Here is a 52659-nt window from a genome sequence, read left to right on the forward strand (position 1 = left end):
TTCGAGCATCATGGGACTGGAGGCTATCAATGAGCAGACTTACTTGGCTTTTGCCAATCATCATCTTTCCAAAAATCACAAGGAGATTAGTGCTGAGGCTTTTGCTTATTTATATCATCGTTTCGATGGTATTACATGGTACGTCCAGTATGTTCTCAATATGCTTTATACTTTCATCACCGACAAGCCGTTGTTGGAAGAAGATGATGTTAAGTTTGCGATAGATAGCATCCTTTCCCAGCAGCGTTTTGCCTATCAGGCTTTGCTGTATCAGCTTACAGCCAAGCAGAAGCAGCTTCTCATAGCCATTGCTCAGGAAGGTAAGCCTTCTTCCCTGATGTCGCAAGAGTTCTTGCAGAAGTATCATCTTGGGGCAAGCACCGTGCAAGGAGCGGTCAAGACTCTGCTTGACAGAGATTTTATCACGCAAGATGATGGAGTATTTCAGTTATGTGACAAGTTTTTGGAGCTGAGTTTAAGGGGATAAAAAAGGAAGCAAATGTATGAATTTTATGTGTAGAATTTGAGGCGTATATTAGGCTAAAATGGTTAAAGAAACATATAAAAGTCAAGTTCATGACGTAAAAAACAAGCCGCCGTTTTGGCAACTTATGCCCAAGGCTTGTTCACTCGATGCCCAAGGCTTGTTCACTCGATGCCCAAGGCTTGTTCACTCGATGCCCAAGGCTTGTTCACTCGATGCCCAAGGCTTGTTCATCCGATGCCCAAGGCTTGTTCGTCCGATGCCCGTCCGTTGCTCTGTAAGCAGTCCCCGTTACAAAGGACGGCAGACTGAGCGCAAAGGATATGTTTGGTGTAAACGACAAGAAGATGAAACTTGAGCAGGCTAAGTTGCAACTTCATGAGCTGCAGAAGAATACCTCCCACATCGAGGCAAGAAACAGGGATATTAAAGCCGATTTAGAAAAGACAGCTATTTCATACCAGCAACAGATAATCAATAAGATTTGGGCGCAGGCTGATATGAAGGCGTTGGCAGAGATAGCAGACATCTATCCACGTATGACGAGCATTCACGACAGCAGTCTATTTGACGATAGCTTTGCAATGGATTTCATCAATCATGGCGATAAAATCATCTATTGTGCAATGTACTTGCCCGGCAAGAAGTTTTTTCCTGCCGGGCTTTTAGTCTGTTTATAGATGATGGCTATCTTTTATAGCAATTCTGGAAGCTGAAATAGCTTCACGCTATTGCTGCCCTTGATGAGGATGTAGTGGTCGTGAGGCTGTGCTTCCTTGATGGCAGCCTTTACCTCTTCTACATCATGGAACTTGCGGTACTGGCAAGGGATATTTTGGAACTCGTCACCTACCAGCCAGACATTCTCCAAGCCGGCTGCCTGTAGTTGGTCAACTACCTTCTGGTGCTCCTCGTGACTTACCTCGCCAAGTTCGCCCATCTGTCCGAGAATCGCCATTTTGTTAGGTACGTCCATTAAGCGGAAATTCTCGATGGCAGCTGCCATGCTCGAAGGGTTGGCATTGTAGGCATCTACCACCAGCTTGTTGTGTGCCGTCTCTTCCAACTGTGAACGGTTGTTGCTCGGGATGTAATTCTCCAAAGCGTGGTCTATCTGTTGAGGCTTCACGTCGAAATGAAGACCAATGGTGATGGCGGCAAGCATGTTGTCGATATTGTAAGAGCCGATGAGATGAGTCTGAACCTCATGCCAGTCGAAACTCTCGGTGCGCCAGCGGAACTTCAGGAAAGGAGCGCAAGAGATAACCTCGCCCCAAACATCGCAGCTGTCTTCCTTGCCGTAGGTGATGAGTCGGTTGATGTTGCGCTGGTCTGCCATCTCCATTAGATGCTCATTGTCGGCATTGATGAATACCAAAGCATCGCTGGCAGCAAGGAAGTCGTAAAGTTCGCCCTTGGTCTTCTTCACTCCCTCAAAACTGCCGAAGCCCTGCAGGTGGGCACGGCCTACGTTGGTAATCATGCCGCAGGTAGGTTCTACATATTCTACGAGTTTCTTGATGTCGCCAGGATGGGAAGCCCCCATTTCTACGACGGCAATCTCGTGCTCTGGGGCAAGACGGAAGAGTGTCTTAGGTACGCCCACGTCATTGTTGAAGTTGCCCTGTGTGAACATCACGTTGTATTTCTCACCGAGAACGGCAGAAACCAGTTCCTTGGTCGTGGTCTTACCATTGGTTCCCGTGATTCCCACTACAGGAATATTGAAGTGGCGACGATGCTCACGGGCCAGTTCCTTGAAGGTGGTGAGACAATCCTCTACAAGGATGAATCGCTCATTGCCCTCCTGGGCATACTCTTTTTCGTCTACTATTGCATAGGCACAGCCTTTCTCCAAGGCCATGGCGGCAAACTTGTTGCCGTCGAACGAGGCACCCTTTAAAGCCAGGAAGATACTGCCCTCAGGACAGTCGCGGCTGTCGGTGGTAATCACCGGGTGCTTTTGGTAAATCTGATAGAGTTCTGAAATATCCATAGTTTATAACTATTGTTTTGACTGCAAAAGTACTTTAAATCGTGGACATATCAAACAATTTTCTTAAAAAAGCACGTTTTCTCGATAATTCTTTCTATTTTTGCAGAGATATTCTGCTGTCGAAGTCCTCTTTGCGCATGGGATTACGGAAGTGCTTGGGGTGTTTGGGCAGTAGAGCTTAAAAAAAAGAACAAATGGAAAAATAACCTCGATGGAATATACAATAAATATTAAAGGTCACCTCATGGATTTGGGAACCCCGCAGGTGATGGGTATTCTGAACGTCACTTCTGACAGTTTCTATTCGGGCAGTCGCAAGCAGACAGAAGAGGAAATAGCCAATAGGGCAAACCAGATAATCGCAGAAGGTGGAAGCATCATTGATGTGGGAGCCTTCTCTACACGTCCCGGTGCCGATGAGGTGTCGGAAGAAGAGGAAGGGCGCCGCCTGAAATTTGCTCTCGATATAGTACGTCGTGAGCAACCCGATGTAGCCATTTCGGTAGATACTTATCGCCCAACCTTGGCACGCAAGTGCATAGAGGAATGGGGGGCCGATATCATCAATGATGTGTCAGAAGGTGGTATTACCGGTATAGCCAATGTGCCCTTGCAGCGGCAAGAGACTGAATGTCCGGAGATGTTTCGTGTGGTGGGCGAGCTGAAGGTACCTTATATATTAATGTCTGTACAGCCCACGCTTGTCATGATGATGAAGGGCTTTGCCCGTGAGGTGCAGCAACTTCGCGATTTAGGCGCCAAGGATATCATTCTCGACCCAGGCTTTGGATTTGGTAAGGACCTTGCTCAGAACTATCAGATTTTTGCAGAGATGGAGAAGCTGAACGTCATGGAACTGCCCGTCCTTGTAGGCATATCCCGTAAGAGTATGATATACAAGTTGCTGGGAGGCGATGCCACAACCTCGCTCAACGGCACGTCGGTGCTCGATACAGTAGCCCTGATGAAGGGAACTTCTATTCTGCGTGTTCACGATGTGAAGGAAGCCGTAGAGGCAGTGAGAATCGTGGAAGCCATGAACAAGAAGGGGTGAAGTCGGGGATATTGGACTTTCCGTCAAACTTCATTAAACGTCAAAACAAAACCAATGTATGATTGAATTTGGAATAAAAGATGCGCTCGACATATTCTTGGTAGCCTCGTTGCTCTTTTATGTCTATCGCTTGATGAAGGAGTCGCGCTCCCTCAATATCTTTGTGGGCATCATGCTCTTTGTGCTAATCTGGCTTTTTGTGAGTCAGGTGTTGGAAATGCGTCTGTTGGGATCTATTCTCGACAAGTTGGTGAGTGTGGGAGTCATTGCCCTCATCGTCATCTTTCAGGAAGACATCCGTAGGTTCCTTTATGAGATAGGTTCTCAGAAAGGCATGCGCAGGTTTGTGCGCTTCTTCCGTTCCAATAAGGACGATGCCCGTGAGGTCGACAAGGAGACCATCATGCCCATCGTGATGGCCTGTATGAGTATGTCGAAGAAATACGTGGGAGCCTTGCTCGTTATCGAACGTGGCGTGCCGCTGAAAGACATCATGGATACTGGCGAGGAGATAGACGCGAAAATCAATCAGCGCCTCATCGAAAACATATTCTTCAAGAACTCGCCTCTTCACGATGGTGCCATGGTTATCTCTAACAAGCGCATCATGTCGGCGGGCTGTATACTTCCTGTAAGCCATAACCTTGATATTCCTAAGGAGTTGGGGTTGCGCCACCGTGCTGCCCTTGGTATTTCTCAGAGCAGTGATGCCATAGCTGTCATCGTGTCGGAAGAGACCGGCCGCATCAGTGTAGCCATTAAGGGTGAGTTCCGGTTGCGCCTTTCTGCAGAAGAACTGGAGAGTATTTTGACTCAAGAGATGATGTAATTGTGTGAAGAGTGAAGCACGTAAACCTTTACGCTACAGAATATCTTCGGTTTTAGCTTTTTTTACACAATTTAATAAGGGTTATTTAAAAGAAAATATGTACTTTTGCAAAGTCGATATGGCAAAAAGACGAATTTCTAAATGAGCCAGCCTAACATACCGACAAATCTACTAATGACAACAAATATTTAAACTATAAAATAAAATGGACTTATTACAGCAAATTGTAGCTCGCGCTAAAGCAGACAAGCAGCGCATCGTGCTCCCTGAAGCAGAAGAGGAGCGTACATTGAAAGCAGCCGATAAAGTTTTGGCTGATGACATTGCAGACATCATCCTCATCGGTAACCCTGCCAACATTAAGAACCTTGCAGCACAGTGGGGTCTTAATAACATCGACAAGGCTACTATTGTTGATCCAGAAAACAATCCTAAGGCTGAGGAGTATGCAGAGAAGCTCGCCGAACTTCGTAAGAAGAAGGGCATGACAGTAGAGCAGGCCCGTGAGCTCGTAACCAAGAACAACCTCTATCTCGGTTGTATGATTATCAAGACCGAAGGTGCTGATGGTCAGATTTCAGGTGCATTGAGTACAACTGGTGACACCTTGCGTCCTGCTCTTCAGATTATCAAGTGCTCTCCAGGTATTACCTGTGTCAGTGGTGCCATGTTGCTCATCTCAGACCAGAAGCAGTATGGTCAGGATGGTGTAGTGGTAATGGGTGACGTTGCTGTAACTCCAAACCCAACAGCAGACCAGCTTGCTCAGATTGCCTATACAACAGCTCATACAGCTCAGTCAGTAGCTGGTATTGCTGATCCTCAGATTGCCATGTTGAGCTTCTCAACCAAGGGCAGCGCCAAGGATGCCATCAACAAGGAGACTGGTAAGAGCGTATATATTATAGATAAGGTGAAGGATGCCGTAGCTATTGCCAAGGAGAAGTTCCCAGAGCTTCACCTCGACGGTGAGCTTCAGGCTGATGCAGCCCTCGTTCCTGAGGTAGCAGCCAAGAAGGCTCCAGGTTCTGACGTAGCTGGTAAGGCTAACGTATTGGTAGTTCCTAACCTCGAGGTAGGTAACATCGGTTATAAGCTCGTTCAGCGTTTGGGCGGTGCTATTGCCATTGGTCCTATCCTTCAGGGTATCGCACGCCCAGTAAACGACCTTTCTCGTGGTTGCTCAGTAGACGATATCTACTACATGGTAGCTATCACTGCTTGCCAGGCACAGGATGCAAAGAAGGCTTAATAAGTGAAGAGTGAAGAACGAAGAGTAAAGAATCCGATGCCCTTCGTTCTTCAAATAAATATTAAACATTAAAAAGTAAACATTACAATGAAAGTATTGGTTCTGAACTGTGGTAGTTCATCTATCAAGTACAAGTTATATAACATGGATGATGAGTCAGTTTTGGCTCAGGGTGGTGTAGAGCGTATCGGTCTCGACAACGCATTCATCAAGGTGACATTGCCAAACGGCGAGAAAAAGCAGATTATGCACGACATGCCCGATCATAAAGAGGGCGTCAATTTTGTATTCAAGTGCTTGCTCGATCCAGAGATTGGTGCCATCAAGGACCTGAAGGAAATCGATGCTGTTGGACACCGTGTCGTACAGGGTGGTGACAAGTTCAAAGAGAGTGTTGTCGTAGACAAGAGTGTAGAGGACGGAATTGAGGAACTTTGCGACCTCGCTCCTGTTCATAACGCAGGTCACCTCAAAGGTATCCGTGCCGTAGATGCTTTGATGCCTGGTACTCCTCAGGTATGTGTCTTTGACAACGCATTCCATAGTACCATGCCTGACTACGCTTATCTTTATGCCATTCCTTACGAGTTGTACGAGAAGTACCACGTTCGTCGCTATGGTTTCCACGGTACATCACACCGCTATGTGTCCAAGCGTGTATGCGAGATTCTTGGTCTCGATCAGAACAATTCTAAGATCATCACTTGTCACATTGGTAATGGTGGTTCTATCGCTGCTGTATTGAACGGCAAGGTAATGGATACTTCTATGGGCTTGACTCCATTGGCTGGTCTGATGATGGGTTCACGTTGTGGTGACATTGATGCTTCTGCTGTTACATACTTAATGGAGAAGTTGAACATGAAGCCACAGGAGATGGCCGACTTCCTGAACAAGAAGAGTGGTGTGCTCGGTATCACAGGCATTTCTTCTGATATGCGTGATATAGAGAAGGCTGCCAACGAGGGCAACGAGAAAGCACTTCTGGCACTCCGCATGTACGAGTATCGCATCAAGAAGTACATTGGTGCTTACGCTGCTGCTATGGGTGGTGTTGATGCCATCGTATTTACAGCAGGTGTAGGTGAGAACCAGACCGACCTTCGTGAGGAATCTTGCAAGGGCCTCGAGTTCTTGGGCATCAAGATCAACAAAGAAGTTAACGATACCATCCACGGCAAGGAGGCTATTATTTCTACCGACGACAGTAAGGTGAAGGTAGTAGTAGTTCCTACTGATGAGGAAATTGTTATCGCCCGCGATACAATGGAATTGGTAAAGTAAGAATATAAGTAAAGAGTGAAGAACGAAGAGTGAAGAATCATACAGCCTGTAAGGCAACAATGGATTTGAATCCTTCTCTCTTCACTCTTTTCGCTTTATTTCTGCACTTTTACTCTATTTCCTTACGCACCTTTTTTAATATATAAAATTCTATCAACATGAAAACAAAGATTGTTACATTCGGCGAAATTATGATCAGGCTTTCCAAACCTGGTTACCAACGCTTGTTTCAGGGACGCAATTTTGAAGGAAACTATGGCGGCAGTGAAGCTAACGCTGCGGTGTCCTTAGCCTTTATGGGCGATAATGTGGAGTATGTTACCCGTGTGCCTTATGGTCCTTTGGGTGATGCAGCTCTTATGCATCTTCGCGAATATAATCTCAATGTTTCTCATGTAGTAAAAGGAGGCGACCGTCTTGGTGCCTACTATTTCGAGGAAGCTGTGGCCATGCGCAACTCCCGTGTTGTGTACGACCGCAAGGACTCTTCTTTCTATACTCTCAAGCGCGGAATGATCAAATGGGACAAGGTGCTTGAAGATGCAGGCATCTTCCACTGCTCAGGAATTACCTGTGCCATCAGCCGCGATGCCATGGAAACAACGATGGACGCCATCGAACTGGCAGTAAAGAAAGGACTCACCATCTCTTGTGATATCAATTATCGTAAGAATCTCTGGGGCTATGGACTCCAGCCTCGCGATGTGCTCTATCGCATGATGCAGTATAGCGACATTATCTTCGGCGATCAGAACGAGTGGGAGGTAGCCAGTGGCGAGAGGCATATACCTTTCGAGGCTTTGGATGCTGATTACGAGATGGACAGAGAGGCTTATCTTGCTTATTTCCGCCGTATGCACCAGTTCTTCCCTAAGTGCAAGAAAATGGTAATGGCTGTAAGAAACCAGATAGCCAGCAGTCATCACACCCTTACTGGCGTGCTCTATGACACACAGACAGACACCCTTTACACCACAAAGATTTACGACATACAGCCCATCATAGATCCTATGGGAGTAGGCGATGCTTTCATTGCAGCTTATCTGCATGCCAACCTCAAGTGGGCAAATGACAATCAGAAATGTCTCGATTTCTCGCTCTCAGCAAGTGCACTGAAGAACACGGTGCCTGGCGACCAGAATCTGGTAAGCGAAGAAGAGATTATAGTCAACATGACATCGTCGGGCGGGCGCATACAGAGATAACCCTCTCCGACTTGAATACCTTGAAAATACATCGGAAACAATCTACGAAACAAACAAAACTAATCTATTTAAGGTGATGATATCAACAAACAAACCTGCTTTCAGATGCAGTGACGAAATCTTTAATGAAATATGGAGAGTGTGTGAGCGCTCAGTATGGCAGCATCCTGGTCAAGATCCTGTCACAGCCCATGCGGACTCCATGGCCGACCATACTTTTTATTGGTTTCTAAGCATATATGAACATTATCTATACACGGGCAACGAGCGCTGTGTACGTAAGGCTTATCCTCGTATGCGAAAGTTTATAAACTATTGTCTTTCTCATACCGACTCCAATGGGATGATTCAGATAAAGTCAGACGATCAAGTCTTTGTCGACTGGTTGCCTGAGAATAGAGATAGGAAAGGCTTGCGGTCTTTCGAGCAAATCCTCTACTGCAAGAGTTTGGAAGATATGGCGCAGTGTGCCCATTTGTTGGGAAGGAAAGCCGATGAGGAACGTTATTTCGCACATTTCACCCGTCTGCGTAAGCAGATTTTGCCTTCTTTCTGGAACGAGAAACGACAGGCTTTGGTTCATCGTGTTGTCGATGGACGACGTAGCAGGCTTATTACCCGTCACTCCAATGTCTTTGCTATTTTCTTCGATTACTTTACCGAAGTTCAGAAGCAGGAGGTGGCATCGACTGTTATCAACAATCCTTCCGTCAAGCCTTTCACATCGCCTTTTATGCAGTTCTATGAGTTGGCTGCCCTTTGCTCGTTGGGTAACCTGTCGCAGGTACTTGAGCGAATCAGGAAGCAATGGAATAGTAGTCTCCTCAAGGCCCAACTGTCATCGCCAAAGGCTGAGGTCGATGAGAAACTGTGTTATGCCTGGGGTATTTGTTTCCTCTATCTTTTTGGCAGATATTTCTTGGGTGTCAAGCCTGTGAAACCAGGCTATGAGGAGTTCGAGATACGTCCCGAATTGGGAGGTTTGGAGTTTATAGAGGGAAAGATTCCTTTACCAAAGGGTGAGATCTCGGTTTATAGAAATGCTGACCTGATACGCATTCAGGCGTCATCGGGAAGTGGCTATTTGTATTTCTCTTCCTCCCTTCCTCCCAAAGCAAGCCGGGGAGAGATAGAAAAGTTTATCGGTAAGAACCAATATCGTCTCTGGATAGATGCAGGCGATGAGGTTGGTGTCACATTAACTCAGTCTCCATCTTCTAAAACGACCTAAGAACTAATCACTTTTACCATCTGTTTTCTGATATCAGTCCTTCCAAAAATAAAAAAATGCAGAAAAGATGTTTTTTTTCATTTTTTGAGGGACCTTTGTCGTGTCTTCCTCGTTATATTCATGATTAGTAAATTATTTAAAAATAAATCTATTCATCTATTAACATGAGTGTAATGAAGAAACAACTTCGGTCAAGGTTTCTGGCAATGATGATTCCTTTGACCCTGTTATTTGTCTTCGTAGCACAGTCAGCCTATGGCGCGAACCCTACGAAGAAGTTGCTAACGCTTAGTTTTAACAAGACTCCATTGGCTACAGCCTTGAAGGCGGTGGAGAAAAAATCAGGCTGTAAGGTGCTTTTCACCTACGACGAGGTTCAGTCTTATCATGTAACAGCCACTGTTAAAAAAGAGCCTTTGACACATGCTATGACAGCTATTCTCAAGGGTTTGCCATTCCAGTATAAGTTGAATGGCAACTTTGTTATTGTCAGCAAGAATGCTCAGGCTGCAGTTCAGCCAGCCCAAAAGGCAGCAGGCAACAAAGTCTTTGGTGTGATTGTCGACGAGGAGGGTGAGCCATTGATTGGTGTAACCGTTCGTATTAAGGGTACCGGTAAGGGCACTATCACTAACTTTGATGGTGAGTTTTCCTTGGAGGACGACAACCGCAAGACTCCTTTGCTCTTCTCTTATATCGGTAAGGAGGATATCGAGAAACTGCCTGTTTATGGTAAGAGCATGAAACTTGTGATGAAAGACTCGCAGGTGGGTAAGAAGCTCGATGAAGTGATCGTTGTAGGTTACGGTACGATGAAGAAGCGCGACGTAACTGGTTCTATTTCTTCTATCAGTTCTATGGAGATTGAGAACAAGATGGCTACCAACGTGTATGAGGCATTGCAGGGTAGCACTGCCGGTGTGCAGGTCGTTTCTGGCTCAGGTCAGCCCGGTGAGTCTTCTACTATCAAGGTGCGTGGTACCTCTACCTTTTCTTCTGAGGGTGTTTCACCTCTTTATATTGTAGACGGTGCTCCGATGGAGAGCATAGATGACATCAACCCAAGTGATATTGTTTCTGTGGAAGTGCTCAAGGATGCTGCCTCTGCAGCTATCTATGGCTCTCGTTCTGCCAATGGTGTGATCATCGTGACTACACGTGGTGGTCAGGAAGGCAAACCTGAGATCAACGTAAAGTATTATCACTCTTGGGGTAAGCTCTCTCACAAGATCCCTCAGGCTAACAGAGCAGACCGCCTGTTTTATGATCAGGCACGCAGAAATTACTTCCTTACTTATGGTGGTGGTAATCCAGATCAGAGTATGGACATCTTGCAGGATCCATACAACTACTTCTTCAATGTAGATAACGACTATCTCGATATGATCACCCAGGTGGGTAACAAGGACGAGGTTGACGTAAGTATAGGTGGTGGTTCTAAGGCGCTGAAGTATTTTGTCAATACCGCATACTATAATGAGCGTGGTATTATCGATAATACAGGCTATCAGCGTTTCAGCACCCGCGTCAATGCAGACTATTCGCCCAGCAAGTGGCTGAGCATGGGTAGCCGCATGTCTTTGTCTTATTCCAAGAAGGAAGGTGTGAACGAGGGTCAGTTGCTCAGTTCTGTGCTCAGCCGTCGTCCTTACTTCAACACGACCTATTCTGACGGCTCTATAGTAGGTGTGTTTAATGGTCAGAAGAACCCTGTGGCTCTGATTAATTACACTACCGACTTTACCAATTCGTATAAAGCTAACTTCTATCAATATTTCAACTTTAAGTTCAACAAGCATCTGTCGTTCCGCACCAACATCAATGCCAACTTCTATCTCGACAAGCGTAAGAAATTGATTCCAAGTTTGATTACTGATGAGTGGCAGAAGAGCAACAACGGTTACTCTTACAATTACTTGAACTGGAACTGGATGAATGAGAACTACTTTACTTACACACGTAATTGGGGTGCTCATCACTTCACGGGTATGGCAGGTATGAGCGTTCAGAAATGGTATTATGAAAATGAGAATATTGCTGGTATGAATGCTTCTACCGACTATATTTATACCCTGAACGCTTTTGCCGCCAACCTCGATCTTTCTGCAACAGGCAGTGTGGAAACTCGCCACTCTTTGGCTTCTTTCTACACACGTATCACTTACGACTACTTGCGTCGTTATTTGTTGACACTGAATGTTCGCCGAGACGGTTCTTCACGCTTTGCCAAGAACAATAAGTGGGGTAACTTCCCATCAGCTTCTTTCGGTTGGCGTTTCTCTGACGAGAAGTTTATGAAGGGTGCCCGTAAGGTAATGACCGATGGTAAGATTCGTGTCTCTTATGGTGTTACTGGTAACCAGAGTATCGGAAACTACGAGTATGTTTATTCTTATACGCCAAGCAATATCTATGACGGTGTGGGTGGTGTGAAACCAGCCCGTATCGGTTCTTCAGATTTGAAGTGGGAGGAGACACGTCAGTTTGACTTGGGTCTCGACCTCAACTTCTTCAACAACCGTTTGGTTGTAACAGCAGACTACTACTATAAATATACAGACGGATTGTTGGCTAACTATCAGTTACCAAAGGAGACTGGTTTCTCTTACATCCGCAAGAACATTGGTGAGATTAGCAACCGTGGTTTCGAGCTCTCTATCTCTGGTGACATCATCCGTAAGAAGAACCTGACTTGGAATGCTTCTTTCAATATTTCCGGCAACAGTAATACTGTGGAGAAGCTTGCTGAGGGCAAGGCCTACATGGAAGGTGATATCTGGTGGATGCAGGAAGGTGGTCACATCGGCGACTTCTATGGCTTTAAGTGCTTAGGCGTGTTCCCATACGATGAGAGCAATGCCTTTACCTCCGACTGGAAGCAGTTGACTCCAGTATTCGAGAATGGCGTGTTCCAGTACAAGTATCTTTTGAATGGTCAGGAGTATACCGGCGAGGTTCACAAGAAGAGACTGCCTAACGGACAGGCTTTCCGTGGCGGTGACTACAACTGGGCTGAGCCTGCTGGCACTGAGAATGGTATTATCGACGATAATGATCGTATGGTTATCGGCAATGCAATGCCCGACGTAACCGGTGGTTTCAATACCAGCGTAAAGTGGAAGAACTTCAATCTCTATCTGGGCTTCTATTACTCCATCGGTGGCAAGATCTACAATGCGGCAGAGAACAATCGTAACATGTTCAAGTATGATGGTACTACCCCTTCACCTTATACTATATACAACATGTGGCTAAAGCCTGGTGATAATGCTCTTTATCCTCGTCCTTTCAACGATGAGTATAACAACGGACGTATGGGCAACTCTTTCTATCTGGAAGATGCTTCCTTCGTTCGCCTGTCAAATGTGCGTCTCTCTTACGACTTGCCTCAGACATTGTCGAAGAAGCTCTTCATGAAGAGACTCAATGTGTATTTCTTTGCAAACAATGTGTTGACTTGGACTAACTATTCTGGTTTCGATCCAGAGTTCTCTACTTCTAACCCATTGCAGATTGGTAAGGACTCTTATCGCTATCCAAGAAAGCGCGAGTTCGGTGTTGGATTTAATGCAAACTTTTAATAGATACAACTATGTTTAAGATAAACAGAATCATATATTTGCTTTTCGCCATGACTATGCTCTGCAGCTGTAATAGTTTCTTGGAGGAAGATACTATCAGCGAGGTGCCAGCAGATAAGATGTGGCAGACAGCGCGTGATGCGAAAGCCGGTGTGAACGAAATTTATGGTCTCTTCCGTCAGACCATGCGCGAGAATTATTTCTATTGGGGTGAGTTCCGTTCGGACAACGTAGCTCCAGGTGCACCTGTTATGGCAGACCAGGCTCGTGTTATCAACAACCTGATGTCTACCGATGAGAGATGTGCCAAGTGGACCAACCTCTATGCTATGATCAATCAGGCCAATCTCTGCATCAAGTATGTGCCTCAGATTGATATGCCCGACGTCAGTGACCGCAACGACTACTTGGGACAGGCTTATGCTATGCGTGCCTTGGGTTATTTCTATGCTTTGCGTGTATGGGGCGATGTGCCACTGTTCACCGAGCCTATAGAAACAGAAGAACAAGACCTTTACCATCCTCGTACTGATGCTCAGTATATCTTGGAGAACGTCATTGTCCCAGACCTGAAGCAGGCAGAAAAGCTCATCAACCGTAATAAGAACTATGAGCGCAAGCGCATTTCTATTATTGGTGTTTGGGCTATCCTTGCCGATGTGTATATGTGGATGGGCAACTACTCTGATGCCGATCAGACCATCGAAAAGATGAAGTCTATCGATTATAAGGGTGCTAAGTTTATGCAGCTTGCTCCTACCATCCAGTCATGGCGCTCTATGCTGACTGAGGAGTTGAACCGCAAGCCTTCTGACAACACTCCTGATAACGATGAGTACACCACAAAGGAACTTATCTTCTTGATCCACTTTGATATGGACGAGGTAGGTGCCAATGGCTATAGCTATATGTATCAGTGGTTCTCTGGCTCAGGTAATCGTGCAGCAGTCTTGTCTAACAAGTTTATGGATATCTTCAATCAGGAGGATATGCAGGGTGACTTGCGCAAGGATTTGGTTTCTAAAGACTATCAGAATGGTTACGAGTTGAGAAAGTTTATGGCTGGCGACATCAGTAACTCTCTCAACAAGACTTGCGAGATCGCTTATCCTATCTATCGCTACTCTGATATGATTCTGCTCCAGGCTGAAGCTAAGGTTCGCATGGGTAAGTGGGACGAGGCTCTTGAATTTGTAAAGCAAATCAGAGATCGTGCAGGTCTGCAGACACCTCTGTCAACAGAGTTCTCTTCTGAAGATGAAATCGTAGAGTTCATCCTCCGTGAGCGTCAGGTTGAACTGGTAGGCGAGGGGCGTCGCTGGTTTGACTTGCTGCGTACAGGTAAGTGGAAGGCTGTGATGGGTCCTATCAATGGCCTTAAGGAAGATGGAAACGAAGTGTTCCCTATTCACTTCTCTCACATTATTGAGAATCCGAAAATTAAACAGAATACCTATTACGGTGAATAAAAAACAAGCAGACGTATGAAAAAGTTATTATATAACATCTCATTGGTCGGCATCCTGATGATGTTGCTGTCCTCTTGTGATCTGGACTTGCAGACCGACTATGATTACAACCAAAAGGTGGATGATCCACATATCAATATGACAGCATGGGAGTATGTCACCTCCAACGATGAAAACTTTTCCCTGCTGAAGGAAGCGCTGGAGTACACAGGAGTAGACGAGTTCTACAAGCAGACAGAACACCAGTACACATACTTGTTGCTTAACAATACAGCTATGAAGGCTTTCATGGAGAATAAGGGTGTCACCGATATTCACGACTGCGACATGCAGGAGTTGAAGAATCTGTTGCTCTATCACATCATTTCGGGCCGTTACAGTTCTTATGGTGAGTTGGATGTTGAGCCTCGATATGTTATCACTCTGCTTGAAGGTGAGGAGGGATTGATGACTATTAATGTATGGAAGAATCCATGGCAAGCAGCTGTAGGCAAGATTGTTATCAACCAAACTGGTAGCAATGGTAAGTCTCATCAGTGCAAGTCTGTTATTACCAACATCATGCCTACCAATGGCGTGATGCACATCTTCGACGATTATAGTTACTACAAAAAATAGCAGTCTTATGAAACATAGCATATTATATATGATGGCATTCCTGCTCATGGCAGTTTGCTCTTGCAGCAGTGATGATGCAGTGGATGCTGAGGCTCCATCGGTACAATTCCCTTTGGAACAATTGAATGTCGACTTGAATACTGTTGACAACCTGCCAATTATCGCTGTTATCCAGTCGAAGGCAGGTTTGGCACAGGTAAACATTGATATCAATACAGCTGAGGATGGCGTGATACGTTATAAGAGTATCACCGAGTTCTACAATGTTTACAACTACAGTTTGGCAGAGAGCCCTGAGTATAAGGTGGGTTACACATCTGTTACGGTGGAGGCTATCGACAGACAGGGACAGAAGGTGACAGCTGAGATGCCTATCACCGTTAAGGGTATCATGGCTCGTCCTGTCATTACATTCAATCCAGGTGAGATTGTTTACGACGAGATGGAGGAGAATCCAGTGATTCCTCGTACTACATTCACTGTGGAGTCGGAGGCTGGTCTTAAATCAGTAGAGGCTATCTTGGTGTCAAAGGACAACCAGGAAACTCTGAAGAAGGATGAAGAATTGAATGGTGTAGATTCTTACACTTTTGACGAGATGATTGAGTACAAAGAGGGTGATAAGGGTGTTAAGGTGATTGCTATCGACACTTATGGCAATGCTACGATTGCTACTTTGCCTGTTACTTACAAGATCGTTCCCGTTCCTGTTGTAACACTTGATGCCAAAGGCTTATTTGCAGAGTCGGGCAAGGATGTCAACTTCCCTGTTTCGGTAACTTCTATCCGTGGCTTGAAGTATATTGATCTCTTCTTAGTAGAAGGCGAAAAGACTACACTTGCCAAGCGCGTGACTCTTTCTGGTGAGAAAGAATACAACAAGTCGGTTGCTATCAAGCTTACACAGGCTACATCGCATGTTCAGGTTGTTGCTTCTGATGGTCGTGAGGGTAAGGAAAGTTCAGCTATGCGCCCTGTATTTGTAGATATGAGAGTTGCAACTGCTAATATTGGTAGCCATCCACTCGCAAACTTGGGACATAAGGATTATGAAAATGCCTTTGGTATGTTCTCACTCAAGGATATGAGATCTTATACCGTAGACTATGCCCTTGAGAGTGCCGATAATGCTAAGAATATCGACTTTAAGTTCTATAGCTTCGGTGGTAGTGCTATTCCTCGTCTTTACTCTATGGATAATCAGGAGAAAGATTCCGAGTACAAGGGTACTTCAGGCAATTTGAAGGCGATAGCTGTCAAGAACCAGACTCGCTTCAAGATTGTGAATGATGAGTTCGACTACGACCATGCAACTCTTACTTCTATCAAGAAGATTAACGCTGGCTCTATCTCTACAAGCAAGTTGACTCCTTTTAAGGTCGGCGACATCATAGCCTTCCGTACAGGAAGCACATCTGCAGCAGGTGCAGCCAAGGTGGGTGTGATGAAGGTGGTTAACATCATCGACGGTAAGACTCTGGGCTCTACAAATGCCACAGCTAATATCCTGATCGTGGAAATTAAAATGCCAACCAAATAACTAAACTATTATGAAAAAACTGAATAAGAAAATCATGACATTGATGGCAGGGGCTTTTATAGCCCTTGGCATCAGTAGTTGCTCACAATACGATGATGTAGGCCCTGTACAAGAGGCACCTAAGGCGGAGTTTGTTATGCCTGAGAATGCTGTGGTTTTGGCAGAGCAGTCGCGTACAGCCATTCTCGTGATGGATATGAACACCAAGAAGGTGGTTTGGGAATGGGAACCTTTAACTGGTGGTATTCCTTCGGCAAAGCGAAGCTTGTTTAAGAACCCCAGCGAGTGTAAGCCTGTACTCAATAACGAGTATGTGCTGATGACAGCCAGTGGTGGTGCCGTGGCTTTGATTCGTTTTGCAGACAAGAAAGTGATGTGCTATGCCGAATGTGGCATCAATCCTCACTCTGCAGAGATTTTGCCTGATGGTAATATCGTTACAGCAGAATCTAAGCAAGGAGAAATCAATCTCTTCGCTGTAGATATGGAGAAGGGTACTATGGTAAAGAAGTCAACCAAGAAGATTGGTAATGCCCATAACTTGGTATGGGATGCCAAGCGTCAGTGTATCTACACTACGGGTACCATCAATAACGCAGGCAAGAGTGTAACAGCCTTGTTCAGATTCAAGTATAATAATGATAAGGAAAATCCGGCGTTGACTAACCAGGCTCGTATCTATACCTTTGATAATGAGAAGGGTGGTCATGACCTCTTCCCCGTATATGGTGAGACTGACAAACTCTGGCTTACAGCAGAGCATGGTGTTTATCAGTTTGATATGTCGGCCTCAGAACTTACTGCCACTACTATCTACGAAGTGCCAGATGTAAAGGCTGTGGATAGAGATGCCAATGGCAAGGATTATTTGTTGAAGCCAACAGAGTCTTGGTGGGCACCATGTGTTGTTGACGGTGCCGGAAACGAGTATTTTAATCTCGCAAACTCTAAGATATATAAGTTCAGACTTGTACAAGACAATCAATTCAGCTATCAATGATTCGAAATCTTTTAGTTATACTTTTTGTAAACTTTTTATCGTTATCGGCATCCTATGCCGGTAATGGTAAGAAGGTTTACGCCGATTATCATGGTGTGCGATATACACGTCAGCATGATGGTCAGATAGGCAGATGGGGAATGTTTGCCACTATGCCTAAAACGAGTACAGACATCAAGTACATCTGCCGCAATGCTGACAATATAGGAGATGATGGCCGTCATGAGATTGCAGCCAAGCACTATCCGATGATAGGCATGCAGTCCAACCTGGATCCAGATCTCATCGAATATCAGATACTGAGTGCCAAAGCCGCCGGTATCGACGGCTTCTTTATCGAGTGGGGATTCATGCCTCACGAGAACGACAATCTGCTCAAGGCCATGCAGCCTATTGCTGCCAAATATGGTTTCGAGATAGGTGTGAACTGGTGCGACGGATGGTTGTACTATGATTGGATTACAAAAATTTATCCAGATATAAAGACACGTACAGATAAGACCAAGTATATGGAGAAGTGCTTCAAGTATTTGGCAGATAACGTGTTTACTGGAAAAACTGCTCCTGTCGTCAAAGGACGTCCAGTATTCTATCATTTCGGCGGTGGTGCTACTCCAGAGGAGTTCACACAGGTGCTGAATGCCAACAAGGATTTTGTGGAGAAGACAAATCCTGTGATGTTGCGCAGATGGGCAGACTGGGGTAAGTTGGAGAACGATATCTATAAGCCTGTGACTTACAGTCAGAAGATGGAGGAGTGGAAGAAGCTTGGAGAAGTTCCCACAGCCTGGATTCCTGCGCGTGTACGAGAAAGAAATGCAGGACATCTGGGCTGTGACTTCTGGGCTTCGAAAGAAGACGTGCTTCACTTTATGGAGCCTTTCCGCGACCAGGTGTGGCTTAGCGATAATCCTGCCTATACCGTGAAGTGTGGCTTTGTGATTCCTGGCATGGACAACCACGGATGTGGTGGTTGGGGACATTCTAAGTTCTATGAGATAGACAGATATAATGGCAAACTTTACGATGCTATGTGGCAGTATAACATGCAGTATCGCGACAGCCTCGACATGATGTTTATCGCTTCTTGGAGTGACTATACTGAGGGACACGAGATAGAGCCTACTATAGAGAATGGCTATCGTGAGTTGGAGACGACCCTTCGTTATGCTTCAGTCTTCAAGGAGTTCGAACCCAATCTCAGTGCATTGCGCCTGCCTCAGCAGTTGTTCCAGATGCGCAAAGCTGTAGAACTGTTGCAAAAAGTAGGTCTGAAAGAAGACCTGATTCTGCAACTGCTCGACAATGCAGCCATGCAGATGGCAGAAGGTAGCTATAAGCAAGCTGCCGACCTGCTGATACAGGCTTCAGAGATGATAGGTCAGGAGAACGAGAAGGTGATTAACAATGAGTTTGTGCTCACAACCTCAGCCCTGCAGGTGAAGGGCGGCGAAAGCACAAAGGGATGTTGGGATGCTACTGAGGGATTCTCTGTCACCTTGCCCACTCAGGCTTCTGTCAATCTCTGCGCCATGTACAGCCTCGGCACCATCGAGTTCTGGTATTTGGACAAGGGTACGGAGTCGCTCTTTGTGCGTTCTACCACCAAGCGTGAGCCGAAGTCTTATTTTGCCAATGTGGGCAAGATTGCAACCTGCGACACTGGCGAATGGAAGCATGCCCGCATTGAACTTTATGGTGAGAACATCGTTTATGGTTTTGGCAAGCCTACATTCTTCTTCAAGGGTAATGTGAAGGTGCGCGACATCAGTATGAAGTTTAACAGTTTTTCAATTCAATAACAATGATAAAAAGATTCCTATCATTAGTGCTGTTCTGCTTGTGTTGCATCACATTGTGTCAGGCAGGCGTGAGAGTCTCGCTCAATGAGAGTTGGATGTTCAGCCGCAGCGACTCCATTGGCAATTATGCTCAGTGGCAGAAGATTGATATTCCCCACACATGGAATGCCGAGGATACCGATGATGAGACTCCTGGTTATTTCCGTGGAAAGTGCATGTACAGGAAGTCGGTTACCATACCGGCTTCTAAGAGCAAGGAAAGAGTATTCATCTATTTCGAAGGTGCCAACCAGGAAACCACAGTGTGGGTGAACGGTCGTGAGGCAGGCAATCACCGTGGAGGCTATGCCGGCTTTGGCTTCGATATTACCGAATATGTGAAGTTCGGACAGGAAAACCAACTGGAGCTCGTGGTTACTAATGCTTACGACAAGACCATAGCTCCTTTGTCGGCCGACTTCACTTTCTATGGTGGCGTCTATCGGGATGTATGGCTTTCTTATCTACCTCAGGTACATTTCTCTACACGCTACTATGGTTCTTCAGGCATCGTGGTGACTACACCTCATAAGGATGGCAACTTCCGACAGGTTGAGGTGTTGTGCCGTCTGCAGAATCATGAGAAGAAAGCGAAGGCCATTACCCTGAAGAGTTCTTTGGTTGATGCTGAGGGTAAGATCGTGGCAACTGTGACCAAGAGGTTGAAACTCAAAGTAGGCGAAGACGACCAACTTTGTCAACTGAGTATTCCTGTAACGAACCCACACTTGTGGTCGGATGTAGATCCATATATATATAAGGTGAATACCGAGATAGTGGACAATCAGACCCGAAAGGTTTATGATGAGAATCATACATCTTTAGGTTTCCGCTGGTATCGTTTTGATCCTCAGAAGGGATTCTTCCTGAATGGTAAGCACGTGAAACTCATCGGTACTTCTCGCCATCAGGATTTCTTGAAGAAGGGCAATGCTCTCTCTGATAATATCCATATGGCTGATGTGTACAAACTGAAAGAGATGGGAGGCAACTTCCTGCGTGTGGCTCACTATCCGCAGGATCCTACCATTTTGGAGGTATGCGACCGTTTGGGTATCCTTACCAGTGTGGAGATCCCTGTAGTTAATGCAGTGGATGGAAGCGACGAGTTCCTGGAAACCTGCAAGGATATGCAGATGGAGATGATCTATCAGAACCGCAACCATCCTTCAGTTGTGATGTGGGGATGGATGAACGAGATTCTGCTCCGCATTCCAGCCCAGTATGACAAGGACCGTGCCACCTATTATCCTATGGTTCGCAGAGTGGCTTCTGAGTTGGATGCGCTGTCACGACGGGAAGATCCGGAGCGTTACACCATGATGGCTGTCCATAATGCCTTCGAACGTTATCAGGAGGCTGGCTTGGTGAACATTCCTCAGATTTTTGCTCTCAATCTTTATCAGGGTTGGTATGAGCCGGATATCCATGAGTTTGAGCAGATATTGGATAAGGTGCATGAGGTATTGCCTAATCAGTCGCTGATGGTGACAGAGTATGGTGCCGGCATCGATCCACGTCTTCACTCTTTCCATCCAGAGCGTTTCGACTTCTCTGAGGAATATGGTTTGAAGTATCATGTGCATTATCTTCGCGAGATGAAGAAGCGAGACTTTGTGGCAGGCTCAAGCGTGTGGAATCTTGCAGATTTCTACTCTGAAGTACGTGGTGACGCTGTGCCCCATGTCAACAGCAAGGGAATCTTGGGACTTGACCGTTGTGAGAAGGACGCATATCTTTATTATAAGAGTATGTTGGGCGAGAAGCCATCGCTCTATATTGGAGGAAAGAATTGGAAATACCGTTCTTGTGTGAGCCGGACAGCAGAAGCCCGTATGGATGTACCTGTATTTGTGAAGGCTGATAAGGTAAGAGTCTACTGCAACCAGCAGTTGGTTGGTACCTTTGCAACGACAGATGGTGTGGCCATGGCTTCTGTGCCATTCACCGATGGAGAAAACAGAGTAGAGGCTTTTGCTGAGGTCAACGGAGAGAAGGTAAGCGATGCTGTCATCGTTAACATGCGAGTGGTTCCTGCTTCTTTCGAGAAGGGATTCCCTGTGACTGGGCTTCATGTCACCTGTGGCTCACAGCGTTATATGGAAGACAAGGAAGAGTCACTGTGTTGGATGCCAGAGAAAGCTTACGAGCAGGGTGGCTGGGGTTATGTAGGAGGAACCGTTTATCGTCGTGCCGGCGACTTGTTAGGAACAGATGCCGATATCTTAGGTACAGACAAGGATCCTATCTATCAGACACAGCGCCAGGATATAGAGGCATTTAAGGCGGATGTGCCAGATGGAGAGTACATTATCACTCTGCATTTCGCCAGCTTGAAGGAGGCAGCAGCCTTGGTTTACAACCTCTCAGCTCATGGAGCAGACAAGAAGGATGATACCGCTTCGGTCTTCGATGTTGTGGTGAATGGTGAGAAGGTTCTTGAACAGTTTAATGCTGCAGATTACGGAGTCTCACGTGCTGTAGCCAAGAGAATACATGTACAGGCGAAGCAAGGACAAGGTCTGGATGTTCGCTTTAATCCTATTAAAGGCAAGACAATGTTGAATGCCATAGAAATATATAAGCGATAAATTTGCATATTTCGGCAAAAATATGTATCTTTGTCCTGCAAAAAGAATATCATCTATAATGGGCATAAGAAAGTCGGAAGAAAAAGAAATAGCATTTCAAGAATTGTTTCAAGAAAACTATTCTCGACTTTTTTATGCCTCTTTTTATCTAATCAACAACGAGTCTGAAGCGCGTGATATCGTGCATGATTACTTTGCTGATTTGTGGGAAGATTATTCACTAGGAACGCAGTCTTACACAAAGGCTTATTTGTTAAATGGCGTGAGGCGTAAGAGCTTGGATTATCTCAAGCACCAGACAGTAAAGAACAAGTATGCTAAATTGTATCTGGCTCTTCACGATGAAGTAAGCACAGAATTTGACGAGGAAGAAGACAGGATGATAAAGGTAGAACAGGTGATGGCTGAAATGCCGGCCCGTACACGTTTTATCTTCGACCAATGTTATTTCGAGAATAAGAAGTATGAGGAGGTTGCTGAGATATTGGGATTAAGTAGGGATGGCATTCGCAAGAACATTATCAAGGGCTTGACAATGTTGAGGGCAGCCTTCGATGTGACGTACAAAAAAGGATCAAAAGCCTAAGCCCGACTGATATATGCAAAGTAAAAAGTAAGGATATATATAATTTATATGATTGACAGCGAAGATATAAGAGACAAAAAGTCAAACTCGTTGATTGATGAGTTCGACCGGCTTGAACAGAAAAGTTCTGCAGAGGTAGATGCCTTGCTGCAGGACGAGGATAATGCTGCTCAGGCCCGTGCGATTCTGAGATATCGTCAGACTCGCATGAAACATCAAATGGGAAAGCTCGATGTGGAGGGGGAATGGAAACGTTTCTGTTCTGATCAGAATATAGGTGGTCATTCTTCTGCAAAAACTGTGCTTTTTCGCAATGTGTTCTATACTGTATCTTCGATAGCTGCCGTGGTGCTTATTGTTTTCCTCGTGAGTCACTGGGGATGGAAGCAGGAAGACCAGATGCTGGCTTTCGAGGCCAATAATGCTCCCAAGACCATCATGATAGGCGATAAGGATAATGATATGGAGCCCATCAATGATGAACAGTCTGATAACGGCATCTTGTTGAGTCAGAACAAGGCAGACTTCTCTAAGGTGCATATTGTGAATGGCAAGAATGCAACGAAGACCATCACCACACCCCGTGGTAAGGATTATGAGGTGGTACTGTCGGATGGTACTGAGGTGCTGCTCAATGCCGACAGTAAGCTGATTTTCCCAGTCCAGTTCTCTGGTGAGAACAGAACGGTTCGTTTGGTGGGTGAGGCCTATTTCAAGGTTACCAAGAACAAGCATTGTCCATTTATCGTTATGACCGACAAGGTGGCGACAAAGGTTTATGGTACAGAGTTCAATCTGAAGGCTTATCCTCATTCAGGAGTCAACGTCACACTTATCAGCGGATCGGTGGCTGTAAACAGTGAGGGGAAGGAAGTGATGCTTAAACCAGGTCAGAATGCCGAACTCAACAGCAATCATGAGTTTGAGGTGACTACAGTTGACACCGAGTGCTATACCCAGTGGAAGGACGGATACTTCTATTTCGACAATGTGCCTCTCATCGAGGTGGTTCGCGATTTAGGCAGATGGTACAATGTCAATATCGAGATACGTGACAACTCCCTGATGAGTTATCGTCTGCACTTCGTGGCTTCGCGTAAGGCGAGTGTGAAGGAGTTTGTCGACAATTTGAATGTATTCAACTATCTCTCTGTGGTTCAGAAAGGCAACAGACTAATTATAGACAAGAAAGAAAAATAAGTACTAACAGAGGTGTAAAAGTAAAAAGGAAAAAACGTAAAAAAAGAATAAACTACATACATCATATACAAAGGAAAGTCAGCCTTATGGCTGACTTTCTCCTTCTACATATTCTTCCATAAACATGTGCTCACCATCGAATACGGCATAGGTGAACTGCCATATCCAATCGCCCAATATCATTAGGCGTGTTTTCTTGCTCAGCATCAGGTCGAGCTCTATGTGGCGATGACCGAACATAAAATAGTCTATATTGGTGTGATGCTGCATGTATTGCTTGGCATATTTTACCAAGTATTCCTTGTTCTCGCCGAGATAAGGCATCTCCTTACCATCCTTTCTCTTCAGTCGGCTGTGTTTGGCCCAGTTGAGTCCCAATGCCATTCCCCAGCGTGGATGTATGGCGTTGAGCAATATCTGACAGGTGCGGTTGTGGAACATCTTGCGCAGCAGCTTGAACTTATGGTCTGGGTCGCCCAGACCGTCACCATGAGCAAGGAAGAAGACCTTGCCATAGATCTCAGTTGTAGTAGCCCTGCGGTGTAAAGTCACGCCACACTCTTCTTCCAGGTAGCCGTAAGTCCATAGGTCATGGTTTCCTGTGAAGAAGTGTACCTCTACGCCCATATCTGTCAACTCAGACAGTTTTCCCAAGAAACGGGTGTAGCCTTTGGGTACAACATATTTGTATTCGTCCCAGAAGTCGAACATGTCTCCCAGCAGATATACTGCCGATGCTTTGTTCTTGATGCTGTCGAGGAAACGCACTAAGCGCCTTTCCTGCATGCGTCCGTGCTCAATGGCAAGCGAGCCAAGGTGAGCATCCGAAAGAAAATATACATTCTTCATAGCCATGTCTTTTTGATGGTTGAAAAAAAGGTTGTAAGCTGGAACTTATTCGAAGCCTAACTCTACGCGGGCTTCTTCGCTCATCATGCTTTGGTCCCAGGCTGGTTCAAATACCAGGTTTACATTGGTGGATTTGACACCCTCCACACTGTCTACCTTTGTGCGTACGTCTTCCAGTATGAAGTCGGCGGCAGGGCATGAGGGTGCTGTAAACGTCATGTCGAGGTCTACGTTGCCGTCATCCTTCACGTCTATTTTGTATATCATTCCCAAGTCCCAGATGTTGACAGGAATTTCAGGGTCGTATACGGTTTTGAGCACGTCAACGATTCTTTCTTCTATCTTTGTCTTTTCTTCTTGTGTCATATCTTGTTGTCTTGATGTTGTTTTATATCTTGTATAACAATAATGCAAAGATACGACAAATCGAAGACAATACAAAATAAAACGATTTATTTTTGTCGCCGACTGCGAAAAGTTTGTTGGGAAAAGATTTTGTACGAAAGACTCTTTTAAGGTCTGGGGCGTATGAAAAAGCTATAGTCTACCCTTGTCGTGATAGGAATAGTAATGTCCGTCGGTTACGATGATGTGGTCCATAAAGAAGAGGCGCATTACATCGCATGCCTTCTTTACATTGAGGGTAAGCTGGTCGTCCTGCTTGCTTGGGGTGGGGTTGTTGCTTGGATGGTTGTGGCACAAGGCGATGATAGTGGCGTTGTTGAGCAAAGCTTTCTTGATGATGAGCCTTACGTCTACCGCTGTCTCTGTGATGCCTCCATGTGACAGAGGCTCAGCCTTGATGAGTTTGAAATTCTGGTTCATCATCAGAACCCATGCTTCCTCCACGTCGAGGTCTTGCATACGAGGAAGCATATAGTTGTACACAGCTAATGAGGAACCTAAGTCAGGACGTATTCCCAATTTCTCAACAGAGCGTCGTTTGCCCAGTTCGCAAGCAGCCATGATGGTGATAGCCTTGGCTGGTCCCATGCCTTTGTATTCGGTCAGTTCGCGTATGGTTTTCTTGCCTAATGTGTTCAGGTTGTTGTCGCAGTTGCTCATGATTCGTTTCATAAGGTCTACAGCGCTTTCGTCTCTCGATCCGGAACCGATCAGTATGGCAAGAAGTTCGGCATTGGAAAGCGCTGAAGCTCCCAGTCGCTCCAATTTCTCGCGCGGCTTGTCTTCTTCTGCCCATTGGGATATAGAAAGTTTCTCACTCATAAGTGGTGTTTTTTAGGTTTTTAGAATGGAGAAGTAAAAATGAGGATTGGCTTCCCCTTCGTTTTTACTGACTCTGTAATTCTCGAATTCTTGATACTTACTTCGAATTCTTGATACTTACTTATAGAAAGTCTTGTTGTAGGCGCTGAACTCGCTTTTGCCCAATACGCATCTCTTCCACCAGGCAGAGAGGAAACCACATCCATAACCTAAGAGCTGAGTAAAGGCGGCTCGGATGCTGAGCAGACCTATCTTCAGGCTTTTGTTTTCTCGTGTGCTGTCGATGCAAAGCGCTACAGAGTAGATTGCGATGCATGCGAGACCGATGAGTCCCAACAAGGTGATGGCTTGCCCCAAGATGGGGAAGATGTGCTCTGTACCGAGCAGATAGGGCAGGACGGCAAAGAATAGCAACAGACACGTGCCTATAACTCCCAGGGTGAATACCATAGGAAGCAGGTGTACCAACTTTAGACTTTCGGGATATTTCTTATAGAGATTGATGCGGGCAATACCGCTATTGTAGACTTGTCGCCAGAACTTGCGGAAGTCTGTGCGTCGTTTGTGCCATACCCATGCTTCAGGAAATAACCGGCACTTGCAGCCTGCCTTGAAGATGCGGATAGAGAAATCGATGTCCTCACCAAAGCGCATGGCAGAGAAACCTTCCAACTTCAGGTATACGTCCTTGCGTATGCCCATGTTGAAAGAACGTGGGTAAAACTTGTCCATCTTCTTCTTTCCGCCGCGAATGCCGCCTGTAGTGAAGAAGGATGTCATGGAGTAAGAGATGGCTTTCTGAGTATCTGTAAATGATGAGTGTGCCTTGTCGGGTCCGCCAAAGGCATCGGCAGGCTCACGGCTCAACTCATCACTTACAGCCTTGAGATATCCTGATGGCAAAACCACATCGCTGTCGAGAATCAGTAGATATTCACCAGATGCTCTTTCAGCTCCATAATTTCGGCTTTGCCCAGGACCAGAGTTTTGTTTATAATAATAATGTATGTCCATCTTGTCCTCGTAGCGCTTGCAAACATCTTCGCAAGGCGTTTGCGAACCGTCCTCTACGATAACAACCTCAAAATCTTTCTCCTCCTGTGAGGCGAGACTGTTGAGAAGCTCGTCAACTTCGTCAGGACGATTGAATACAGGGACAATGATGGAATACTTCATACTATAATCGTCTTTATATAAAAATAGGTGTAATCCCAAGGATTACTCGCTTACACGACCGAGATAGCTGCCGTCACGGGTGTCGATCTGAACAGTCTCGCCTTCGTTAACGAACAAAGGAACGCGAATTTCAGCACCCGACTCAAGTGTAGCAGGCTTGGTAGCGTTGGTAGCTGTGTTGCCCTTGATACCTGGCTCAGAATGAGTAATCTTCAGAGTTGTCTTAACAGGCATTTCGGCCAAGAGGATAGTGCCGTCTGATGTATCGGTTACAACCTCTACAACATCACCTTCCTTCATGTACTGACCGCCAGTAACGTTCTCCTTAGCGATTGGCACCTGCTCGAAAGTCTCCTGGTTCATGAAGATGCAACCAGTAGCGTCCTCGTAGAGATACTGATAAGGACGACGCTCTACGCGTACATCTTCCAATTTGAAACCAACCTGGAATGTGCGCTCCAATACACGACCGTCGGCAACATTCTTCAATTTGGTGTTCATAACAGTATTACCCTTACCTGGCTTTCTGTGCTGAAAGTCGATACAAACCCATACCTTGCCATCCATACGGATGCAAGTACCAATCTTAATTTCCTGTGAATTAATCATTTTGTTATGTTTGAATTTTTATATAATAATCTCAAAAACGTCTGCAAAGTTACTGCAAAAACACGAAAAAGCAAAGTAAAAATCGAAAAAAACATAAATATTTAAGCTAAATTTGGAGGTTTTCTTTGTTATTTCAGAAATATTGCGTAATTTTGCAGCCCAAAAGGGCGCATTTTGCTCTCTTTGTAGTGAATATTAATTAAAAAATAAATAAGAAAAATGAAAAGAACATTTCAGCCTCACAATCGTCGTCGCGTGAACAAGCATGGTTTCCGTGAGCGTATGGCAACAAAGAATGGTCGTCGCGTATTGGCTTCTCGCCGTGCTCATGGCCGTAAGAAGTTAACTGTTTCTGACGAGCACCACGGAAAGTAATTTCCTGGCAGAATCGTTGGAATGACGATGACATTAAAAGCAGCATAGACTAAATCTTTGCTGCTTTTTGTGTTTTTTTTACCCGATTGTTTCCTTGTTTCGTATGAAATCATTATCTTTGTGCAAAATTTAAATACATGACTTCATCCGAGTTTATAAATAAGTTCAAGAGTAAGTACCTGTGGGGAAACCTTGCTGCCATGGCATTGGTGGTGGTTCTGCTGTGTGTGGGTGTCAGGTTTGGTATCGACTTTTATACTCACCATGGAGAAGCCATCTCCATTCCAGATGTAAGGCATAAGAGTTTTGCCGATGCAGAGCGTATCCTCAAAGATGCCGGTCTGCCGGTGGTGGTTTCTGATACTGGATATGTGAAGAACCTCCCTCCCGACTGCGTGCTGGAACAGAGTCCGGCGCCAGGCGAGAAGGTGAAGTCGGGCCACGTGATCTATGTCACCATCAACTCGGCTCATTCGCCTGTTATCACCATCCCTGATGTCATCGACAACAGTTCTTTGCGCGAAGCCATGGCCAAGCTTACGGCTATGGGATTCAAGTTGGGATCGCCACAGTACATTCCTGGTGAGGAAGACTGGGTGTACGGCATATTGGTAAAGGGCAGACATGTAGTGGCTGGCGACAAGGTGTCGATAGACGATGTACTCATTATACAGGTAGGAAACGGCAGACGTGATGCTGGCGATTCTGTAGAGATGGTTGACCCCATGGGTGACAGCCATGAGCTACTGGAAGGAAGTGGTGAGGCCGAAGACGAGGCTGTGGATAATTTCGAGGTTGTCCCGGGAACAGAGTCGGGTGAGCCCTCTGCGTCATCTCATTCTCATAGTCACAATCAAAACGAAGTAGTGGAGTAAATGAATATGATAGAAGATAATTATAACGACGATATAGAATTGCTGGACGAGCCGGAAGTGGTGGATGCTGGCGACGGCACGCTATACGAGCATTGGAAGATAGAGGTGGACCCCGGTCAGACGCCTGTGCGTATAGACAAGTTCCTCTCCGAAAAGAATCCCTATCAGAGCCGTAACCGCATACAGAATGCTGCCGATGCAGGGTTTATTCATGTCAACGGGAAACCCGTGAAGAGTAACTATAAGGTGCGTCCCAATGATGTCATCACCCTGATGCTCGACCGTCCCAAGCACGACACCAGTATTGTGGCAGAGGATATTCCGCTGAATATTGTGTACGAGGACGATGCGCTGATGGTGGTCAACAAGGAGGCTGGCATGGTAGTTCATCCTGGTGCAGGTAACTTTACCGGTACGCTCATCAATGCAGTGGCATGGCACATGAAAGACGTGAAGGATTTCGACCCTAACGATCCAGAGGTGGGACTGGTTCATCGTATTGACAAGGATACTTCCGGACTGTTGGTAGTGGCAAAGACACCAGATGCCAAGACGGCTCTGGGAAAACAGTTCTTCAACAAGACCACCCATCGCAGTTATAATGCCCTGGTATGGGGAAACATCGTAGAGAACGAGGGACGAATCGAAGGCAATATAGGTCGTGACCCCAAGAACCGTCTTCGTATGAAGGTGTTCGATCCGGATAGTGGAATAGGCAAGACAGCCGTTACCCATTATAAGGTACTGGAACGTTTCGGCTACACCACCTTGGTGCAATGCATTCTCGAGACAGGCCGTACCCATCAGATACGTGCCCACATGAAGCATATCGGTCATCCGCTCTTCATGGATGCGACCTATGGAGGTGCCGAGATTCTGAGAGGTCAGCGCAGCAGCAGCTATAAGGCATACATCCAGAACTGTTTCAAACTCTGTCCACGTCAGGCTCTCCATGCCAAGACATTGGGATTCGTCCATCCTTCCACAGGCAAGCAGATGGACTTTGACAGTCAGTGGCCCGATGACTTCCGACAACTGATAGAGAAGTGGAGAAACTTCATAGCAGGCTCCACACAAGATACTTTTCAAGAAAGATAACGATATAATCAATATAACAAAATGGACAACAACAAAAGAACGATAGCCATCGTATGTGGTGGCGATTCTTCTGAGCACGACGTTTCATTGCGCTCAGGTCAGGGACTCTACTCTTTCTTCGACAAAGAGCGTTACAATATTTATATAGTAGACGTCAAGGGTATCGACTGGCATGTGGCATTCGATGATGGCACAACAGCCGAGATCGACAAGAATGATTTCTCGTTTGTCAAAGACGGCAAGCGCGAGTTCTTCGATTATGCCTATATCACCATCCATGGTCAGCCAGGCGAGAACGGTGTGATGCAAGGCTATTTCGACCTGATTCACATGCCTTATTCTACCAGTGGCGTACTTGTGGAGGCAATGACCTTCGACAAGTATGTACTCAACAACTATCTGCGTGGCTTTGGCGTAAAGGTAGCCGACAGTATTTTGCTTCGTCGTGGCGAGGCTTACGATGAGGAGGCTATAGCCAAGCGCATCGGTATGCCTTGCTTTGTGAAGCCAGCAGCCGATGGCAGCAGCTTCGGCGTGTCCAAGGTAAAGGAGAGCGATCAGTTGGCTCCAGCTCTTCGTCTGGCGTTCATGGAGTCAGAAGAGGCTATGGTAGAAGCCTATATGCAGGGTGTGGAAATCTCGCAGGGCATCTACAAGACCAAGGATAAGTGCGTGGTGCTTCCGGCCACAGAGGTGGTGACAACCAACGAGTTCTTCGACTATGATGCCAAATATAACGGTCAGGTGCAGGAAATTACACCAGCCCGTCTCTCACCCGAGACTGCAGAAGAGGTGGCAAAGACCACTTCGCGCATTTACGACATTCTGCATGCCAACGGAATCATCCGCATCGACTACATCATCACCAAGGACAAGGACGGCAAGGATGTGGTCAATATGTTGGAGATCAATACCACTCCAGGTATGACCGTGACGAGCTTCATTCCTCAGCAGGTACGTGCTGCCGGACTCGACATCAAGGATGTACTGAGCGACATCGTGGAGAATCAATTTTAATAATTAATGAGGAGTTAAGGAGTTAAAGAAGTTAAGGAGTTAAGACAACGGAAGAATTTAATGGTATGTAAAGATATCGTTTTAGAACATTTGTCTTAACTCCTATAACTCTTTAACTCCTTAACTCCAATAAAATCATAAAGTTATGAAGATCCCTCAAGAATTTGATGCCATTCGACCTTGGGAGCCTGAAGACTTGCCCGAGGTGTTCGACCGCCTGTTGGCCAACGAACAGTTTAAGCAGGTGCTTGCCTATCTCTATCCGCAGGTGCCTTTCGAGATGATTGCCAAGAAACTCAAGGCGTGCAAAACTAATTTGGAGTTTCAGTTGGCTTTTGCCTACGACTTTGTAAAAGGTCTGCTTGCAAAGGTTGCTAAAGGCTACGAGATGGACTGTACGGCCATAGACTCTTCCAAGCGCTATACCTTTATCAGCAACCATCGAGATATTGTGCTCGACTCTGCCATCCTTGACGTGCTGCTGGTGGACAACAAGTTTACCACAACTTGCGAGATAGCTATTGGCGACAACCTCTTGTCGTTGCCTTGGGTCAAGGACTTGGTACGTGTGAATAAGGCTTTCATCGTAGAGCGTGCACTCTCCATGCGTCAGATGCTCATGTCGAGCAAACGACTTTCCGACTATATGCACTTTGCCGTCAAGGAGAAGAACGAGAATATCTGGATAGCTCAGCGTGAGGGACGCGCCAAGGACAGCAACGACCGCACACAGAAGTCAATCCTTCAGATGATGTCGATGGGAGGTGAAGGCAGCATCATTGAACGGCTCATGCAGTTGCATCTCGTTCCGCTGTCTATCAGCTATGAGTACGATCCTTGCGACTATCTCAAGGCTAAGGAGTTTCAGCTGAAACGCGACAATGCCGAATGGAAGAAAGGACCTACCGACGACCTGGTGAGCATGCAGACTGGTATCTTTGGCTTTAAAGGTCATGTGCACTATCATGCTGCTCCATGTCTCGACGGCTATCTTGCGCAGATGGATCCTGAGACTCCCAAGCAGGATATATATAACAAGGTGGCCACGTATATCGACAAGCAGATTCATGCCAACTACATGCTCTATCCGGGCAACTATGTGGCACTCGATCTCTTAGAGGAAACTTCCGCTCATGCCGACAAGTATACCGAGGCAGAGAAGGCAACCTTAGAGCAGTATATTGCTGGTCAGTTGCAGAAGATTGATTTGCCCAACAAGGATGAGGCTTTCCTCCGTGAGCGTATGCTCACCATGTACGCCAACCCTGTGCGCAATTATCTTTTAAGTAAAGACTGAACGCATAGACGTTAGTCGTGATACGATATGGAAAAACGCAAGTACTTTCATTGACTGTTGAAAGTACTTGCGTTTGCCATTTTAAGTACTTGCGTTGCTCATCACAAGTACTTTTGTTTTTGGATGAAAGGATTTTGTGCCACAAATGCTTAATCCAAAAAGTCAAGGAATATAGTGTAAAAATCTTGCTTTTATCTCATAATACCTACTTCCGAGGGTGTTTACAGTGATTCCAGCATACGTTTGATGACTACCTCGGCAGAAATTTCACGGTTGGCAGCCTCTGGTATTACCAGGCTGTTCTTGCTTTCGATGACATCATCGGTGACAATCAGTCCTCGGCGTACTGGCAGACAGTGCATGAAGCATCCGTTGTTGGTCCAGCTCATGTGCTCCTCGTCGATGGTCCAGCTCATGTCCTTGCTCAATATCTCACCATATTGTGCTGGATTCTTCACGCCTGGACAGCTCCAGTTCTTGGCATACACGAAGTCAGCACCTTCCAGCGCCTTCTTCTGGTCGTATTCCACCTTGGCATTGCCCACAAACTTAGGGTCGAGCTCATAACCTTCTGGATGAGTAACTACGAAGTCGACGTCGGCTGCATTCATCCACTGTGCGAATGAGTTGGGCACAGCCTGAGGCAAAGCACGGCAATGAGGAGCCCAGGTAAGAACCACCTTAGGACGTGCCACCTTCTTGTGCTCCTCGATGGTGATGAGGTCGGCAAATGCCTGAAGAGGATGGACGGTTGCAGTCTCCATAGCGAAGACGGGACGTCCGCTGTACTTCACAAACTGATTGACGATGGTCTCGGCATAATCGTAGTCGCGGTCTTTTAGTCCGGCAAAACTGCGAATACCAATCAGGTCGCAGAAACTTCCCATCACAGGGATGGCCTCTAAAAGGTGCTCGCTCTTGTCGCCGTCCATGATGACGCCACGTTCCGTCTCGAGTTTCCATGCTCCTGCATTCACGTCGAGTACGATGACGTTCATGCCCAAGTTCATGGCTGCCTTCTGTGTACTCAGGCGGGTACGAAGACTGTTGTTGAAAAATATCATCAGCAAGGTTTTGTTCTTGCCTAATTCTTGATAACCGAAACGGTTTGCCTTTACTTCTTGTGCCTCGGCGAGCGCTGCTTTCAAATCGCCAAGGTCTTCAACATGAAAGAATGTTTTCATTGTTATTTGTTTTTTATTTGTTATTTCTTATATATTATATTGCTATAGAATTGGCTTTCCCTTTGGCCGTCGAACGTTGTTTCTTTACTCTTCGTTCTTCGTTCTTCACTTCCTTGTCTGGCCGTTTCCTGTAATCAACCACTTGTAGGTGGTAATTTCTTCGAGAGCCATAGGTCCGCGTGCACCCAGTTTCTGGGTACTGATGCCTATCTCGGCACCGAGTCCAAACTGTGCTCCATCAGTAAAACTTGTTGGGGCATTCACGTATACGCAGGCTGCATCCACCATGGCTTGAAATTTCTTTTGTGCTTCCTCGTTGCCAGATACGATGCTCTCGCTGTGTCCGCTTCCGTATGTGGCGATGTGGTCGAGCGCCTCGTCTTCTGTCGCCACCGTCTTGATACTCATCTGCATACTGAGCCATTCGGTGTTCCAGATGCTCCTGATCTGAGGATTCTCTTCCTTCATCTTCTGCTCGCTCTCCTCGGCCTTATATAATAAGGTGTCGGGATAGTTGCCTTTCAGGGCTTCGTAGGCCTTGGTGTCGGCATGAATCTTTGTCTCATGTTTGGCAAGTTCTTCGCACAGCGTTCGAAGGTCGTTCAAACGGCTTTCGTGAATGAGCAGACAGTCGAGGGCATTGCATACACTTACCCTTCGGCACTTGGCATTGGTGATGATTCGTTTGCCCATCTCTATGTCTCCGTCCTTGTCGAAATAACAATGTACCACACCGGCTCCGGTTTCTATGACCGGCACCTTGGCAGTGTCGCGTACAAACTGTATGAGCTTCTTTCCACCACGAGGAATGCAGAGGTCTATGTAGCCTACGGCATTCAGCATCTCGCCTGTTGCCTCATGGGTGGCAGGCAGAAGGGTCACTACATTGGGATTGATGCCAAAAGTTTTCAACACTCTGTGGATAAGTTCCACGCCGGCTGTGTTGGAGGCGTCTGCATCCTTTCCTCCTTTCAGCACACATGCATTTCCGCTTTTGAAGCAGAGAGAGAAAACATCATAGGTTACGTTGGGGCGTGCTTCGTAAATCATTCCGATGACTCCGAAAGGGACGGCTACCCGCTGCAGATGCAATCCGTTATCGAGTGTCTTGTCCTTGAGAACTCTTCCAAGCGGTGAGGGCAACGTACTGACGTGTCTCATATCCGAAGCAATATCCTGGAGTCGTTGCTCTGTGAGTTGCAATCGGTCATAGAGTGGGTTCGCCTTGTCCATCTTCGCCAAGTCTTCTGCATTTGCTGCAAGGAGCGCAGGAGTTTCGGCGATGATGGCATCAGCCACCGCCTGCAGGATTTCATTACGTTGATCATCGGTAAGCAGACCTAATGTCTTGCTTGCCGCCTTTACTTGTTGGAAGGTCTCTTTCAGTTCCATTGGCATTTTCCTTTCTTGTTTATGATAAGTGACTTGTATTTTTACAGTCACTAAGCTGTTACTTTGTTGCAAAAGTAAGCATAATTATTGATAATTACAAGCTTTATGTGGGAAAAAGTAATGATTATGCTGATAAATGGATAGTTATGCAATAAATGATACAAAAGAGGGACTATTATATTTGCTGCTTTATGGAGATTCTTACAGGAAGGGAATGTTGACCATCTATTTAGGCACTATTCCTTCTCTGATTAGCCTATCACATTGCATAGTTGGTTGATAGCGGCATCAAAAGTGGTGAGGTCTTTTGCTCGCTTTCTGATGGATGTCTTGTAATTATAGATGGTTTGTGTAGAATAGAACAGAAGGGTGGCCAGTTCTTGCCCATCCGTAATTCCTAATCGCATCAGAGCATAGATACGCAGTTCCTTGGTGAGACTGTTAGGCGCAGGGAGAACAATCTGTTTTTCTGGCAACAGCAGTTGGTTGAATTCATCCACGAAATTAGGGTATAAGTCCATAAAAGCCTTGTCGAATCGGATATAGAAACTTGAAGCTTCCTCTTCTGCCAGCTTATAGCTGTTGATGGCGGTAAGGAGATCGGCAGTCTGCTTTGCCCTGATCTTGCGGCTCACCAACTTGCGATAATCGTCGAGTTTCTTGATATAGACAGCACTGATGTCCATAAACAATCGCATATAAGTCTCCCTGCGCTTATTGGTATTGAGCAATTTCTGGTTCAATTCCTCCAAGAGCATATTCTGACTTCTCACCTCCCTGCGACTCTTTGCCAAACGCTTATTTATCCTGAAGACAAAGAACATCATCGCCAAGAAGCCAAGAAACACGATACTTACCACAATCAGCGATATCGTGATGATGCGATTCTGACGTATTTCTCGCTGATGATTCGTTTCCGTGATAAGCGGAAGAATGCGAGAGATCTCAACCATTCGAAGACGATTGTTATAAAACTGAGCATCTTCCATCGAACAATAGATATACTTTGACACACGCTTCGCATACTTCGCATCCTTATTATATAGATAGGTGGAAAGTTCCTGAAGTGCCAAATTTTCTTTCAAGGGACAAACCTGGTCAGAGATGGCCGCCTGTACCAAATATTTCTCATATATGTCCATTTGCTCATTGTCTTGATAAAAACGAGCTATACAATATGCAGCAGAAGCATGCACCCTGCTGTCAACAGGACTGGCGGCAAGTGCTTTCTGATACCAGCCCAGCACTTTCTTGTCCGTGCGATGTAGCAAATACTCCAACTCACCACTCAGATAATAATAGAGCGCAGATTGTTTGTTGCCCATATATTCAAGGGTCTTGGCAAGATAGAGTCTTTTTTTATCTTGCATTTCCTCCTTGAATTCAGACCTTTCGCAGAAAGCTCCCCAATAGTTATACACCCATGTCAAGGTGTAATAATAGTATTGCATCAGCTTGGGCGAAATGTCTTCTGGCTTCAAAGAAAGCAACAGGTCTTCAGCCTGACTGTAGAAGCCTCCTGTGGATAACACCGCAGCCCGATTGATCTTGTTGAGGTTGATGTAATAGTCATCATGCAACTGTTCTGCCAATTGCAGGCCCCTTTTGGCATAGACCATGGCAGAGTCATATCGATAAGTATAATACTCACGATAGATTTGATTGTAAAGACTCAGACGCTCTCGTTTACCGGAAGTAAGATTCAGTTTTTTCTTCATTCTTATGAGTTTCTTCTCTTTCTTGGAAGAGAACTCGTCCCGACGAGCTATATATTGGTCCAGACGATGAAGCAATTCATCCTCGTCCTCCAAATCCGCATTTCGGGAAAATGCCGCATTTGCCACCATCGGCATCACCACCATCATCAAGAGCCATACTATCTTCTTCATTGTCCTTTATTTATTATTGTTCTTACCAGTTTTTACTTAGTCATGAAAGAGAATAACCCTTTGCGGCTGCAAAAATACGACTTTTATTCTTCTTTTCAATATCTACTCTCATAAAAAGTATTAATTTTATATATATTCTGATTATTAGGTAGTTAAGTCATTGTAAGAGTATCCACGCATCTACTCAAACCCTACACACAGCACCAAGGTGTCTAAAATCAATCTATCTTTGCAATCGAAATCGAACAGCATTCGATTCAGACCTAAATATTTTGGAATAAACAAAAATAAAATAATGTAACTAACAAAAGAACAAGTTATGAACCTAAAAATCCGTACATTCTCCATGGCTTTGGCTGCAATGTCAGCGACAAGCTACATGTATGCACTTCCTTCTAACAATATTGAAGAGAAGTCAAGTACAAAAGAAAAGAAGTCTCTCAATCTCGAAGAGGAATCCGTAGAGAAGAACAAGAAGGAAGAGCGTAACGTGATGCTTAACGCTGCCGACGCCAACAAGCCTCGTGAAATCCAAATTGGATTGCCAAGCGAAGACGTAACCGTATATGAGAACGGTCTTCCTGCCGTCTATTCATCCTCAGTTCACAAGCTCTCAGCCCACTGGCGCGGCGATGCCTCTCTGAAGGGTACCGACCTGATGACGCCTTCCGAGTCGGCTATTGCCACTGGTAACATTGCTTATGCTGTATCTTCTTTCAGCGAATTAGGTCAGAAAGAGTTCAAGGGCAAACTCAATTACAAGGCGAACCACTTCGGTATGCAGAACTTTGATCTCAACCTCTCTGGTGGCATCGGTACCAACTGGCTCTATACCGCCAGCATGTATCAGAACTTCGACCCGGGAAGTTTCAAGCTCCGCTTTACCGATTATGCAGACCGCACCCAGATTTATCATTTCGGTCTGACCCGAATCCTGAACGAAGGCAAGGGACGCATCTCCTTATTATATAAGTACTCAAACAGCAAGAACCCAGGCAACTTTGCCAATGCGGCACCTTTCATCTACGCAGGTGACGGCAGCATCAAGAAAATCGCTGGCTTCGACCCTGGCATGAACTCCTATGTTCAGCGACAAGGTTCTTTCCAATACTTGAACACCAAGACTGGCAAGATGGAGACCTGGAACATGACCGACGGAAGTGAGAATCACGCCAACGAGATTGCTCTCATCAGCCAGTACCAATTTGACAACGGATGGTTGTGGAAATTTAACGCTAAATACATGAATGCTCCTCGCGCCAACTACGTGGATTACGGTGGCAGCTCTATCTCGGAGGTGAGCGAGGCTGATGGCTATCAACTCTCAGATGGATCAGCTTATAGCGGACTCATCGAGGGACGACGCACTTGGTTGCACATAGGAAAGGTGAGCAATGCTCTCATGACGACAGAAATCAGCAAGCAGCTGAACAACCACAAGTTGATGATAGGTCTGAACGAGTGGTATTATCATCTCGACTACTATTCATCATCTTTCCAGTGGGCTGGTACCGTGGAGCCTTATCCTCGCACATTGAGCCAAATGTATGTAAACCCTCTTGACCCGACACAGACCGCACGTCGCTCCGAAACCTTCGGATATAACGAGCTGAGTCCAGAATACACCAAGGGCTCAGAGAACAAGTTGGCTGTTTATTTTACCGACGAATGGAAGGTAACCCCTAAGTTCAAAATCTTCTATGGCGGACGTCTGGAGTACTATCGCATGTCGGCAGACCAGATTTCAGCCTCACGCTTCAAAGGATTCCATATCGGCAATTTCAACACCTATTCTACAGCGGAGGATGGTTCTATCGTAACCACAGCGCATTGCATCGAACCAGCCAAGGTGACCAAGAATAAGTTGAACTATGCGGCTACCCTGCAGTTGACATACAACCTCACCAACCAGTTTGGTCTGACAGCCGACGCAACCATCGCCACCCGCTTCCCACGCATCAGCGAGTATGCAGGAACAGGTCCTACCGAGGAACAGTATAAGCGAGTTACAATCCCTTTGATCCGTGGTGGAATCTTCTACAAGAACGATTGGATAGACCTGTCTTCCATGATTACTTACATCTCGAAGTCGAACAATATTGACCAGCAGAACCTCACCAAGCCTGGCACATCAGAAGGCAAGACCGTGTTGCTCATCTACAACATCCAGACCTTGGGCTGGACCACCTCTGCCGAGATCAATCCATTCAAGAACTTCCACATGCATGCCCTCTTCACCTATCAGAAGCCAGTGTATAAGAACTACAACGCAAGCGTAACGTTCAACGACGGTCAGACTATGGGTGTAAATGCGAACAACATGATCGTGAAGGAGATTCCACAGGTACTCATTGAGCTGGACCCTAAGTATGACATCACCAAGAACTTGAATGCTTGGTTGAGCTTCCGTTACTTCGGCAAGACCTACGCCAACCTCCAGGAGGCACTCTATTTCAATGGTCACTGGGAGACTTTCGGTGGTATCAACTGGAACGTGAATAAGAAACTGAGCCTCGGTGTGAGTGTCATCAACATCCTCAACGAGAAGGGCGCAAAAGGTACCATCAACGGTTCGGAGTTGATTACCAAGGAAGAAGCCGGCAAATATGCAGGCAAGTATATGAGCGGCAGCTATCTTCGCCCATTCACCATCGAATTCTCAGCAGGAATCAAGTTCTAAGCTTTCATAATATACGATGAAAATTGCAAAAAAGAAAGACTGCAAGACGTTATCATGACAGCAAAAATAACAACAATCAAATAAAAACCAAAGAACAATGAAAAAGGCATTTATGCTTATCGCAGCGATGTGCATGACTTCAGTGATGGCATTCGCTCAAAAGACCATCAGAGTATCGACCGACAAGACCGATCTCGTGATGCAAGTTTCTCCTAAGGGTCGTCTCTACCAAGTGTATTTAGGCGACAAGTTGAAGAATCCCGCAGACTATCAGAACCTGAAATGGGACGTATATGCAGCCTCTGATGGTGCCGTCTGTCAACGAGGTCATGAGGTTTATGCAACTTCTGGTGCTGAAGATTTCTTCGAGCCGGCAGTGGCTGTAACTCATGCCGATGGAAACATGACCACCTATTTATATTATAAGTCATCCGAGGAGAAAGCTATCAATGGGGGTACAGAAACCATCATCACCCTTCAAGACAAAGTATATCCGCTGACCGTGAAGCTCCACTACGCAGCTTATCCTAAGGAGAACGTCATCAAGGCTTGGAGCGAAATCTCTCACAAAGAGAAAGCCCCTATCACCCTCTGGAGATACAGCTCTACCATGCTCTACTTCAAGGCAAACAAATACTTCGTCACCAACTATCACAGCGACTGGGCTAAGGAAGGACAGCCTGAGACTTGCCAGTTGACTGCTGGAAAAAAGATAGTTGATACCAAGTTGGGTACCCGTGCAGCCATGCAGGAGGAGCCATTCTTTGAACTGGGATTTGATGAGCCTGCCAAAGAAAACGAAGGCAAGGTGATGCTTGGTACCATCGGATGGCCTGGCAACTTCCGCTTTACCTTCGAGGTGGACAACGTGGGCGCACTCCGTGTCATCCCAGCCATCAACCCATATGCTTCCGACTATAAGTTGAAGGCTGGAGAGACATTTACTACCCCTGAGTTCATCTTTGCCATGAGCGACAATGGTATGGGCGAGGCTTCACGAAATCTGCACAACTGGGCTCGCCAGTATCAGGTGAACATGGGTATGGAAGACCGCCTTACCCTTCTGAACAACTGGGAGAACACTGGCTTCGACTTCAACCAGCAGAGTCTTGCTGAGTTGATGAAGGATGCCAAGGACCTGGGCGTAGATATGTTCTTGCTCGACGACGGTTGGTTTGCCAACAAGTATCCTCGCAAGGACGACCATGCAGGCCTCGGCGACTGGGAGGCTACCAAGAGCAAACTGCCAGAGGGAATACCTGGATTGGTAAGAGACGCCAAGAAGGCTGGTGTGAAATTCGGAATTTGGATTGAGCCTGAGATGGTGAACCCAAAGAGCGAACTTTTCGAGAAGCATCCAGACTGGGTTATCATGCAGCCTAAGCGTGACACTTATTACTATCGCAACCAGTTGGTGCTTGACATCAGCAACCCTAAGGTACAGGATTATGTGTTCGGCATCGTGGATCGCATCATGACAGAGAACCCAGACGTGGCATACTTCAAGTGGGATTGCAACAGTGTGATTACCAACATCTACTCTCCATATCACAAGGAGAACCAGGGCAATTTCTACATCGACCATATCCGTGGCATCTTCAAGGTACTCACTCGCATCCACAACAAGTATCCTAAGTTGCCTATGATGCTCTGCTCTGGCGGTGGCGGCAGAATGGACTACGAGATGTTGAAATACTTCACCGAGTTCTGGTGCTCGGACGATACAGACCCATACGAGCGCATCTACATCCAGTGGAGCTTGTCTAAGTTCTTCCCAGCCAAGACCATGGGCTCTCATGTAACCAACTGGAACAAGAACACCAGTGTGAAGTTCCGCACCGATGTTTGCAGCTCTTGCAAGTTGGGCTTCGACATCGACCTCAAGTCACTCTCAAAGGATGACTATAAGTTCGTTCAGAACGCCGTCAAGAACTATGACAGCATGAAACCGATGATTCTCGAAGGCGACCAGTACCGTCTGGTATCTCCATACGAGGGCAACCACTGTGCCATCAACTATGTAAGCAAGGACAAACAGCGTGCCGTCCTCTTCGCCTACGACTTGCATCCACGCTACAAGGAGCCTGTGATGAACGTGAAGATGCAGGGCTTGGATGCTGATAAAGTATATACTGTCAAGGAGACCAACCTGATGCCTGGCAAGGATTCAGATTTGGAGTGCAATAGCAAACAGTACAGTGGTGACTATCTGATGAAAGTCGGCTTGAATGTATTCAGCCAGACAGATGGAACGAGCCACGTATTGGTATTGGAATAACGTATCAACTATTCATAATTAAACAAAAATTGTGATACCGGCAGAAATGCCTACTTGTGACACTATTGTGCCCAGCAAAGGGCACAATAGTGCAATTATACAGAAAGGGAAGTAAGATTCTCAGATGCAAAAGAGGGTGTGTCATAAATACATGGCACACCCTCTTTATAGGTATAGAGTTTGTTATTCTACGTTGAAAGAGTAGATGTCATCGAATTGCTTGTTGGTTCCGATGGCGCCAGATACTGATTTAACGACGACTCCATTGATGATCACACGGCAGTTGTATTCATGCAAGATGGTATTTTGCCTGGTAGGTGACAAAGTGCCTTGTAAGGATAGTAAATGGTCGAAAATAGTGCCTATATGGTCGAAAAAAATCTAAAGAGGTCTTTATGTTATTATTTTCTTGTTTATATTCTCTTTAACCACAGATCCATGAATCTGTCGTAGATGAGGTAGCCGTCATTGGTTCTATATACCAATTCCTTGTCTTCTAAAATCTTAAGAGCAGCCTTTACGCTGCTGGCTCCGCTCAATTTATGTCCTTTGATGAACTTGCCTGCTGTCGGTTGTGCAACGATGCCGTCCTTGGCAATGGCTTTGAGAAGAGCAAACTGATTTTCTGTAAAGAACTGCGTCATGCTCTCAAACTGCGGTTCTCTTCCCTCAAGGATGGAAAGGAGAGCGGCATTGACTTGCGACATGTTTTCGACTTGGCTTTCTGATTCGTAAAGGCGGTTCATAATGCATTGGATATACCAAGTATGTCCATCGAACTGCTGATAGATATGCTCGAAAATCTCTTTTGATAAGTCACCACCTTTCTGCTTAAAGAAGCTTTGGCAGAAGTTACAGTAAATGTCGCATTTCAGTGGCTTTAAGCCCATCATCTCTGTGCTTTGGTAGAATGGATGTTTTGGCGAGCCGAATATTTCTGCCATCAAATGTTGTTTGCTGCCAGAAAAGATAAAGTGGACATGTTGGGCGAACTGAATGTAGGAGCGAAGCAAAGCCTCCGTTCCCTTCTCTGGATATTCAGCTATCTGCTGAAATTCATCGATGGCGATATATACCTCTTTGCCACTCTCGTTGAGATAATTGAAGATGCTACGAATAGTAATATCTTCTTGTGTTGGTTCCACCGTGATGGAGACATTCGGTTCGCCTGTCAATGGATCCATGCTAAGCACTGGGCGTAAGGCACTGAAGAAAGCAATGGTCTTCTCGAAGAATGAGGCGTTCTTGCGCACAATGTCGTTGATGACCATAACGCCAAGTTGCTCTACAAAATCATTCAAGTTCTTGGTGGCGAAAATGTCAAGGTATAGGCATATGGCATCATTCTCTTCTTCCTTGAGATGGTAGAAGGTGTTCTTAATAAGTCCTGTCTTGCCAATCCTTCGAGGAGAGATGAGGGTAATATTTCTTCCGTTCTTCAAGTGGGAAAGTAAAGTCTTTGTTTCTACCTCTCTATCGCAAAAATACTCAGGGCTTTCATAACCTTGATAGACGAAAGGATTCGCTAATTTCTTGTTACTTAGTATCATACGCCATTACATGTTTTATGTTACAACTTTTTTGTAATGACAAAGGTACGACTATTTCTTGAATATTAAAAAGAAAAAGGGCAGAAAGTTGAAAGATGTACTCTATTTTCTGCCCTTTGCCATGTAATTATAGAAAATCTATAATGGAATTTCTATAATTATTGATTATTAATTCTCCTTTGGTCTTGCCACAAACTCGGTATGAAGGGTCTCCATCGGATGCTCCTTCAGGTTGATGAGGATGTTTGGCGTATTGCCATTGGCGACGATGACCTTGATGCCGGCATTGGCAACTTCCTGGGCGGTCTTTGCCTTAGATGCCATACCGCCACGGCCATGACTGCTCTTGCTGGGCTGTATGTATTCGCTGATGTCGCGATCATAATATACCGATGGGATGATGCGTGTATGAGGCTCGCAGGGATCGCCGTTGTAGATTCCGTCCACGTTGGTAAGGAGGATGAGCGTGTCCGCTTTCATCATTTGGGCAATCAGTCCCGACAATTCATCATTATCAGTAAACATCAGCTCGGTGATACATACCGTATCGTTTTCGTTCACGATGGGGAGAACACCGTTCTCCAGCATGACTTCCATACAGGCTTCCTGATTCTTGTACTGTTCCTCGGCACCGAAGTTCTCCTTCATGGTAAGCACCTGACCAATCTTGATCTTGTATTCACGAAAGAGGTCGTAGTATAAGCCGATAAGCTTTACCTGACCGATGGCTGAGAACAACTGGCGTTGCTCTACGCTGTCAAGATGGTGCTCTACGTGATGTTCGGCTCTTCCTGCAGCCACAGCTCCTGATGAAACCAGGATGACCTCATAGCCCTGTTGCTTGAGCCATACGATTTGGTCGACAATAGCCGACATTCTTGTTACGTCGAGTTTGCCATCTTCACGGGTCAGCACGTTGCTGCCCACTTTTACTACAATTCTTTTATCCATTTTGTATTGATATGATTGGGAGGAGAATTTGTGACCTTCAATTCTAAACCCCTCGGATAGATATTGTTTTTTATTGTCCTTCTCTCTTATTTCGACTCTTCGAATCTTGCCAGAGATGGTCTTTGGCAATTCATCTACGAACTCGATGATGCGAGGATACTTATAAGGGGCAGTCTCGTGCTTTACGTGATCCTGCAACTTCTTTATCAGGTCGGGACCAGCCAAACTCTTGTACTCATCTTTGAGCACAACAGTAGCCTTTACCACCATACCTCTTATAGGGTCTGGTACACCGGTAATGGCACACTCTACTACGGCAGGATGAGTCATCAGGGCATTCTCTACCTCGAAGGGACCAATGCGATAGCCTGAGCTCTTGATTACATCGTCAATTCTTCCCTCAAACCAGAAGTAGCCTTCCTCGTCGCGCCAAGCCATGTCGCCTGTATGATAGTAGCCGTCATGCCATACAGATTTTGTCTGTTTCTCGTCACGGTAATAGTATTTGAAAAGGCCGATAGGTTTTTGGTCACCTATGCGGATGCAAATTTCGCCTTTTTCGCCATCCTCGCATTCGCTCATGTCTGGGCGAAGGATGTGAACCTCGTATTGTGGGTTAGGCTTACCCATGCTTCCTGGCTTTGGCTTGATCCAGGGGAAGGTGCCAAGAGTCATGGTGGTCTCTGTCTGTCCGAAGCCCTCATAAATCTGAACGCCTGTCAGTTTCTGGAAGGTTTCTGCCACAGATGGGTTCATAGCCTCTCCCGCAGTGGTGCAGTATTCAAGACTGCTGAGGTCATACTTAGAGAAATCCTCCTGAATCATGAAGCGATAGATGGTGGGAGGTGCACAGAAGGAGGTGATGTGATATTTCTCTATCTGGCGCATAATCTTGTCGGCGGTAAACTTCTCATGGTCGAAGACGAAGACCGTGGCTCCGGCAAACCATTGTCCGTAGAGCTTGCCCCAAACTGCCTTGCCCCAACCGGTATCGGCTACGGTAAGATGGATGGAATTTTCGTGCAGGTTGTGCCAATATACACCCGTGGTCAAATGGCCGAGTGCATAGAGGTGATCGTGTGCCACCATCTTTGGCTCGCCTGTGGTGCCCGATGTGAAGTACATCAAGAGAGTGTCCTCGTTGGAATTTACATGCTCAGGACGAACGAAAGGAGCACATTCGTTCCATTCCTTCATCCAGTCGTGGAAGCCCTCAGGAATTTCCGGACCGATGCTGATCAATGTCTTGACAGTAGGACTCTCTGGCATGGCCTCGCTGATTTGTTCTACCACATAGTCGTCTCCACAGCAGATGATGGCTTTCACGCTTGCTGCATTGTTACGGTAGATGATGTCGTGCTTGGTAAGCATATGTGTGGCAGGGATGGCTACGGCGCCCAACTTGTGGAGACCGAGCATGGCAAGCCACCACTGGTAATGGCGCTTCAGTATGAGCATTACTTTGTCGTCGTGGCCTATGCCGAGACTCTGGAAGTATGCTGCAGCTTTGTCGCTCTGCTCCTTCAGGTCTTGATAGGTAAAACGTATCTCCTCACCGCGTTCGCTTGTCCAAAGCAGTGCAACATGGTCGGGTTTTATCTTTGCCCACTCGTCCATTACGTCGTAGGCAAAGTTGAAGTCTTCGGGGATGATAAACTCCAGATGCTCCTTGAAGTCTTGTTCTGAAGTAAAATGAGTTTGTTTTAGAAATCTCTCTATCATGTTGTGTGTGATTTGAGAGGGGTTAAGAGGCTAAGTGTGTGAAAAGTTAAGGCTTCACCTTATTATTATAGATGGTTTATTGCTCTTGTGAGGTGATTATATCATTTGTCTTAACTTTTTCAATTCCTTAACACCTTTAACTCCTATATGATTATACAAAGAAACTTGGCTGGTTTTCCGTTCAGCGAGCGGAAGCAGTGTTGTTTCTTACTGTCGAAATAAATACTGTCGCCAGGATTAAGTACCATCACTTTATCCTCTATCGTTACTTCGAGCTGGCCTTCCATGACGTAGTCGTATTCCTGACCGTCGTGTCCGTTCTTGTGAGGCTTGTCATCTCCTGGCAGAGGGTCAACCTGTACCATGAAGGGATTCACCCTTCTGTCTTTGAAACCTACAGCGAGGCTTTCGTATTTATACTGGTTGTTGCGTTCTATTTCCGGACCTTGCCCCTTGCGTGTGACGTAGTAGCCCTTCATGCGAGGCTCCTCGCCAAAGAGCAGTACATCGAGGTCAATGCCATAGCGTTTTGAGATCTTGGAGAGGCGATATACAGATGGGTCGGCCTCTCCCGATTCGATCTTCAGATAATGTTCAAGACTGATTTCGCAAAGCTCTGCCACTTCCTCTGCAGGGATGTTGAGAACTTCGCGCAGACCTTTCAGTCTTTCTCCTATTTGCTTAATTGCTTCGTCCATAGTTCTATATCTTTTTAGTTGTTGTTGGCAAACGTTGTTGCTTGCCTTCGCTTTTTGTGACAAAGATTGTGCAAAACAAGCTCGCTTGATTTTGCCGAGTGTAGCCAATTTTCGCTTTTTGTGGCAAAAGTACGATTTTTAAGTGATTTGAGCAAACAAAGAGGTGATAAAATGAATAATTACAAGCTGTTTTGATGGTAAACTGTTGTAACTATGCAGAAAAAAACTAAGTATTTGTTGTTTTGTGATTGTAGAAGCTTGCCTTTGTGGTTCTAAAGTATCTTATTTTTCTTCTGGTTATATAACTTGGCTCTCCTTAATGTATAACCTCTAATGCTATAGATCGAAACCTGTAAAAGCCTACTGCATACTGCTTCGCCTAACCCATATTTAGTTATATGCAGACTATATTTAACCACACCTAAGCTATATTTAGTAGAACATAAGTTAAGATATATAAAAAGAAGTGGGTTTCTTGAGGTTTTGTAGTAGGAAAGTTGTAACTTTACAGGCATATTACAAACCTTTTAAAGTGATAGATTATGGCAAGATACATCAAGCAAGAGATGCCCGACCTCAATGGTACTGGCGAAACCAAGTGTTATTATCGTTTAGAGAAGCGAAGAAATCTCTCCACCAAAGAGTTCTTGAAGAAGGCCGGCGCTCATGGCATCCTCGACGACGGCATCTTGAAGCATGCGCTCAGCAAGATAGCCGAACAACTGGTGGAGGAACTGGCGGATGGTAATACGGTTACGCTCGAAGGCATCGGTACCTTCCAGGCAACGCTTGGCGTGAAGAAAGACAAGGAGATGGATACTATCGACGGCGATGAGACCAAACGCAATGCTAAGAGCATCGAGGTGAAAAATGTGCGCTATGTGTCGGACAAGGACTTGGTGAATGACGTCAATCTTCATTGTAAGCTTACTCGTGCCGGTGTATCCAGGGTGAATCGTTCTCCTTATACCAAGGAAGAACGCCTGAAGATGTTGCAAGATTACTTGGCTGATGCCACTCATCCCTTTATTCGTGTGGCAGATTATGCCGAGCTAACTTCCCTTCCTCGTTCCACAGCTACGAAGGAGCTTCGAACCTTCTCCGAAAACCCTGCTAATGGTATCACAACAAGTGGCAGGAGAACGGCGATAGTGTATGTTAAAAGGGTGGAAATATAAAATTGTTATTAGAAATATGAATAAAATGATAAAAGCAATTATGGAAGACTTTACTGCTAATTTTGCACCTCTTTCCAATCAATGAGTCCTTTGCCCATGTCATCTAATTCTACTGCTAATCCTATAACCTTTCTGTCATCTGCCAAGAATGGTTTGAGATAGCCATTGTCAATGATTTGTTTTTCGGCAGCATTTATCCCTCCATTGTTGCTTAACTTCAGTTCCACTACATAGATGAAGCGGGAGGTGGAGGCTACGATGTCTATTCTACCTGTTGATAACATGTATTCTACTTCTACTTGGCATCCTATGGCATTCAGTATGGTGCTGATGATAAGGCGATAACGCTCCTCCATGTCCATACTTGCCAATTTCTTATTGCTGTATGGGACATTTGAGATGAGAGATTTCATACACAGCTTGGCTTCTTCCAAATTGCCATTGTTCATGCTGTGCATTAACCTGCTTTGTATGGAGACAATATCCGTGATGTCCTTCTGGGTCAGTGTAGGCAGTACGGCTTTGTAGAGAGCCTTTCTTACTTCCTCATTCGGAAAGCCTAAAGAATATCCATCTTCATCAAAACCCTTGATAGTGAGATAACCTGTCTGATAGAGGAATAGTTCGGCACCGCCTTCTATGACATCTGATGTCTCCAGTGTGTCTTTGTCGATGTAGCAATCTTCGAAGTCATGAAGGCGTAACTCCATGTTGTTTACGAATTTATTCAGCATGGAAGTGGCGCCGGATGAAATCCAATAGTTGCGCAGACGCAATTGGGAGAGGGCGTTGAGCAAGCTGAACGGATTGTAGATGTCGGTCATGTTCTCATCGCTGAAATGATAACCGTCATAATAGGTCTTCAACTTGTCGTGTGCTTCTTCAATGCTGCATTCCATCTTATCTGCCAAGGCCTCCAACTCTGGGGCGAAGTTAACTGTCATCTCTTCCTCGGTGATGCCACAAAGAGGGGCAAATTGTGGGAGAAAACTGATGTTTGTCAGATGGTTAAGTACTGAGAACAGGGATATCTGGGTAAACTTCGTGATGCCTGTGATGAAGACAAAGCGAAGTACATTTCTTTTGAGTTTGAGCACGGAGAATACAGAACGATAAACTTCAGTGCAACCTTCATGCTCTGGTGTCTTCCATGAATGCTGCAATGGGGAATCGTATTCGTCAATCAAGACAACTACTTGCTTACCTGTCTTTTGATGGGCAGTGTCAAGGATAACTTGGAGACGTACGGATTCGCGAGAAGTTTCTTTAGGCTTGATGCCGTATAATGCTTCGTATTTCGAAAACTCAAGATTGAGATAGTCTTTGATTTCGGCAGCAGTGGCACCTGCACCGCTCATGTCAAGTCTGATGACGGGATACTCAGTCCATTCTTCTTCCAGTTCCATAATCTTCAGCCCCTCAAAGAGTTCTTTCTTGCCTTCGAAGTAGCATTGCAAGGTATCTATAAGCAGAGACTTACCGAAACGACGAGGACGGCTCAGATAATTGTATAAATCACCTGAGTGAGTAAGTTGCCATACCAAGTCGGTCTTGTCAACATATAAGTAGCCTTCCTTGCGGATAATGCTAAAGAATTGTATGCCTGCTGGCAATTTCCTTGTAATCATCTCTGCCATAGTCTTTCTGTTCTTTTATTCTTTTTGCAAAGATACATTTATTTTTCCATTTATTCAAGAATAATGAATGATAAATGCACGGTTTCGTTCTATAAAACAGAAAAATGCTGCAAGAACCGAGGCTCTTGCAGCATTTCTATAATGGGTTGTTTGCTATATGTCATTTATCCATAGGATAGAGATTTTACTTTTTTCCTGCTATTAAACCCTTGATGACCGCGTTGGTAAATCCATTCTGTTCCATGGTGTTGAGGCCCTTGATGGTGCAACCGCCAGGAGTGGTAACCTTGTCGATGGCAGCCTCGGGGTGCTCGCCTGTTGCCTGCAGCAACTCCACGGCTCCTTTTACGGTTTGGAGTACAATCTTTTGGGCATCCTTAGCCTTGAATCCCATCTCTACGCCGCCTTCCACATTGGCTCTTACATAACGCATGGCGTAGGCGATGGCACACGACATAGCTGTGGCGGCAGGGAAGAGGCGCTCTTCCATGATGAGGCTTTCACCCAATTCATCGAATATATCTGTAATCTGCTGGATTTCTGTGGCAGATGCATCTATAGGAGTGATGAAGGTCATCGACTGCTTGTAGGCGATGGCGATGTTTGGCATCACGAGGAAGAAGGTTGGAGTGATACCATCTTTGTCTAACCACTCCTTGATGTTGGCTGATGGCACACCAGCAGCAACTACTACGAGTTTCTGACTCTTGTAGTCGAGAACTTCCTTGATGCCCTTCAATGTCTTCTCTACACACCATGGTTTAACTACCACGCATACGATGTCTGCGCCGTGGCAAGCCAACTGGTTGTCGAGTGTAACGCTGGCACCCTTGCTTGCAAAATGGTCCAATACGGGTTGGTTATGGTCAGATACTGTAATATCTGATGGAATGAACTTCTCGCTTTGCAAGAGTCCTTCTGCCATGGCACCACCCATGGCTCCTGCTCCGATAATTGTTATTTTCATTGTCTTCTTATAGTTAAAATGCAATTATAGTGCAAAGATACTATTTTTATCAGAAAAAGAGCCGTTTATTGGCGATTTTTTAAGAAAGTACGGTTGTTTACTTACGATATTTTAAGAAATTCGTTAGTTTGCTCCCATTCTGGAAGTCTCATCTTCACCTTATAAAACCTGGAAATCCCCAACTATTTCAGTAACTTTTCCCCGAAATCTCTTGCTGATATGAAAATTAAACCGTAATTTTGCGGAAAAGTTCATATAACGATAGATATGGTAGAGACAAACGATAGACGATTACCAGCAGGTATCCAGTCTTTCGAGAAAATCAGAAAGGATGGATACCTTTATGTTGACAAGACAGATATCATCTGGCAACTTGCCAACAGAAATAAAACGTATAATTACCTGAGCCGCCCACGCCGCTTTGGTAAATCAGTGCTGGTCGATACGCTCGAAGCCTACTTCATGGGAAAGAAGGGACTCTTCGAGGGTCTGAAGATTATGCAGATGGAGACAGAATGGGTGAAGCGACCTGTCATCAGATTCGATATGAGTTGTGCGGGTGCAGAACCAGAAACTCTGCGCTCTTATCTCGACATAACTTTCGACAGATTAGAGGATGAATACGGCATTACTCCTAAACCTACAGCTCAGCTTGCCGACCGCTTTGACACTATCATCCAAACCGCCTACAAACAAACTGGACAACAAGTTGCCATCCTCATCGATGAATACGATTCTCCATTGCAGCATTCCTGGAAGACTCCGCAGCATGAAGCATGCACCTCAATCTATAGGGAAGTTTTTGCCATTCTCAAGGCAGATGACAAATACGAGAAGTTTGTCTTCATCACCGGCATCACCAAGTTTACGCAAATCTCTCTCTTCTCTGTACTCAACAATCTGAGCAACATCAGCTTTGAGCCGGAATATGCAGCCATCTGTGGTATTACGAAAGAAGAGGTGCTGCGCGATTTTAAGCCGGAAATCAACAAATTGGCAGAATACGAAGACTGGACATTCGATGAAGCTGTAGCACAACTGACGGCATATTATGACGGCTATCATTTCAGTCGCCGCAATATGGTAGATGTATTCAATCCGTTCAGTCTCATCAATGCCTTGGCTGATTCTGATCTGAAGAACTACTGGGCTTCGTCGGGCGCAAACTCGTTGCTTCCTAAGTTCGTTAACGACATGGAGATAAAAATGAAGAATTTTGAAAATTGCCCAATAGACAGCGATACTTTGGAAACTTCGGATGTGACAGGAGGCGGTGCTGAACTATTCCTCTACCAATCGGGATATCTTACAATAAAAAGTTATACAGAAGGCATCTATATGCTTGGCATTCCAAACTATGAAGTTCGCAAGGCTCTATACAGGATTGTATTGCCCGCCTTGACGATGCAATCGAATGCACAAGTAATAACCACCCAAAATATGTTGTTGTATTCCCTGAAGCTTGGCAATCTTCCTGAAGCTATGAAATGCCTGAAGGCGCTCATTGCGGATGTGCCCTACAGCAACAAGAAGCTTGCCAGCATGAATATGGAGGAGCGCTACCGCCTGATTCTGAGCACCATCTTTAATGCCATCGGCTGCCGTGTGGAAGTAGAAAAGATGATTGCTACGGGCAGAATTGATATGGTGGTAGAAACCACCAACTTCATCTATGTGCTGGAGCTGAAACTGAGCAACAACGGTGGCGTGGATGCTGCCACGGAGCAGGTGAAAGCCAAGCAGTATGCCGAACCTTTCAAGGCTGATAAGCGCAAAGTGATTGCTCTTGCCATAGAACTGGATGATATGGGAAAGGGACTGGTTGATTGGAAGGAAGTATAATATGAAAGAGGTATTGAAAATAATTGCCTGCGCATAAATGTTTTTTGCGGGAAAAAGTATCATAGTATCATTATTTAGTACGATATCCTTATAAACATCTGATATACTGCACAATACAAGAATGATACTTTTTCGTTTATTTTACAAGAAGTATCATAGAAGTATCATAAATCACAAGAAACATCATTAAATTCGGCTTTGAGTCGATTTAAAAGACTGAAGTTTCGCATGTGGTTCAAGTACGGGCTGAAGGCCCAAAAGCTCATAGCCCAGGGCAATGGACACAAGCAGCACGCCCTGTTTTACTCTAATTGAGCAAGCTTTGAGCGCATTTTTAACGTTAATTATGTTTAACGAGCCTTGGATCTTGCCTGATGTAGTTTACGTCATAGACTTCACCTTTTTCC

Annotated in this window: 40 protein-coding genes and 1 pseudogene (1 of these 41 only partly in view); 26 read left to right on the forward strand and 15 right to left on the reverse strand. The window is 45.6% G+C overall.

Annotated features, from left to right (window positions below; genetic code table 11):
• Together P3T48_RS01980 and P3T48_RS01985 are read left to right on the forward strand one after the other, a co-directional pair.
• Positions 1–487, forward strand: partial view of an AAA family ATPase gene (locus tag P3T48_RS01980; protein WP_276505425.1) — the end only. 632 nt of this gene lie to the left of the window's left edge; the window shows 487 of its 1119 coding nt (coding positions 633–1119); its start codon lies beyond the left edge, outside the window; its stop codon occupies positions 485–487.
• Positions 488–807: 320 nt separating this feature from the next.
• A complete protein-coding gene (locus tag P3T48_RS01985; RefSeq protein ID WP_276505426.1) occupies positions 808–1164 on the forward strand; it encodes a hypothetical protein in 357 nt (118 codons plus the stop codon).
• 14 nt (positions 1165–1178) lie between these two features.
• Here the strand turns inward: P3T48_RS01985 and P3T48_RS01990 are convergent, their stop codons facing one another.
• Positions 1179–2480: a UDP-N-acetylmuramoyl-tripeptide--D-alanyl-D-alanine ligase gene (locus P3T48_RS01990; RefSeq protein WP_276505427.1), complete on the reverse strand. Its 1302-nt coding sequence runs from the start codon at positions 2478–2480 to the stop codon at positions 1179–1181.
• 211 nt (positions 2481–2691) lie between these two features.
• Between P3T48_RS01990 and folP the strand changes: the two genes are divergently transcribed.
• From folP to P3T48_RS02065, 15 genes are all read left to right on the forward strand, one after another.
• A complete protein-coding gene (folP, locus tag P3T48_RS01995; RefSeq protein WP_276505428.1) occupies positions 2692–3534 on the forward strand; it encodes a dihydropteroate synthase in 843 nt (280 codons plus the stop codon).
• A gap of 58 nt (positions 3535–3592) precedes the next feature.
• Positions 3593–4363: a diadenylate cyclase CdaA gene (gene cdaA, locus P3T48_RS02000; RefSeq protein WP_022252993.1), complete on the forward strand. Its 771-nt coding sequence runs from the start codon at positions 3593–3595 to the stop codon at positions 4361–4363.
• A 205-nt stretch (positions 4364–4568) separates the two neighbouring features.
• Entirely contained in the window at positions 4569–5615 is a 1047-nt protein-coding gene (gene pta / locus P3T48_RS02005) for a phosphate acetyltransferase (RefSeq protein WP_158462367.1), read from the forward strand.
• Between the two features lie 87 nt (positions 5616–5702).
• Entirely contained in the window at positions 5703–6899 is a 1197-nt protein-coding gene (locus tag P3T48_RS02010) for an acetate kinase (protein WP_276505429.1), read from the forward strand.
• Between the two features lie 158 nt (positions 6900–7057).
• A complete protein-coding gene (locus tag P3T48_RS02015; protein WP_276505430.1) occupies positions 7058–8104 on the forward strand; it encodes a sugar kinase in 1047 nt (348 codons plus the stop codon).
• A gap of 76 nt (positions 8105–8180) precedes the next feature.
• Positions 8181–9335, forward strand: coding sequence for an alpha-L-rhamnosidase-related protein (locus tag P3T48_RS02020; protein WP_276505431.1), 1155 nt, complete (start codon positions 8181–8183; stop codon positions 9333–9335).
• A 173-nt stretch (positions 9336–9508) separates the two neighbouring features.
• On the forward strand, positions 9509–12916 hold the full coding sequence (locus P3T48_RS02025; protein WP_276505432.1) for a SusC/RagA family TonB-linked outer membrane protein: 3408 nt from the start codon (positions 9509–9511) through the stop codon (positions 12914–12916).
• Positions 12917–12927: 11 nt separating this feature from the next.
• Positions 12928–14385, forward strand: coding sequence for a RagB/SusD family nutrient uptake outer membrane protein (locus P3T48_RS02030; RefSeq protein WP_276505433.1), 1458 nt, complete (start codon positions 12928–12930; stop codon positions 14383–14385).
• A gap of 15 nt (positions 14386–14400) precedes the next feature.
• Positions 14401–15003, forward strand: a complete 603-nt coding sequence (locus tag P3T48_RS02035; RefSeq protein WP_276505434.1) for a fasciclin domain-containing protein — start codon at positions 14401–14403, stop codon at positions 15001–15003.
• Between the two features lie 7 nt (positions 15004–15010).
• Complete coding sequence (locus tag P3T48_RS02040) at positions 15011–16543, forward strand: hypothetical protein (RefSeq protein WP_276505435.1); 1533 nt, start codon at positions 15011–15013, stop codon at positions 16541–16543.
• A 10-nt stretch (positions 16544–16553) separates the two neighbouring features.
• Entirely contained in the window at positions 16554–17543 is a 990-nt protein-coding gene (locus P3T48_RS02045) for a DUF6528 family protein (protein WP_276505436.1), read from the forward strand.
• A complete protein-coding gene (locus P3T48_RS02050) occupies positions 17540–19345 on the forward strand; it encodes a glycoside hydrolase family 99 protein (RefSeq protein WP_276505437.1) in 1806 nt (601 codons plus the stop codon). Before P3T48_RS02045 ends, P3T48_RS02050 begins: the two co-directional genes overlap by 4 nt.
• Positions 19346–19347: 2 nt before the next feature.
• On the forward strand, positions 19348–21975 hold the full coding sequence (locus P3T48_RS02055; protein ID WP_276505438.1) for a glycoside hydrolase family 2 TIM barrel-domain containing protein: 2628 nt from the start codon (positions 19348–19350) through the stop codon (positions 21973–21975).
• Between the two features lie 58 nt (positions 21976–22033).
• Positions 22034–22561, forward strand: coding sequence for a sigma-70 family RNA polymerase sigma factor (locus tag P3T48_RS02060; protein WP_276505439.1), 528 nt, complete (start codon positions 22034–22036; stop codon positions 22559–22561).
• A 48-nt stretch (positions 22562–22609) separates the two neighbouring features.
• Positions 22610–23761: a FecR family protein gene (locus P3T48_RS02065; RefSeq protein WP_276505440.1), complete on the forward strand. Its 1152-nt coding sequence runs from the start codon at positions 22610–22612 to the stop codon at positions 23759–23761.
• An 84-nt stretch (positions 23762–23845) separates the two neighbouring features.
• Here P3T48_RS02065 and P3T48_RS02070 read toward each other — a convergent pair whose 3' ends face one another.
• From P3T48_RS02070 to efp, 5 genes are all read right to left on the reverse strand, one after another.
• Positions 23846–24610, reverse strand: coding sequence for a UDP-2,3-diacylglucosamine diphosphatase (locus P3T48_RS02070; RefSeq protein WP_217757338.1), 765 nt, complete (start codon positions 24608–24610; stop codon positions 23846–23848).
• 45 nt (positions 24611–24655) lie between these two features.
• On the reverse strand, positions 24656–24976 hold the full coding sequence (locus P3T48_RS02075; protein WP_022252431.1) for a metal-sulfur cluster assembly factor: 321 nt from the start codon (positions 24974–24976) through the stop codon (positions 24656–24658).
• A 171-nt stretch (positions 24977–25147) separates the two neighbouring features.
• Positions 25148–25837, reverse strand: a complete 690-nt coding sequence (gene radC / locus P3T48_RS02080) for a RadC family protein (RefSeq protein WP_158462362.1) — start codon at positions 25835–25837, stop codon at positions 25148–25150.
• A gap of 117 nt (positions 25838–25954) precedes the next feature.
• Complete coding sequence (locus P3T48_RS02085) at positions 25955–27013, reverse strand: glycosyltransferase family 2 protein (RefSeq protein WP_276505441.1); 1059 nt, start codon at positions 27011–27013, stop codon at positions 25955–25957.
• 42 nt (positions 27014–27055) lie between these two features.
• Positions 27056–27622 (reverse strand): elongation factor P, encoded by a 567-nt coding sequence (efp, locus tag P3T48_RS02090; RefSeq protein WP_022252428.1) that lies wholly within the window; start codon positions 27620–27622, stop codon positions 27056–27058.
• A 219-nt stretch (positions 27623–27841) separates the two neighbouring features.
• Here efp and rpmH point away from each other — a divergent pair, with 219 nt between their 5' ends.
• The 5 genes from rpmH (at position 27842) to P3T48_RS02115 (ending at position 32284) form a co-directional block, all read left to right on the forward strand.
• Entirely contained in the window at positions 27842–27997 is a 156-nt protein-coding gene (rpmH, locus tag P3T48_RS02095; protein WP_004351099.1) for a 50S ribosomal protein L34, read from the forward strand.
• Between the two features lie 137 nt (positions 27998–28134).
• On the forward strand, positions 28135–28872 hold the full coding sequence (locus P3T48_RS02100) for a PASTA domain-containing protein (protein ID WP_276505442.1): 738 nt from the start codon (positions 28135–28137) through the stop codon (positions 28870–28872).
• A 6-nt stretch (positions 28873–28878) separates the two neighbouring features.
• A complete protein-coding gene (locus P3T48_RS02105; protein ID WP_276505443.1) occupies positions 28879–29970 on the forward strand; it encodes an RluA family pseudouridine synthase in 1092 nt (363 codons plus the stop codon).
• 21 nt (positions 29971–29991) lie between these two features.
• Positions 29992–30987: a D-alanine--D-alanine ligase gene (locus tag P3T48_RS02110; RefSeq protein WP_022252425.1), complete on the forward strand. Its 996-nt coding sequence runs from the start codon at positions 29992–29994 to the stop codon at positions 30985–30987.
• A gap of 145 nt (positions 30988–31132) precedes the next feature.
• Positions 31133–32284: a 1-acyl-sn-glycerol-3-phosphate acyltransferase gene (locus tag P3T48_RS02115; RefSeq protein ID WP_276505444.1), complete on the forward strand. Its 1152-nt coding sequence runs from the start codon at positions 31133–31135 to the stop codon at positions 32282–32284.
• 221 nt (positions 32285–32505) lie between these two features.
• Here P3T48_RS02115 and P3T48_RS02120 read toward each other — a convergent pair whose 3' ends face one another.
• The 3 genes from P3T48_RS02120 to P3T48_RS02130 form a co-directional block, all read right to left on the reverse strand.
• Complete coding sequence (locus tag P3T48_RS02120; protein WP_276505445.1) at positions 32506–33468, reverse strand: Rossmann-fold NAD(P)-binding domain-containing protein; 963 nt, start codon at positions 33466–33468, stop codon at positions 32506–32508.
• Between the two features lie 105 nt (positions 33469–33573).
• Entirely contained in the window at positions 33574–34860 is a 1287-nt protein-coding gene (locus tag P3T48_RS02125) for a glutamate-5-semialdehyde dehydrogenase (RefSeq protein WP_276505446.1), read from the reverse strand.
• Positions 34861–35111: 251 nt separating this feature from the next.
• On the reverse strand, positions 35112–36749 hold the full coding sequence (locus P3T48_RS02130) for a SusR-related protein (protein ID WP_276505447.1): 1638 nt from the start codon (positions 36747–36749) through the stop codon (positions 35112–35114).
• Between the two features lie 319 nt (positions 36750–37068).
• Between P3T48_RS02130 and P3T48_RS02135 the strand changes: the two genes are divergently transcribed.
• Positions 37069–39429, forward strand: a complete 2361-nt coding sequence (locus P3T48_RS02135; protein ID WP_443217154.1) for a TonB-dependent receptor — start codon at positions 37069–37071, stop codon at positions 39427–39429.
• A 97-nt stretch (positions 39430–39526) separates the two neighbouring features.
• Positions 39527–41707 carry an alpha-galactosidase gene (locus tag P3T48_RS02140; protein ID WP_276505448.1) on the forward strand — a complete coding sequence of 727 codons (2181 nt, stop codon included), beginning with the start codon at positions 39527–39529 and terminating at the stop codon, positions 41705–41707.
• A gap of 413 nt (positions 41708–42120) precedes the next feature.
• On the opposite strand, the gene P3T48_RS02145 is transcribed toward P3T48_RS02140, so the two are convergent.
• The 4 genes and pseudogenes from P3T48_RS02145 to P3T48_RS02160 all read right to left on the reverse strand — a co-directional run bounded on the left by P3T48_RS02145 (position 42121) and on the right by P3T48_RS02160 (position 46628).
• Entirely contained in the window at positions 42121–43257 is a 1137-nt protein-coding gene (locus P3T48_RS02145; protein ID WP_276505449.1) for an AAA family ATPase, read from the reverse strand.
• A 168-nt stretch (positions 43258–43425) separates the two neighbouring features.
• Entirely contained in the window at positions 43426–44208 is a 783-nt protein-coding gene (proB, locus tag P3T48_RS02150; RefSeq protein WP_158462350.1) for a glutamate 5-kinase, read from the reverse strand.
• A 66-nt stretch (positions 44209–44274) separates the two neighbouring features.
• Positions 44275–45930 (reverse strand): annotated as a pseudogene (locus P3T48_RS02155) (AMP-binding protein); the annotation flags it as partial.
• A gap of 143 nt (positions 45931–46073) precedes the next feature.
• Positions 46074–46628 (reverse strand): helix-turn-helix domain-containing protein, encoded by a 555-nt coding sequence (locus P3T48_RS02160; RefSeq protein WP_158462348.1) that lies wholly within the window; start codon positions 46626–46628, stop codon positions 46074–46076.
• 542 nt (positions 46629–47170) lie between these two features.
• Between P3T48_RS02160 and P3T48_RS02165 the strand changes: the two genes are divergently transcribed.
• Positions 47171–47806, forward strand: a complete 636-nt coding sequence (locus P3T48_RS02165; RefSeq protein ID WP_276505451.1) for an HU family DNA-binding protein — start codon at positions 47171–47173, stop codon at positions 47804–47806.
• A 56-nt stretch (positions 47807–47862) separates the two neighbouring features.
• On the opposite strand, the gene P3T48_RS02170 is transcribed toward P3T48_RS02165, so the two are convergent.
• Both P3T48_RS02170 and P3T48_RS02175 read right to left on the reverse strand, forming a co-directional pair.
• A complete protein-coding gene (locus tag P3T48_RS02170) occupies positions 47863–49443 on the reverse strand; it encodes a PD-(D/E)XK nuclease domain-containing ATP-binding protein (protein WP_276505452.1) in 1581 nt (526 codons plus the stop codon).
• Between the two features lie 184 nt (positions 49444–49627).
• Positions 49628–50410, reverse strand: coding sequence for a pyrroline-5-carboxylate reductase family protein (locus P3T48_RS02175; protein WP_276505453.1), 783 nt, complete (start codon positions 50408–50410; stop codon positions 49628–49630).
• A gap of 267 nt (positions 50411–50677) precedes the next feature.
• Here P3T48_RS02175 and P3T48_RS02180 point away from each other — a divergent pair, with 267 nt between their 5' ends.
• Positions 50678–52252, forward strand: a complete 1575-nt coding sequence (locus tag P3T48_RS02180) for a PD-(D/E)XK nuclease domain-containing ATP-binding protein (RefSeq protein WP_276505454.1) — start codon at positions 50678–50680, stop codon at positions 52250–52252.
• Positions 52253–52659 lie beyond the last annotated feature (407 nt).

The sequence above is a fragment of the Segatella intestinalis genome (assembly GCF_029348455.1).
Classification (GTDB): Bacteria; Bacteroidota; Bacteroidia; order Bacteroidales; family Bacteroidaceae; genus Prevotella.

Excerpts from the sequence above, each read along its gene's own strand:
- P3T48_RS01985 (WP_276505426.1), top strand. The coding sequence starts at position 808 with ATGTTTGGTGTAAACGACAAGAAGATGAAACTTGAGCAGGCTAAGTTG.
- P3T48_RS01990 (WP_276505427.1), bottom strand. The coding sequence starts at position 2,480 with ATGGATATTTCAGAACTCTATCAGATTTACCAAAAGCACCCGGTGATT.
- folP (WP_276505428.1), top strand. The coding sequence starts at position 2,692 with ATGGAATATACAATAAATATTAAAGGTCACCTCATGGATTTGGGAACC.
- cdaA (WP_022252993.1), top strand. The coding sequence starts at position 3,593 with ATGATTGAATTTGGAATAAAAGATGCGCTCGACATATTCTTGGTAGCC.
- pta (WP_158462367.1), top strand. The coding sequence starts at position 4,569 with ATGGACTTATTACAGCAAATTGTAGCTCGCGCTAAAGCAGACAAGCAG.
- P3T48_RS02010 (WP_276505429.1), top strand. The coding sequence starts at position 5,703 with ATGAAAGTATTGGTTCTGAACTGTGGTAGTTCATCTATCAAGTACAAG.
- P3T48_RS02015 (WP_276505430.1), top strand. The coding sequence starts at position 7,058 with ATGAAAACAAAGATTGTTACATTCGGCGAAATTATGATCAGGCTTTCC.
- P3T48_RS02020 (WP_276505431.1), top strand. The coding sequence starts at position 8,181 with ATGATATCAACAAACAAACCTGCTTTCAGATGCAGTGACGAAATCTTT.
- P3T48_RS02025 (WP_276505432.1), top strand. The coding sequence starts at position 9,509 with ATGAAGAAACAACTTCGGTCAAGGTTTCTGGCAATGATGATTCCTTTG.
- P3T48_RS02030 (WP_276505433.1), top strand. The coding sequence starts at position 12,928 with ATGTTTAAGATAAACAGAATCATATATTTGCTTTTCGCCATGACTATG.
- P3T48_RS02035 (WP_276505434.1), top strand. The coding sequence starts at position 14,401 with ATGAAAAAGTTATTATATAACATCTCATTGGTCGGCATCCTGATGATG.
- P3T48_RS02040 (WP_276505435.1), top strand. The coding sequence starts at position 15,011 with ATGAAACATAGCATATTATATATGATGGCATTCCTGCTCATGGCAGTT.
- P3T48_RS02045 (WP_276505436.1), top strand. The coding sequence starts at position 16,554 with ATGAAAAAACTGAATAAGAAAATCATGACATTGATGGCAGGGGCTTTT.
- P3T48_RS02050 (WP_276505437.1), top strand. The coding sequence starts at position 17,540 with ATGATTCGAAATCTTTTAGTTATACTTTTTGTAAACTTTTTATCGTTA.
- P3T48_RS02055 (WP_276505438.1), top strand. The coding sequence starts at position 19,348 with ATGATAAAAAGATTCCTATCATTAGTGCTGTTCTGCTTGTGTTGCATC.
- P3T48_RS02060 (WP_276505439.1), top strand. The coding sequence starts at position 22,034 with ATGGGCATAAGAAAGTCGGAAGAAAAAGAAATAGCATTTCAAGAATTG.
- P3T48_RS02065 (WP_276505440.1), top strand. The coding sequence starts at position 22,610 with ATGATTGACAGCGAAGATATAAGAGACAAAAAGTCAAACTCGTTGATT.
- P3T48_RS02070 (WP_217757338.1), bottom strand. The coding sequence starts at position 24,610 with ATGAAGAATGTATATTTTCTTTCGGATGCTCACCTTGGCTCGCTTGCC.
- P3T48_RS02075 (WP_022252431.1), bottom strand. The coding sequence starts at position 24,976 with ATGACACAAGAAGAAAAGACAAAGATAGAAGAAAGAATCGTTGACGTG.
- radC (WP_158462362.1), bottom strand. The coding sequence starts at position 25,837 with ATGAGTGAGAAACTTTCTATATCCCAATGGGCAGAAGAAGACAAGCCG.
- P3T48_RS02085 (WP_276505441.1), bottom strand. The coding sequence starts at position 27,013 with ATGAAGTATTCCATCATTGTCCCTGTATTCAATCGTCCTGACGAAGTT.
- efp (WP_022252428.1), bottom strand. The coding sequence starts at position 27,622 with ATGATTAATTCACAGGAAATTAAGATTGGTACTTGCATCCGTATGGAT.
- rpmH (WP_004351099.1), top strand. The coding sequence starts at position 27,842 with ATGAAAAGAACATTTCAGCCTCACAATCGTCGTCGCGTGAACAAGCAT.
- P3T48_RS02100 (WP_276505442.1), top strand. The coding sequence starts at position 28,135 with ATGACTTCATCCGAGTTTATAAATAAGTTCAAGAGTAAGTACCTGTGG.
- P3T48_RS02105 (WP_276505443.1), top strand. The coding sequence starts at position 28,879 with ATGATAGAAGATAATTATAACGACGATATAGAATTGCTGGACGAGCCG.
- P3T48_RS02110 (WP_022252425.1), top strand. The coding sequence starts at position 29,992 with ATGGACAACAACAAAAGAACGATAGCCATCGTATGTGGTGGCGATTCT.
- P3T48_RS02115 (WP_276505444.1), top strand. The coding sequence starts at position 31,133 with ATGAAGATCCCTCAAGAATTTGATGCCATTCGACCTTGGGAGCCTGAA.
- P3T48_RS02120 (WP_276505445.1), bottom strand. The coding sequence starts at position 33,468 with ATGAAAACATTCTTTCATGTTGAAGACCTTGGCGATTTGAAAGCAGCG.
- P3T48_RS02125 (WP_276505446.1), bottom strand. The coding sequence starts at position 34,860 with ATGGAACTGAAAGAGACCTTCCAACAAGTAAAGGCGGCAAGCAAGACA.
- P3T48_RS02130 (WP_276505447.1), bottom strand. The coding sequence starts at position 36,749 with ATGAAGAAGATAGTATGGCTCTTGATGATGGTGGTGATGCCGATGGTG.
- P3T48_RS02135 (WP_443217154.1), top strand. The coding sequence starts at position 37,069 with ATGAACCTAAAAATCCGTACATTCTCCATGGCTTTGGCTGCAATGTCA.
- P3T48_RS02140 (WP_276505448.1), top strand. The coding sequence starts at position 39,527 with ATGAAAAAGGCATTTATGCTTATCGCAGCGATGTGCATGACTTCAGTG.
- P3T48_RS02145 (WP_276505449.1), bottom strand. The coding sequence starts at position 43,257 with ATGATACTAAGTAACAAGAAATTAGCGAATCCTTTCGTCTATCAAGGT.
- proB (WP_158462350.1), bottom strand. The coding sequence starts at position 44,208 with ATGGATAAAAGAATTGTAGTAAAAGTGGGCAGCAACGTGCTGACCCGT.
- P3T48_RS02160 (WP_158462348.1), bottom strand. The coding sequence starts at position 46,628 with ATGGACGAAGCAATTAAGCAAATAGGAGAAAGACTGAAAGGTCTGCGC.
- P3T48_RS02165 (WP_276505451.1), top strand. The coding sequence starts at position 47,171 with ATGGCAAGATACATCAAGCAAGAGATGCCCGACCTCAATGGTACTGGC.
- P3T48_RS02170 (WP_276505452.1), bottom strand. The coding sequence starts at position 49,443 with ATGGCAGAGATGATTACAAGGAAATTGCCAGCAGGCATACAATTCTTT.
- P3T48_RS02175 (WP_276505453.1), bottom strand. The coding sequence starts at position 50,410 with ATGAAAATAACAATTATCGGAGCAGGAGCCATGGGTGGTGCCATGGCA.
- P3T48_RS02180 (WP_276505454.1), top strand. The coding sequence starts at position 50,678 with ATGGTAGAGACAAACGATAGACGATTACCAGCAGGTATCCAGTCTTTC.